The organism is Candidatus Bathyarchaeia archaeon (genome assembly GCA_038883335.1).
In the GTDB taxonomy this organism is placed as follows: Archaea; Thermoproteota; Bathyarchaeia; order Hecatellales; family Hecatellaceae; genus JAVZMI01.
The window spans coordinates 1-57671 of sequence record JAVZMI010000001.1 but is presented as its reverse complement, the minus strand read 5'-3'; the positions used below and the strand labels follow the sequence as shown (position 1 = coordinate 57671).

Sequence of the window (57671 nt, the reverse complement as noted above, 5' to 3'; positions counted from 1 at the left end):
GTTTGCCTTAGACCCCCTAGCTGTTGGGCTAATAGTCGCCGGCGGTGCTACCGCCGCCAAATCAATTCACTACCTGGCTATTTTCTTCTTAAGGAAAGTGATAGGCCAAGATAAATCCGTTAGGCTCGATAAGTACTTCTCAAAGATAGGCCGCTGGGCTTTCGCGGCTAACTTTGCTGTAGCAGCCACCCCCCTACCCGATGAGCCTATTATGATTCCAATGGCCCTTATGAAATATAATCCAGTAAAATTTTGTGTCAGCTACTTTCTGGGAAAATTTGCGATTGGTCTGCCTGGTGCTTACCTAGGCTTCATCACGCGAAGCCTAGTCGGGTCCTCTTTTGGAAATGTTGCCGTAGTGCTGGCTTCCATAACCTTAACATCGTTAATCATGGTCATTGTAATGAAAGTGGATGTGGATACACTCATAGTCAGGAGTCAAAAAATCATCTCCCGACTATGTTATACGCGTAGCAAAACTGCAGAGGAGAAGCCCCCATATTAAATGACTTTTGGGTGAAGCCTCTGCCTATACGACGTAGATGGGGGGCTCCTCCTCTTCAGCCAGAGGGATATTACGCGGCTCTCTGCCTCTCATGTTAGCTTTGGTTCTTCTCTCGTTCTTCTTCGCCAAGTTTAAATTCCCCCTAACGCTCGGTATGAACTCTCTGTTGCCATGAAATTTTATTTAGGAGGATTTTAATTTTCCTATACGCCTTCCGAGATTAAAGGCTACTTAGTCTACTTGCTAGGATGTCAACCGCAGCTACCATGTTCTCCAAAATCTTGGAGGCTACCTCGATTGATAAATTCTTAAAGCCACAATCTGGATGGAAGTAGGCTATATTCTCTAAACCAAACTTCTCTTCCAGATCTACCAACCTATTTATAATCTCTTCTACGCCCTCGACTTCCCCAACTTCATCTGTGGAGGTAGCTACGCATCCTACCCCAACCTTCTTCTGGGAGGTCTCCAAATGCGCCCTAGAAAGTAGCTGAGCATTCCTTCTCTCATCTCTACCGCTGAAGGCAAGACTCAGGATTTTTGGCCTGAGATCGAGAAAACTGTCAAGTAATCCACGCACTTTCGATAGATCACCGCAGACGTGTACGCTTAACCTTTCCAGCGAACTCTCACGGATACCAGAGAGCACCTCGTTAATTATCGATACAGCCACCTTTGGATTCATGTACCCAGCCGACAGTCCAGGCTCATCTATCTGAACATGCGCGCCAAGGTCCAGCAACCTCTCTATAATAGGTTTCAACGCCTTCGAAAGGTCACTATATAGATTAATGTCACAGACTCCCTGGTAGTGTTTAACTCCATGAGCGGCGCAAGTGAAACCTAGTGTAACGGGACCTGTTATGGCTGTCTTGATGCCCACATCGCCACTGCCGATTCCATCCAGATACCTCCTGAGGAAGAGATAGTCCTCTATTTTATAGAAGGCGTCCGTATGTTCCATGGGATGTATCTCGTCTAAGACGCAAAGTCTGAGAGAAGACCACCCCAGACCTGGTATCTGGTCAAAATACCCAATCATATCGTTACGTTGCTCCCCGTCAGATACAGGGTTAATGCCATGGCGGATTTGCAGGTCTGCAAGATATCTTATAGCGTCGGGCACTGGTAGGGGTTGCTTCGGGAAACTTCCCACCACTGTTTTCTTCAATTTTAAATTCGTGGCAAGCAAACCTCCGGTTGACCACCATACTGGACCTACACTGCTGTGGAGGCGAAATCTCTGAGCCTCTTTATCGCGTCCACCTTTTCTCTATTCCCTATCTCAGCCGCCTCCACTGCCTCTCTCAAAACTATTATCGCATCATCCATCGCCTTCCTATTGACGGGGTAGGGTACGCCATCTTTCCCTCCGAAGGCGAAAGAGAAACGCACAGGGTCTCTCCAACTTGGCTTAGAGCCATAGATAAGTTCAGCCATCAAGGCTAACCCCCTCACCGTAGCCGGCCCAATTCCTTTAACAGACAGGACTTCCTCAAAGTTGTTTGGACTCAACTCGTAAGCCTCTTCCAGAGCCTTCCAGTTAACATTCTCTGGGATGAACCGGTAGTGAGGATGTAAGGCAGGTTCAGGACACACCCCCAGCCACCGGTTGAGGGATGGCTGGTTTGCACTACGGATGGATAAATATTGCTGTCTAACATTCGATGTCTTCATTTTGGCAATGTCGGTACATACCTTTCTACACTCTTCACTCGATTTAGCAGTCATGTCTAAAACGTCGCCGTGAATAACCTGCCCCACGATCCCTCTATGAGGTTCGTCGACGAAGCCCTTCAACTCTTTTGAGAGCCAGTGATATCTCCTCGCCGTCTTAGCTTCAGAGTTGAACCCCTGTTGAACAACAGCCCAGTCTCCCCTCTCAGATATGAAGATTGTATGGTGGTAGAGTTGGTAGCCAGCTTGAATAGCGGCGTTATCGACCTTTGCACTCATCCTACTGGCGTAACTCAACTCTGCGACCCTGTGATGTGGGAGGTTGAACTCCTCTCCTATAGCCAAAATTTCCACAGGTGTCCTACGTGAATACGCACCCTTCCCACCTGCAACCCTAAGCCCAAGATCCATCTCTCCTAAGATACTCTTTAGGACGGCTGAAGTTACGGTTGTCGTTCCGCTACTATCCCAGTCGAAGGCTAACAAGCAGGCTAGCGCCTGAAACCAGAGGGGATCTGAGAGCCTGCATAGAATCTCTTCAACGCCATAATCGTCTGCCATAACCTTCAATATACCCTTAGCTAACCCCTTCATCCTAGAAAGTAGCCAGTGAGGCGCCTTCCCTCCATGCAAAGAGAGCTCGAAGATACCTGTCCTGCCAGCCATCTTTCCCGAAGATATAGTTAATAGCCGAGATTTTAATCCAGCTGAATGAGTAAAACTGGAGAATTTAAGGGTTTGCTGGGCTTTGCACCTAATAAAATTATATCCTTTCATTCAGTTCCGAAACGCTTAAAGTTTCTTCTTAAGGCTTTGGCCATTTCCATCCCAAGCAACACTGTTGAGGATGCCGCACCTATGAGCAGCCAATCATCAGCATCGAGAGGCACAGTCCCAAAGTATGGTTGGAGTAGAGGCACGTAGACCACGATTATTTGAAGCAGGGTGGAGGAGGCGACTGCGCCAAGTAGGTATCTATTCTTAAACAATCCTACTTTGAAGATCGAATGTCTTATCGAACGGCAGTTGAAAGCGTTGAACATGCCGAACATAACTATTAAAGTAAAAACTATAGTACGCGCCTTCGCTAAATCTTCGCCATCTTCCAAACTGAGGTACCAGCCGAAGATCGGAAGGGTGACCATAGTAATTATTACGCTTGCAACGAGTATGATCGCCTTCACACCTTCTGCGAAAATTGATTCCCTAGGCGGACGAGGTGGTCGGTTCATTACGTCGGGGTCTGGTGGGTCTACGCCAAGTGCCATGGCTGGCAGCCCATCCGTGACAAGATTAACCCAGAGGATCTGCGCCGTCAGTAAGGGCAGAGGCATCCCGATAAGGGCTGCTACAAGCATTATAAGAATCTCTCCCAGATTCTTAGAAACCAAGTAGGCCAGGTATTTCTTAATGTTCTCATAGATCACTCTACCCTGGAGTACTGCGGCAACGATTGTTGCAAAGTTATCGTCCATGAGAATCACGTCAGCAGCCTCTTTGCTAACATCGGTGCCAGTGATCCCCATAGCGACTCCTATATCTGCACGCCTGAGTGCTGGTGCATCATTTACACCGTCACCTGTAACTGCCACTATGTGCCCCCTCTTTTTTAGAGATTTAACAATTCTCAGCTTGTGTTCAGGCGAGACTCGAGAGAATACCGCTATATCTTCAATCTTCGCATCGAGTTCGTTATCACTCATCCGGTCTAGCTCATCGCCAGTTACCGATAAACCATCCAGTATTCCTAGTTCCTGGGCTATCGCGTTCGCGGTTAACTTGTGATCGCCTGTAACCATTACTGTTTTTATACTAGCCTGCTTACAGATTTGCACCGCATCCTTAGCTTCCTCCCTTGGAGGGTCGATCATCCCCACAAGCCCGCAGAAAATGAGATCTTCCTCTATCTCCGCCGAATATTTCTCCTGAATCTGAGCCTCCTTGTAGGCTAGGGCTAGAGTTCGGAGAGCTTTCTTCGCCAGTTCGTCATTTATCCTATAGATTTCCCTTCTATCTTCCTCCGTTAGTATTCGAACTCCTCCACTAAGATGTATCCTGTTACATCTGGCAATTACCACTTCTGGTGCTCCTTTGACAAACGCGAGGGCTCGCCCATCTGGTGTGGCGTGTATGGTACTCATACATTTCCTGTTAGAGCTGAAAGGGATCTCTCCCACCTTAGGGTATTGATTCCTCACCTCTTCCACTGAAATGCCAATCTTCTTGGCTAGTACAATTAGTGCTCCTTCCGTGGACTGACCATCAACGCTATAGGTGCCATTCGACTTCACAAGTCTAGCGTTATTACAGAGTACAGCTATCAGAGGCAGAGGGCTGGATTTCAGAGACTCTCCATCAACGACCTCACCTTTAGGGTCGTAGCCTACCCCTTTGACCTCGAAGAGTCTACCCTCCGCGTATACTTGCTTCACAGTCATCTCCCCCTTGGTTAGGGTGCCAGTCTTATCAGAGCAAATAACATCAATGCTACCCAGAGCCTCAACTGCACGTAGCTTCCTAACAATCGCTTTCCGCTTGGCCATCTGTTGCATCCCTATAGCCAGCCCGCCGGTGATGATAGCTGGCAGAGCCTCTGGCACAGCAGCTACTAGCAGACTTACACCCCAAAGAAACATTTCCAATAAACCATATCCGCGTAAGACACCTAAACTTGAGACGACCATCACAACTATGACACTAAAACCGGCCAGCCACCTCCCTACATGCTCTATTCTCTTCTCCAGCGGAGTCTTCTCCTCTTTAATCTCTTGAAGTAGCCCGGCGATCTTACCTAGCTGAGTATTCATCCCGGTTGCGGTGACTACAGCCACTGCATGCCCATAAGTTACAGTCGTTCCGGAGAAGATACAGTTAACCCTGTCCCCTAGCGGAGTTTCGGGGGCTAGTACTACATCCCCCTCCTTCTCCACCGGGACTGCCTCCCCAGTGAGAGGAGCCTCATCAACCTGTAGGTTATGGTCTTCGAGCAGGTAACCGTCGGCTACTATTCGATCGCCTGAAGATATTAACAGAATATCTCCGGGTACTACCCTCACCGCGTCAATTTTTTTCTCCTCTCCACCGCGAAGAACTCTCGCTTTGGCGGGGATCATCCGCCTCAGCGCGTCGGTAGCTCTCTCAGCTTTATATTCCTGGACGAAGCCTAGAACCACCGTAGCGACCACTATGGCGAAGATAACTAAAGCGTCAGCCACCTCTCCAAGCATATATGAGATGGCTGTGGCAAACAATATAATTGAAATCAGTAGGTCTTTAAACTGATCTAAGAGGATTTTAAGAGGTGAAGAGCCCTTCATTCTCCGCAGCTCGTTAGGGCCATATATCATAAGCCGCTCTTCGGCTTCCTCATCTCGTAGGCCATCCCTCCGCGACTTAAGTAAACTTAAAACCTCTTCTTTCTTAAGCGTGTGCCAATTTACCTCCGCCATAGAAGGAAGACTGCCAGATCCTTCTCTTAGAGTGGAAATTTAGCTTCACCACCTAAACGCATATAACCTAGTGAATAGCCCCGAGGAGGGGCCATTCGCACTAGTTTTAAAAGACTAGTTTTTAAAAGTTATCTTTATAAAATTAACCAACCTTCAGGCTTACGCAAAACGGGCAGACTTATGGCTACAGTCGATCGAGTTATAGAATGGTTGAAAGGGCGGAGAGGAGTTAGAGCTGTCTATCATCTGGCTCAGGAGGACAAAGCTAAAGTTCTAAAGGTGGAGGAGGAGGCTGGCCGGAAGGTCTTAGCGAAGCTAGGGCGCGGCGATAACCAAGGTTTAAAGTCGGCTCTGTCACGTGATATTAGCCTAGTATTGATAACGGATGCCGAGTTTGAGTGGCCGGAGGGATCGGAGGTTCTCCTGATATGGGAGGGCGACGTGTTTGGCATGGAGGTTAATGATCCTAGAGAATTGGAGGATTTTAAGCGTAGGGGAGATGTCGTGATTATGGGTAACTTTGTTATATTCCGCGACAAGATACCACCTATCAGGCAGCTCGTCGCTAACGCGCCCCTAGTGGTTTTCCCACCGAAGCCTCTCCCAAAACTTGAAGAGGCTGGAGCTAGGAACGCGGTCATCGGGTTTCCATCCCCACCCACGGATCTTCTCCTAAAAAAAATGTTAAAAATCTCGGTTGAGGATCGCTTGTTAGGCACGGCGGTGGTGGGCTTCAATCTATAGTTAGGTTGCCACCTTTATTGACGATTTGAGGTGCCTTTATTGTTTTACGCTTAATGGTTAAAAAGATGCTGAGGACAGCCACAAGAGCCACAGCGACCGGGAGAACTATGGTGAATACCTGCGTATACTCGTGACCCCAATTGGCAACCACTCTCTTAGGTGAATCCATTAAAACTGTTGCATTGGTTGAAGCTGCTGTTAAATCACCGCTCCATCCAGTGAAGACATAACGCCCAGATGGACCGTAGGGGCTAGTAACCGATATATTAGCTAACGTACCAGCGTCGTACCACCCTTCACCTGTAGGGTCACCGTAAGGTGACTCTATTTGGAGATAATATTGGAGTTTGAATGTAACATTGTAACTATACGCACGGTCAACGGTTACCGCCCTCTCAGTTGCATCGGAGCCGTCATCCCAGCGCAGAAAGGCCCATCGGACCCTCTCGCCAACTGCCACCTTCTGCGGCGTCGCGAAGGTGTGGATAGAGCCATCCTGCCATAGGAAGGAGACCGGCAGATCATGTGAATTGTAGGTTACATCATCTATGACTAAATCGACGCCGTCTGGAGCGTTGAATGTAACGTTGTAATAGACCGGCTTCCTAGGCGGGTATATCTCGGAGATCTCCTCCGGAGTTGGACCGTTGACGATACATGTAACCCTTCCCTCACGCCAAATTTTTACGAAGTCGTTCGAGTCAATCCGCCATATACCTTCTGCCAGTGTTGCGCCCATATCGAGGAGCATGTCCTCATAGCCAATTATGAACTCCTCTGCATCTCTCTCTGAATCCCAGATGATCTGCCATACGTAGCCATACAGCCCTTCACTATTCTTATAGACAGCCATATCGTCACCATCCCAACCATCAGATAGCGGCGAGGAGTAGGTAGGAGTTCTGGTCAGCTTGTTAATGGATGCATGCACTTGATTCTTGTCGAGAAACATTGTGAATATTGCAAACTCGCCTAGGGTGTCTCTCCCCAAGAGCCTCCAACCTTCTGATACTCTATCAGGTACTATAATCTCTGTAGGGAAGTCAGTTCCATAACGTTCAACATGGATTATCTGCTCCGTGCTTTGTGGCAAGCCATCATAGACGCGGTTTACACCCCACCATCCGCCTTTAAGCTTTCTAAGCTGCGATACGAAGTTTACACCCTCTAGGTAGGGGAATATTTGAATCACAGTGAAGCCGGGAAGATGAGCTATTGTACGGCTTCCAATAACGCCGCCGCCAGTACCCTGATCCATGAAACTCTCTCGGTACTCTGCCTCTACGAGGCACGCGTCACCTTCCAAGAGCGCGTATACAGCGAAAGACTCATCGGTGAGGTTTGAAGAGAAACCAAAGGTCTGAGGGTAGTACTGGTCTATGAGGGCATGAGCCAACTCATGAGCTAAGGTTCCCTCATCCAGCTCCTCTAAGCTATCTACGAGAACTATCTCATCTTTGTCTGCGTCATAAAAGCCGAGAATTGCTGCTGTATAGAATGACTCAGACTCGCTTCGTGCGCTTACACCCTCCTCTAGAAGGTATAATGCTTCATACTCTTGCTGAGCTAGCTCCCAAAACTCTTCGGAGACACTCGTCGTCTCGCCACGGTATTGGTTGGCGTACTCGCTTCGGCTGATGGATTCAACACGCACGGCCTCTAGAAATTTTAAACCTCTGATGTTTTCAACGCGGCTCATCATCTGGGAAAGCATAGCGGTAGTTTCATTTGCACCTCCAGGTGGTTGGTTTGTTACGTCGGTGGCATAAACTCCAACTATATCGCTGAAAATGCGATTAGCGTGGAGTAGGTAGCGGCTTGAGGGTGTTGCCTGAAAACTAGAGGACGTTAGGAGTATTATGGTGATTAGGAAAATTAACAAACCTTTGAGTGATCTCATTAAACTTCACGAGTTTTAGATGTCATCTATCGCATCATAGCTGATGACCAATATTTATTTTCCCTTTGGGCTGCATAAATAATATACATTGCCACCCCGAGTATGATGCCCAAAGTTGAATGAACTAATAGCCGAAAATCATAACAAAGCCTCGATAACGGGAACTTCGAGCCATATCAAATTTACATTGGTACCGCGACAGTTGAGGCACTCGAAATGCACCCTCTAGAACCTTTAGTCCTTCTAGCTCTTGGGGTTGGGGTTGGAGCTTATGGAACCTTGATGGGGGCTGGCGGGGGATTTGTTATGGTCCCTCTGCTTATCACAATCTATGAACTCGAGCCCAGAGTGGCAGCTGGGACAAGTCTTGTCTTCGTCTTTTTCAACGCCCTATCTGGGAGTATAGCCTACCTCAAACAGAGGCATGTCGATATCAAAACTGGGATAATGTTCACTCTAATGACAGCACCCGGGGCAGTACTCGGCGCCTTTGCCACCAGCTACCTCACGTCTAACACCTTTAAACTAGCATTCGCAGCCATTCTCATAACTGCTTCAGTATACCTTGTCATTAGACCACTGAGGGAAGATAAAGCCTCTAACCTAAAGGGTCACCCTAGGAGGATCGTGGATAACAGAGGGGTGGAGTATAAATACTCAGTTCGTTTGATTTGGGGTTTTATCACAAGTTTCCTGGCTGGATTCGTATCGAGTATCTTCGGTATCGGAGGAGGCATAATTCACGTTCCAGCAATGATACTTCTAATAGGCTTCCCCCCACACATAGCCACAGCCACATCACACCTCATTCTTGCCTTCAGCTCGCTGGTTGGCTCAGCAACTCACGCTTACCTAGGTGATGTAAACTTTGAATTAGCTGTACCCCTAGGGCTGGGGGCAACTCTCGGCGCTCAACTTGGCGCATCGATTGCACAACGAATAAGAGAGGTTATCATTGAGAGGCTTCTTGCACTAGCCTTAGTTGCAGTCGCGATTCGCCTTCTCCTATGACCACTAAGCCAAAAAAATGGGAGAGGGACGCTCAGGTTTCAAAAGCTTGGGCGCAGTTCGTGACGCGAAATCCTTTTCACTAAGTGGATTACATAGAGATCGAGCGTGTAGATGGATAGCGAATATGATATCCATAGAGCAATCGTTGAAGAGCTACTTAGACTACCTAACCCCTCCAAACATGACTTAGACTTGCTGAAGCTCGAGTATTCACGCCGCTACAAGCTCAGAAAGCTTCCTCAGAACTCGGAGATCCTTAGGTGCGCCAAACCGGATGAGGAGGAAAGACTAGCTCAACTACTCCGGCGCAAAGCTACACGGTTAATCAGCGGTGTGAGCGTTGTGGCTGTTATGACGGCGCCATGGCCATGCCCACATGGACGGTGTGCCTACTGCCCAGGCGGCCCAGAGGAGAATACCCCCCAGAGCTATACAGGCTTTGAGCCGGCTGCTATGAGAGGCGCGCAGAACCGCTACAACCCATATAGGCAAGTTAAGTGTCGTATCGAACAGTTGGAAGGGATAGGCCATAGAGTCGATAAGGTAGAAGTTGTTATAATGGGTGGGAACTTCAATTCGACGCCCACTTCTTATCAAGAGTGGTTTATTCAGTGCGTCTTGGATGCGATCAACAATGTTCCGTCGAGAAGTCTTAAGGAAGCTAAAACGCTGGCGGAGACTGGTAAGAGAAGGAATGTGGGGATCACCGTTGAGACACGCCCAGACTGGGCGAAGCCTCAACATATCAATCAAATGCTCAATATGGGCGTTACAAGGGTTGAACTTGGCGTCCAAACTCTCAACGACGAAATCTACGAGAAGGTGGAGAGGGGACATAAAGTTGTAGATGTAGTCGAAGCTACACGGTTATTGAAAGATTCAGGATTAAAGGTCTGCTACCATATGATGCCTGGGCTACCAGGCTCAGACTTTGATAAGGATCTAAAAGTCTTCAAACAGATATACTCAAATTCAGACTTCAGGCCTGATATGCTCAAGATCTACCCCTGCCTCGTCATAAAGGGGACTAAACTGTATGGGTGGTGGCTTAATGGACTGTACAAGCCTTACACGACAGCCGAAGCCGTCGAACTCCTGACCGAGATAAAGAAGGTTACACCCGACTGGGTTAGGATAATGAGAATCCAAAGGGACATACCAAACCGCCTCATCGAGGCTGGCATTGACAAAGGGAACCTCCGCGAGCTCGTCAAGAGACGCCTAGACAGTTTAGGTCTCCGCTGCCGGTGCATTAGGTGCAGAGAGGTTGGCCACAGAACACTTAAAGAGGGTTTGCAACCAGATTTGTCTCGTTTAGAGCTTCGCACCGAGAGTTACGAGGCTTCTGAAGGGATCGAGTTTTTCATATCTGTAGAGGAAGTTGAGAATGATGTTCTGATAGGCTACCTGCGGCTTAGGATACCGTCCTCTAAAGCTTTCAGACCTGAGATCACATGCCAGCCCTCCGCCCTCATCCGTGAACTCCGCGTCTGCGGACCACTAGTGCCTGTTGGTGAGAAGTTGAATGGAGCATGGCAGCATAGAGGTTATGGTGAAGCGCTCTTATCCAAAGCAGAGAGGATAGCTTCAGATTACAATTGTAAGAAGATCCTCGTCACAAGTGCTTTAGGCGTGAAAAGATATTATCTGCGCCACGGCTACTCGTATGATGGGCCATACCTCTCGAAAATTTTGGGGGATGAAGAGGACGGAAGAGTTGAGTGGGTATAAAGGGAGAGCCCTGAAATTACTGGAGGATAAGAGAGTTAGGGTCGGTGATGTGATCAGAGTTAAGAAAGATGGTGGAATTTATGAGGGTGTATTGATGCCGCGGATGGAGCTGGGAAACCCTGAATGCATAGTCCTCAAGCTCAAAAGCGGCTATAACACAGGAATATTAGTGACGGCCCACACACATATCGAATTCGTCAGCCCTGGCTCAAAGCCAGCGTTTATCCCACCTAAACCCCCAGCGGAGACACCGGAGCTACCCCCCGTAGCTATAGTTAGCACTGGAGGCACTATAGCCAGCAGGGTAGACTATCGAACCGGAGCTGTAAACCCAGCCTTGACAGCTGAGGACCTTTACAGTGTGATCCCGGAACTTTCAAAAATAGCACGGATAAGAGCTGAGATCTTATTCAGCCTCCTAAGCGAGAACATAACCCCAAAACATTGGAGTAGAATTGCTGAAGCTGTGGCGAAGCATATAGAAGAGGGCGCCTCGGGAGTAGTTGTGGCGCATGGAACAGATACTATGGGTTACACTGCAGCAGCCCTTAGTTTTGCGCTTCGAAACCTACCAGTCCCTGTTATATTGGTCGGCTCTCAGCGATCTTCGGATAGACCTAGCACAGACGCCGCGATGAACCTCATGGGTGCCGTGAATGCTGCAGCCTCAGCACCATTCGCTGAGGTGGGCGTGGCTATGCATGAAGGAAGCTCAGATGATTCGACCGTAATCCACCGCGGGACTAAGGTTAGGAAATGCCATACAAGCTGCAGGTACGCCTTCAGATCCGTTAACGCCGGACCCCTAGCTCGGGTTGTCGACAGAAAGATTACCATGCTAACTTCCAACTTCAACCCCAGGGATCCTAACAGGAAACTGAAATTAGAGCACAACTTCAACGAGAAAGTTTACCTCCTCAAAGTCTATCCTGGCATCCAACCAACCATTTTTGAGTGGCTGATAGATCAAAGATACTTAGGGATAGTGATAGAAGGGACAGGCTTAGGCCACATTGGGGAGAGCTACTTCAAGGTCATAGAAGAGGCCGTTAAGAGGGGAATCGTCGTAGCCATGACCTCTCAGTGCATCTGGGGAAGAGTTAACATGGCAGTATACGAGACTGGAAGGGACCTCTTAAAGCTTGGAGTTGTGCCTTTAGGTGATATGTTACCTGAGACAGCTCTCGTCAAGATGATGTGGATATTCGGTCAGACAACCTATCCGGAGGAAGTTAAGCGGCGCCTTCTCACCAACATCGCAGGTGAGTTCAGCCCTAGATTAAACCCAGCTGAGGAGAGTTATGTTGCGCACTGATACAGAGGCGGTAGGCCTTAGGGTTGGACTCGAGATACATCAACAACTGGATACAGCACATAAGCTATTTTGCAACTGCCCAACACGCCTCTCTAAAGGGGAACCTAAGTTCAGATTTGTTAGAAGACTTCGGCCAACTCAGAGCGAGCTGGGACAAACCGACCCTGCGGCCCTCTTCGAGTTTCAGAAGGGACGCACTATCATCTATGAGGCGGATTGTGATACCTCTTGTCTGGTTGAGATGGATGAGGAGCCGCCTCATGAACTGAACCCACAAGCCGTAGATGTATGCCTCCAAGTAGCCCTTCTCCTAGGGGCAAAGCCGGTTGACGAGATCCATGTCATGCGGAAGATCGTCGTAGACGGTTCAAACACAAGCGGTTTCCAGAGGACCTGTGTGATTGCGCTAGGGGGTTCGATATCGGTTGGCGGCAGAGAGATAGCCATCCAGACTATCTGTCTGGAGGAGGATGCGGCTAGGAAGGTTGAGGAAAGAGGATTCACTACTACTTACCGCATCGACCGTCTAGGAATACCCCTAATAGAGGTCACAACAGCTCCGGACATCCACACGCCCGTCGAGGCTGGAGAAGTTGCATTGGTCATAGGTCGTGTTTTAAGAGCTACGAGAATGGTTAAGAGAGGGATCGGAACGATAAGACAGGATCTCAACATTTCGATAAGAGAAGGCGCTCTGGTGGAGGTCAAAGGCGTCCAGAAACTCGAACTAATCCCCAAAGTCATAGAGTTTGAGGTAGGAAGGCAGCTGGCCCTCTTAAAAATCAGGGAGGAGCTGCTGAGGCGAGGAGTCTCAGGGTCTCAGCTTGAAGTAAAGCCTGTAGATGTAACGGATGTCTTCCGCAACTCTGAGAGCCGAGTCATAAGGAAAGCCTTGGGAGAGGGGGGTGTAGCGTTAGCTGTCAAGCTCCCAGGCTTCGCTGAGATTCTTAAGGTTGAGCTCGAGCCGAACGTAAGGTTTGGCACAGAGATGGCTGATAGAGCGAAATTCTGGGGCAAAGTCGGCGGGATCTTCCACACTGATGAACTGCCAGCCTACGGGATCACCGAGGCTGAGACGGCTGCCTTAAGGTCGAAGCTCGATCTCTCAGATTTAGACGCCGGGGTTCTAGTAGCCGACAAGCTGGATAATGCGACGGAGGCATTGAGAGCGGTTGTGGAGAGGGCTATTGAAGCAGTTAAAGGTGTGCCTGAGGAGACGAGAGCAGCGCTCTTAGACGGCACAACGAGGTATATGCGCCCCCGCCCAGGTGCAGCTCGGATGTATCCTGAAACGGACGTTCTGCCCGTAGTCGTAACCCCTCAACATCTCCACAAACTCAGGGGCACTCTTCCACCATTGCCTGAACAGTTGGCAAACCGGCTGATGTCTGAGTATAGCGTCAACAAGAAGCTGGCAGAGCAGCTGATTGATTCAGACTATCTTACTTTATTTGAGAAGGTTGCATCTACGACAAATATCCCCTCAACCTTCTTGGCTACAGCCCTCACAGAGGTTGTGAAGAGCCTTGAAAGGCAGGGTGTTCCAGTCGAAAACCTCACCGAGGAGCAACTCTATGAAACTTTCCGTCTGATAGAGGAGGGACGCATGGCTAAAGAGAGCTTCGCCGAGGTAGCTGGGTGGTTAGCTAAGAACGGAGGCTCGCCTCTTGAAGCTATAGAGAAGCTAGGCGTTAAGATGTTGAGTGTGAACGAGATTCAGACGCTTGTGGATAGGCGTGCAAGTGAGAACCTTCAGCTGTTAAGAGATAAACCTTATGAGGCATTCAACCTGCTTATGAAGATTATTATGGCCGAGGTTAGAGGGAGAGTTGACGCAGGAGTAGTAGCCAGAAAAGTTAAGGAAAAAATTGAATCTCTCAAGGCGAAGCAGCAACAAGATGGTAGGTCCAGCTAATATACCCCATACTTTTCTGATTCTAGTAATTTCCAGTTTTTATTTTTAGGTTAGAGTTCAAACTTGGCGATATTCGGTTGTACGGTATGTTGCATGTTACTGTAGTTGAGTTATCTTTTTATTACGTGAAATTACGGTTCGTCATATTACGTAGATAATACGTAAACTTTATAAGGCTCGGAAGCTGATTCAGAGTGAGAGATCTTGACAGTAAAGCTGACAGTTAAACGATCTTATGGAGAGGTAACCATAGAGGAAGAGAACTTCGAGAATCTAGTTAACACTTTAAGATCATTTCCAGAGTGGCTCACAGTACTCGACGGACTCCTCTCAAAGCCAGAAGTTCCTATACCCGCCAAAGAGGCACTTAAAGGAGTGGTCGACTTCACTAGGGAAGGCACTGTCATAACTGTCCCGAGAGATAGACTCAGCGACAAAGAGGCGATATGCCTCCTCCTCTATGCTAATGAGCCAAACCCCCTCCAGCCGAGGGAGATAGCAAGGCTAATGGCGAACTCCGGGCGCTTATCACCAGGATATGGGGCGAGGATCAGTGAGCTTAGGAGTGAAGCCCTGATATTGAAGGATGCCGGCTCATACAAGCTTACAGCTACTGGTCGCGTGTTCGTTGAGAATCTTCTGAGAAAGTTGAGTGGCGGAGTTGGTTCACCGTGAGTTCAAACCCCCACTTGAAGATCCACGTAGAGTTCGGAGACAACAAGGCTGACTTTGAAGGGTCAGCCAGCGAGGTGATGAAGGCTCTAATGAACTACATAACAGAGATCTATCCGGCCTACGAACTCGTCAAAGGCCTAATGTTAACTGTTGATCTTGAGAGGCTTATGAGAGATGTTGAAGGTGTGATCGCATTCACTGAGGAGGGGGTTGTGGTAGCAACCCCTAGGGATAAGTTGCTCAAATTGAACATTAAAGATCTGATATCGCTTCACTTAGTTAAGGCGTATCTCGGTCACATCGCAGGCAAGCTGGCAAAGAATACTCTGACGGTGGATGAACTTCTCACCTCAATTGGGGGTAAGATTGGGACATTGACGGGAGGTCTCAGTGTAATGGTTGATGAAGGACTTGTCGCGCGTGTAGGCCGCGGTGAATATAAGATAACAACAATCGGCATCACACGATTTCAAGAGGACGCTCTGCCAAAAATAAAGAGAGAGATAAAGGGCGAGGGATAGGGAAGTTGATTAATCACAACTACTCAAACAGATTGAAGGTACACCTGGAGTACGGCGAGTTCAGAGTGGATATGGAAGGTACTCCAGATGATGTATTCTCAGGCTTTATGGATTTCATCAAGAAGAGTATACCAACGCTTGAACTGGCGTCAAGGCTCATGGTAGCCGTAGACCTCAGAGGAGCGGCAGAGGCACTTGAAGGACTCGTAGCTATCCAGCCAACTGGCCCCGTCCCCCTCACAAACGGAGAGCTGACTCTCAAGGATCGGATCTCCTTATTGTTGGCTGGAGCATACATTGGCGGCCAACTTAAGATAACTGAGAGAGATACTCTTGCACCTAACTATTTAACGGATGCCTTGGGCGTTAAGGCTGGTACTCTCTCGAAGGAGATTTCTCGAATGAGAGAAAAGGGGCTCCTCGAGGTTGTTGGGAGAGGAGTGTATAGAGCTACACCCCTCTGTCTAAAGGGAGTTCTTGAAACTTCTCGTAAAATAAAAGAGAGAGAAGGAAACTGCCAATGAGTGAAGGTAAGATCACAATCCGCCTCAAAATAGATGGAAACGAGTTTCAGGTAGAGGGGTCAAGGGAAACAATACTTAGCATGATCGAGGCGGATCTGCCCCGGTTAATCGAAGCCATATATAAGGTAATCTCAAAAATTCCCAGCACCCCAACCTCGGACGGTAAGAGACTAGAAACCTCCTTAACACAGATGACACCAGAATTCGAGGAGGCTGAAGCATACCCATCAATTCATGCGGAGAGCTGTTCCGATGCCATCATAGCGTTATTGTCGACGGAGTGGGGACGGAGGAAACCTCGAGCCCTATCAGAAATTATGGCGGCGCTCGAGGCTAACGCTCTACACTACTCTAGGCGTGTCATAGGTTTCACCCTTACAAGGCTTACGAGAAGACAGAAGGTACGCAGGTGGAAGACTAGGGAAGGATTTGTGTATACTGCCCAACCTTCAACGGAGGTGGAGACTCGTTGATAGGCACCCAAGCCAAATCCAACCTATCAGAGGAACTTACCCGGATTGGCGCCCTTTCTCTTGATGAAATCTACGGCGAGAGCTTCGAACCGTTCCACTATGAGCGTCTCATATGGGAAGACTCTGAAGCTCGGCCTAATTCAATCGACTGGTATTCAAAATGTGGCGCAGTTCTAAGCAACCTCCAAGAACGTTTGAGTATACTTAAACCAATCTGTGACGGCTCAACTGTGGCGGCGGTGGATACCTCAAGTAGGAACATAGGTTGGACTAGTAAGGGTACGATTTACGCTCTTCGTGGTACGATTACTTGGAGGGAAGGGTATGCTTACCGCTACCTCCGATTTGGCCCGTACCTCATCCATGTGAGGAATACAACCTCAAACTTCTACGATGCACAGTCTGGGCGTGTGAATGATTACACTGGACCACGAAGTGAACTTCGCAATTATACTCCGGTATGTAGGGCACAGAACTTTCTTGAAAGAAGGTTGCAACATTACATTTGCCGATCGGCGAAGGATGCTATAGTCCTTTTCGACGGATGTCTGGCGACTGTCACATCCAGCGATCATAGTGCGCTTATGGAGATACTGGAACAAGCTACCATTAACAGAAACAATACCATAGCCATCTCAAAGGATACATGTCTAAGCTCACTACATAAAGGCATAACGTCACTATCAGAAAACTCGCAATCGCCCTGTTTGGTCGACATGGACGGCTTAATAGAAAGCGCTAAACCTCTCAGGCTACTTGGCAGAATCTTCGTAGGGAAGTTGACGTTTGGAGGTTACGGGTTCAGGATCGACGTAGATAAGCGACTCACACTACGAGAGGCTGTAGAGGCTGTCAGTAGACTAGCTGGCAACGATATAATGGCTCAGGGCTACCCTGAAACTCTCAGACTGGCTCACATCCTCTCCTTCTTTACTCCCACCGAGATCATATGCCTTCAACGCTTCCTAGTAAAGAATTATGGCCTACTCCCCTCAAGGACTCAACCATTAAGGAGAATGCTATTTGGCCCCTTTGGAAGAGGGGAGAACGCATAATGCGGCTCTACAGGAAGGAGGGCGACACCCTTCACATTCTCTCCTTTTCTGAGGAGAGGGCGGAGAGGGGGGATTATTTACTTATTGAAGATCCGAAGGAGCGAAAGAGCTTACTGGTTCAGGTGCTTGACATCCAGTTTGCGAACCCTCCAGGGATAATGGAGGACCTCCTCCGAGAGACTGTGGCGGAGGATCAAACCTTCGGTGATGACATTGACCCCCTCAGCCTTAACTCTCAGATAATACTCCTCAGAGATGCTAGGCTCATTGTGTGCAAGATCCGATGCTCACTGGAAGGAGGACGGCTCTCAACCAACATCTCTTGGCTACCCTCTAGATCCTCTTCTATCATACGTGTGGCGAACACACGTGAGGTAATTGAGATGATTGGGTCAGGGGGGCGACACCCAATCGAGGTTGGCGTATCTAAATCAGGCTCTGAGGTGGAAGTTGACGCTGAGGCCCTTGATGGAGGGCTCTCTATCATAGTCGGTAGAAAGGGTACTGGGAAGTCGCACCTATCTAAACTTTTACTCCTAGGGCTAATAGACTATGGCGCTCCTTGCATCGTCTTCGACGTGAACGGCGAGTATGTAAATCTTGACCGCTCCAGAGCTGGCTCCGGAAGCCACCAAAGGGGCAGAGTGACTGTACTTGAGGCTTGTCGCGACTTCAAAGTCACACTCGGCTATGTGGGCTCTTCGGTGATGTTAGACATTCTCAACCATGCCCTCGGTCTCCCCGGAAATTCAGCTCGAGTCTTCTATCAGATATGGAGACACCTAGAGGGGAGAGGGTTGCTGACATTGGAGGAGCTTGGAGAAGCTATAGAAGACTGGGGCTGCAATGAAAGCGTGAGAGAGGCCATCTATTCTCGATATAATACACTGGTAAGTTCAGGTTTCTTCACTGATGATACCACATATACCTATACCTTGGAAGGGACATTCGGTAAGATGGCTCAGGGTGGAGCGTTGGTAGTGAACCTGAGTGGACTATCTGGCGTAGTGAGAAGGATAGTCGTTGAGTTCATGTTAGGTAAACTTGTTGAACTCTTAAAAAGTTGGCGGCTAAAGGCTGCCTTCCTCTTCGCCGAGGAGGCACATTTGTATTTAAGGGAGACTTACTGGGAGGACATTGTAACTAGAATGCGGCATCTGGGACTGTTCACAATCTTCATAACAAACCAGCCTGACTCGATTCCTGAGGACATCTATAGACAGGTAGACTCGATCTTTGTCTTTAACCTTCGCAACGGACATGACCTCGACACGGTATCTACTGTCGCGAAGATTGATGAAGAAACGATGAAGCTGATAGCCAGCAACTTAGAGCCCCATCACTGCTTGGTAGTGGGGCAGGCAACACGTGAACTCCCTATAGTGATCAAGGTGAAACAGTTAGATGTCGAGGCTATGGGGGAAACTAGGAGGTTCTTCGCTTAAACGGAGTATTTTCATCGCACTCTCTCATTTAAGAGGAGGCTGCACGATAAAAGGAGGTGATATGTTTGGACGAACCTGAGAGAGGAACTATACCGAAGGCTATAAGAGAGGTATATTCTCAGATGCTCTCCCCCGAGAGCCCATCTGAAACCATACATCCTCTACTTTACGAGAAGATAGTCCACGAGTGCGCGGACAAACTCGTGGCGGAACTCAAAGGTCACCTAGAGCTATTGAGAAGCAGCTTGGAGATGTGTAGGAGCCAAGTGGAGGTTGAGAGTATAGGTGATAAAAACGCTTCAGAAGAGAATATACGGCTGGTAGCCTCAGACGCTGGGAATAAAGGTGTCGACTTAAGGATGGGTTTTCTCCCCCTCTGCGCAGCAACAGCAATAGTGACCGAGGGTTGGGAGATTAAAGAAACACCCCTATGCAGCATCCCAGAAGAAGCCGAAGTCTGGAGTAACGAAGCTTGGCTACCCCAGAGAGAATCTCTCCTAACATTTAAACTCCAGTTCGAGGTCACCAGAAGAGGAGTTGAGAAGTATAAGCCAAAGCTAGCTCTAGTAGACGGTAGCTTAGCTCTTCACCCAAGGCTAAAAGAGCTTGAAGCCAAGGGCTCCCAAGGGTTTAAGAAGGATTACTCCGAAGCGGTTGAGGAAGCAGTTAAAATGCTTCGCACTTGTTACAAGGCAGGGATACCCGTGGTTGGTTTTGTGAAGAGAACCCGTACAAACATAATCGCACGGAAACTGCGGTTAGATAAGGTGAGAGATACTGCTCTCCTCAATTTCATACTGATGCCTGGATGCTACACAAAACCCCTACGGGAACAGGAGAACCCAAAGTTTATGGAAGTCATAAGCGACTACAAGAAGAAAGCGATTGCACTAGGCCTAACCAGTAAAGAGGTGGAAGATATAACCGATCTGTACACGGCATACATTCGTACTGGCTACTATACACCTTTCAGGCTTGAGTTTCCGCGATACTGCCTCAACGCTTTGCCATGGGTGGCTTCAGTTCTTTACTCAACCGCTTACGAAGATGGTGTGCCATTTGCGATTCGGGAGGTGGACCAGCTTACAAAGATCTCTTACGAGGTTTCTAATCTGAGGACATTAGCCATTTACTCTCGGGCTATGGAACTTGTGAAGAAGGGAGAGCTAACCCCTGAGGAGTTAGAGGTCTTCGCCCTACAGTTTGGCGAACTCTGGGCCCTTAGAGACATGGGACTAGGGAGGGGGCATAGTGAGTAAAGTAATAGGATTCCTCATAACGGGGGTGACAAATCAGGAGGCTGCCTTCGTAATACTCGAAGGTGAGAGGGTCAAGGTGGGCCACTACTACTTCATAAAACATCCAATTTACAACTCTGACGTGCTCTTGATCGTCCACTCTATTCAGCCCTACAACCCCGAGATGGTGGTTGGACGGCCTGGGATACTCACTGCACAGAAAGGTATCAAAATCCAGACGGGCCGCTATCTTGAAAGCCACATCGCATATGCAGAGATGGCTGGATACTTTGATGGCAAAGGCAAGTGGCGACAGCTCGAGGTTGCCCCGGATGTGGGTGCAGAGGTATACCAACCTACAGAGGAGGAACTTGACCGTTTCTTCCGGATGGCTAAGAAGGAGAATGACTGCCTATACGTTGAGATAGGAAAGGTCCATGATACTAATATTCCAGTATACCTCGACCTCAATGTTGTGGCCAAATCTCACATCCTAGTTGCTGGGATGACACGCGCCGGAAAGTCAAGTTTCATCGTAAACCTAGCCGTCAAATCTACGAAACTGAACCCTCGTCCAAGGTTAATCATCTTCGATCGACGCCGCGAGTACGGCTCACTCACCAAGTACCCAGGGGTGAGAATAGTCCCCTACAACCGTTTTATACCGTTAGGCTGCAGTCCTAGAGTTGCTGCCAAGAAGCTCGGTCTCGAAGATAGAGATGCAAAGATCCTAGAGACCGCGTTGAACAGCATCTCGGCTGGTAATCTCAGTCGTGAAGAACTTTTGGGGCGGGTAAAGGAGGAGGCTCAAAGCGTCTATAAGCGTGAGAGCGATGCGGATAGGTGTTACCAGTATATCGAGAAGAAGCTGAGCAAGGAAGGCAGTTTCCTCTTCGAGCACAGAGAAGTTCTAGACATTTTAGAGGAGGTAGAGAAGACTCCGACCCTGATCATCGACTTCTCAACCGACGGAGACATCGAGTCGCAACATTTGACGGCTGCGAACATTTTCGACAAGATAATGCGGCACGCGATGGCAAGGCGAGGGGATTTCGCTGTTATAATCTGCGTTGAGGAGGCGCAATACTTCGCACCTGAGAAGGGCCTTGAGATAGCCCCTTCAATAGCGCAGGACGAAGTTAAGGCTAAATTCATAGAGGCTATCAGCCAGGCTGGAGGTTATAACGTTGGGTTAGTGGTAATGACTCAGAGGCCCGCATATGTCGCAAAGAGCGTAATCTCTCAGTGTAATAGCGTAGCTTGCTTCAGATTGAAGTCTGGAAACGATCAAAACGCCATCCTCAACTATACTGAGCAGGGAAGTGAGAAGTATAGGGATGTTCTTCCAGGACTGGCTGACCATGAAGTGTTACTTTGGGGTTTAGCGCTTCATACGCCTTTCCCAGTAGTGGCTGAGCTCACTGTTGATGAATATCCCCAAAAAGCTATAGTCTCGGCGAAGCAGGCCTGGCAGAGGATGACTCCTTATAGGAGTGGAGACGCACCTATCAAGAAACCTAAAATTGAGGAGCATGTGGCATACTGATGGAGGGTGTGCTCCGCGCTGAGATCCTTCAGCTTTGTTCATTTAGCTGATTTACATCTTGGTTATACTCAATACAATCTTATAGAGAGACGAGAGGACTTCTCAAAAGCCTTCATTGAAGCGGCAGAGAAGATTCTCAAATTGAAGCCTAGTTTCGTGATTATTTCGGGAGACATGTTTGACAATCCCAGACCACCCAACACAACTCTTGCTACAGCTGTGCGGGTGTTGAGGAAACTCAGAGAGGCAGGCATACCAGTCCTCGCCGTTGAGGGTTCGCATGACATGGAACCGAACGTAATAACTGGGACTATTCTTATACCGTTGCATAATGCGGGTTTAATCATTTATCTGCCGAAACTGGAGGGAGCATGTTGGCGTAATGATGAGTGTTATGTTTATGGGTTGCGAAACTTCCGCTCACTGAGGGAAGCGGATGAAAAGCTCCCCCAATATTATGAGAAAGCCCCGCCAAAACCCCACCCAGACCTCTTTAACATATTCGCCTTTCATGGAACAGTGGATAAAATTCCCTCCTTAAGATTGAGCATCCAACCCGAGATAAGGGTTGACCAGATACCGGAAGGTTTCCAGTACTATGCTGGCGGCCACCTGCATGTGCCGGTATGCTGTAGCTTTAAGGGCGGAGTTCTCGCTTACCCCGGCTGCCTAGAGACCACATCTTATGATGAAGCCTATACAGAGAAGGGCTTCTTCCATGTGATGGTCAGTAACCGCGAAACAGCCCCAGAGGTTGAGAGAATTAAGAACGAGTCCGCTAGGCCGTTTAGAGTATTAGAGAAAGAATTCTCAGGTATGCTTCCGGACAAGATAACAGAAGAGGCTTGCCGCCTCCTTGCGGAGAACGACGGAGAGGGAGATGTTATTATCCTTATTCTGAGGGGACTACTCCCAACCAGTGCGAAGAGGAGCCAAATAGATATTCCGAAGATTATCTCGATACCGAAAAAGGCTCTATATGTCAAGGTTTTGAACCAGTTAATTGAAGTTGCCGCGGAGAAAACCTTAAAGCTCAGGGAGACACGTGAGTTGAAAACCCTCGCTTATAATTATTTCTTAGATGCCTTCTCGAAGCGGATGGGTGAAGAGGAGGGGAAAAAAATTGCCACATGCGCGATAGACCTTCTGGAGCCTCTGTTGAGTGGTGAGGAGCCAAAGGTTAAAGCGATACTTGAGGGCGTTATTGAAAATTGATACTACGAAAACTCCGTATCGCGAATATAAGATCACACGTCTTCTCTGAGATCGTGTTTGAAGAGGGTTTCAACTGTGTGGTTGGTGGGGTGGGTGCTGGTAAATCCTCACTCCTTTACGCACTTCACTTCGCCCTATTCGGAGAGCCTCTTCACCGATCCTACGACTACCTCATCAGAGAAGGCGAGAATACAGGCAAGGTCTATCTCGAATTTGAACATGTGGGGAAGATCTACAAGATAACAAGGACGCTTCGAAGGGAACGAGGCGGAATAAGCCAAGACATGGGCGAACTTCGCTTCTACCAAGATGACGAACTGATAGCCTGGGGGAAAGCTGGTGCTGTTCAAGAACAGTTACGGGAGTTGACGGGACTCGACAAGAGAGTATTCGAGGAGTTTGTGTGGATTCAACAGGAGAAACTCAAAGATCTCCTCATAAAAACTCCAGCTGAGAGACAGAGAATCCTCGATGAGATTTTCGGGCTGTCGGACTTCCAGAAGGCTTGGGATAAACTCCTCCCCTACCAGCGCGGATATGAGGCTGTCAGGGACACTCTGGGGAGCGACCCTGATGTCCTAGGGATTGCAGACTTGAAGAAGCAATATTCTGAGCTGTCCATTGAAATAATGAATCTTCAGATCGAACTTGAGACATTGAAGATAGATTTAGGTTCAGCGGAGAAGCAGCTCCTTGATGCTGAGTCAAGGCTCAAGGAGTTGGAGATCGAGGAGAAACAAATTGCAGAGTTGGCAAGGGAGAGATCTGCCCTTACAGCTAGCATAGCTGAGAACAAGGCTTCCTTAGAGCTTATGAAAACTAAGTTGACTCACGCAACCCAAGAGGTAAAGAGGATCAAGGACTCGCTGTATGAATTAGGCGAGCTTGAGGGCGGATCTATAAAAAGATTGGCATCGCTTGGCGCTACTAAATGGGAGACTATGGAGGATCTGACGCATCTTGCCGGCGAATTGGAGGCTAAAATAGTTGATGTTAGGCGGCGGATGACTGAATTCCAAACAGCGGAGAGGAAGAGTAAGGCAACCCTCCAAGCCCTTCAAGATAGTAGTGTATGCCCATTATGCCGTAGGGCTCTAGAATACACTTATAGAGATCAGCTCTCAGAGGAGTTGAAGCGTGAGATATACGATTACGAACAGCAGACTTCTCTACTGAGTCAGGAGCTGAAAAAACTTGAAACCCAATACAATGCTTTCAAGGAAACCATGAACGAAATCACAAATTTGGGTATGCAAATTAGGAGTTGCAAGGAAAATCTGGAAGCAGCCCAACGCAGAGAGGCAGAGTTAAAAACCGAGGTGGAAGAGAGGGAAACCTCGCTCAGAGAAAAACTTTTAGAGCTTAAATCTATTGAAAGCAGAATAGCTGGGTTTAATATCGAAGCACTCGAGTCTGCCAGAAAAGTTAGGGAAGATGCACTCCTAAAGTATAGGTGGTATGTGGAGCGAATTCAGTCCCAAGAGAGGAGAATTGGCGATAAAAGAACTATCCTAGAAGCTCTCGAGAAGAGACTCAGGAATGCTGAGGAGAAGCTGAAGAGGAAAGGAAACGTCGAGAAGATAGTAAAGCTCGTAAAGGAGCTAAGGAATCTTTACAAGGATGTCACCCCAACACTACGGAGCATATACATCGAAGGGCTAAGAAATACTGTGCAGTCAGAACTTGATGCATTAATGGCCGAATCGGGACGAAACTTCCACCTAACTATTGACAACGAGTATACACCCGTTATCACTGAAGCGGCTGGACATATACGGGATGCCAGCTTCATATCTGGGGGTGAAAGAACATGGTTAGCCCTTGCCTACAGGATTGGTTTAGGGCAACTGGTAACCGAAGCCAGAACTGGTCATTGTCTCGACATTTTAATCCTTGATGAGCCAACCGAATCTCTGGGGAGCGAGGATGGAAGCATAGAGGCACTCTCAGCGGCAATATCTGGGCTGAAGAATATAAGCCAGATTATAATTGTTACCCACTCTACGGAACTTGCTGAGAAGGCTCCGGTGAAGTTTCTTGTAGAGAAAGTGGGTGGCGTGAGTAAAATAAAGAAGATATAGGACTGGAAGCTTAGCCTGAAGGTTGAGCGGTCTTCTCCTCTGTGCCGGTGGCTGGGGTTGAGGATGTGGTGGGTGCCTCTAATTGTGTAGGTGCGGGTGTAGTTAATAGAGTGTATCCTATCCAGGCGAGTATAAAACATACAGCACCCACAAGTGTCACCATTACCACGATAACGGCTATCTCGAACCATGTAAACAGCAAGGCTAAATACCCTAAGAATGCCAAAATACCTCCTACTAGCAACACTGCGCCTAGAAACCTGTCGTTCACACATCTCACCTTAATTCTCTTTACTATTAACTTCAAATATATAAGTTTCAGGAGTTGGAAAAATGCAGAAAACTACGTTCACAAGTAAAGTATCACCAGCTCTAGGATTAGCTGTTAATCATCTCGGGGGTGCATTAGAACATTACGCTCAAAAAGACTTCGAAAAGGCCGAGGTCGAAGTGTGGTATGCCTCCTCAGAAGTTGAGTATGCGCTCTTCCTGTTGGAGTTGGACTGCACCTCAACCTACGAGCCAGCTGATGATGCGCTCGGGGAGAAGTTAGATTTCGAGTTTGCAATTCTTAAAGTACAAGGACTTTTGAAAGAAACAATAAAAAACTTGGAGACTGGAAAGACTGAGAACGTACTGCGGACACTCTGGCTGGCTCGAAGGATTCTCATCTTGACGCAAAGAGAAATAGAGAAAAGCGAATTGCAGAATCCCGACGGTACGAGAAAGCCTCATACGCAACGGTTACATTAAGCTCAGAATACATGACTCAAGTAAAAAAATCCACGATACACTTAACTTAAACGACTCCTGTGCTGAGCAGTGTTCCCCGCCAGAATATCCACGGCTAGCGGCCATAAAATACACGTTTTAAACCAAGCTCATACATGTTTCAGACTTTCATATTCAAAGTGGCTTTCTCAAGTCAATAATGTCGTTGATGTCTGGACCTGTCCCTATCAGGGTAACTGGAACTTTAGTTGCTTCTTCGATCATCTCTATAAACCGCCGTGCTTCTTTCGTGAGTTGGCTATATTCTCTTAAACCTCTGCATTCAGGATAGACTACGTCAAGTTTAGTCACAGCTAGCTGTGAGGCGCTATTAAGCTCAACCGCTTTCTTGGCTAATTCGAAGTTAAATGGTGCTGCCCTCCTAGTCCTCCCAGTCACCGTGGCAACTTCAAGCCATCCTCTCCTCCTAGCCTCCTCTTCAGGTAGCTCATTAGGGAGGAAACCTTCACCAACCCTCGTGACATACGCCTTGAATACTACTAATACCTCATCTACCTTTCTCGGTCCCACACCTACGTCGCTACATATAGAGGCGGCTGTCACATCCTTGGAGGTACAGTAGGGATATGTCCCGTGGTAGAGTGATAGGAAGGTACCTTGTGTACCCTCTAAAAGGACTGGCCGCCCGCTATCTATCGCTTCGTTGACTTCATGGGAGACATCTACTAAGAATCTTGAGAGATCAGGTATATCCCTCGCGATCTTAGCTGTCCTCTGAACTCTGTCAGCGTTACAGGGACCCGTTCCGGTCCCTGTAGTGCCTATCTTCTTGGAGAGGTGATCCGAGTGTACGTCAGCCTCGATATGCTTATCCTCGATTATAGCGCAGTTAGGATCCAAACCTACTCTCGCCTCAGTGCCAGTTAGCTTCATCTCTTCAAAGAGTATTTTGGGATTAACTAGGACCCCTGCGCCTAGGCGGAGAAGGCACCTCTCGTAAAGGAAGGTTGTTGGAAGCATTCTTAATTTGAAGATTTTACCTTGGTAGGAGACTGTGTGGCCGGCGTTGGGGCCCACGCCCCCACGAGCTCCAATGTGAATCTGGTCCTTAAGAGCCAGGTACGAGATTATCTTGCCCTTACCCTCGTCACCCCAGAAGCCACCTACGACAACTGTGCACGGCAACGTTACCACCTAAGTCTCCAAACTGTTACTAGAATAAATCTTTTTGCGTAATAATGCTTATTTTCATTTATTTTTGGGAACAATTTAAATAATAGGCGATTCTAAATATATATTCTATCGTTTAGAGTGGAGGTATTGTGATGACGAGAGAAGAACTCATACAAATGCTCAACCATGCTCTAGAGTTAGAACATGCAGCGCGAGTACAGTATCTTGCTCATGCTGAACAAGTTAGCGGAATAAATGCAGAGCCTTTAATTGAGAGGTTAAAAGAGATAGCTGAAGATGAGAAGAAACATGAAGATATGTTTAGAGAGCTAATTGGAAGCTACCTAGGTGGAGTACCTTCTATGGGCATGGCAGAGACACACCAAGCAAAAACGGTAGACGAGATTTTGGAAGTAAATCTGAAAGATGAGAAACATGCGGTGGATGTTTACATGGGGATCTTAGAAAAGATAAAAGAGATGAAGGACGAGGTAAAGTATGAATTCTTCCAGTTGGAGCATAAGATTAGGCATGTGTTAATAGATGAACAAGAACACATAGCGGAGTTGAAACTTCTAATAAAAACCTAAATATTGGAAGAGTGAGCAGACAAGAAAAGAGAAACCCTCTTCTTCATTTATTTTTTGAGGTTTATTCCAAGATAAAATTTATCTCATTGCGTCTAAGCCTTTAAAACTTAGCCTATGCGACCTCCTTCACAAGACTTATTCAACTGAAGACGTAAATTTACATGGACGGACAGTTTTAAATCATGTGACGGCTAGGGGGAGTTAGCATTTAGAGTCATAGGTCTATTCTCCGGCGGCAAGGACTCAACTTTTGCACTTTACGAAGCTCAAAGGTTAGGTCACGAAATCTCAGGGCTTCTAACCGTGATACCCCAGTGTTGGGACAGCTGGATGTTCCACTACCCTTGCATAGAGTTAACTAAACTCCAAGCGGAGGCTATGGGATTACCTAGCATCCACGTGTCGACTGAGGGAGTTAAGGAGCTGGAACTCGAAGATCTTAAAAGAGCGTTAGAGGAACTGAGATGCAGGCTAAGTTTTGAGGCTGTGGTTTCAGGTGCCATCGCGAGCGAGTATCAACGAAGCCGAATTGACCGCGTCTGCAGGGAGCTAGACCTGAAGAGTCTGAACCCCCTATGGCATAGAGATCCTGAAATCCTCCTTAGGGAGATGTTGGAGAATGGATTCGAAATAATATTCACAGCCGTCGCAGCTCAAGGCCTCACTGCTGACTGGCTTGGCAGGAGGCTGGATAGTGAAGCTATAGAGGACCTGAAACGTTTGAATAGAATCTATGGAGTTCACATCTCCTTCGAGGGAGGAGAAGGAGAAACCCTCGTTCTCGACTGCCCCCTCTTTCGTAGAAGGCTACACATCGGGGGGATCGATAAGGTTTGGCGTATCGACTCAGGCTATCTAACCGTGAAAGAGGCTACCCTACACCCAAAGGGGCATTATAACGGCAGCAACTGCTTATAAGTCCAACCGCTACCTAGATGAGTGTTAATTAATGTATGGAGGTGTCCAGAGTGGCTGAAGCCGAGATAGGAGTCTTCGGCGGTTCAGGCCTCTACGATCTCCTCAGCGCGGTTGAGGAAGTTAAGGTAGACACACCCTATGGCCCACCTTCAGATATAATCTCTGTGGGGGAGATAGAAGGCAGAAGGGTTGCGTTCCTACCCAGACACGGACGACGCCACCAGCACCCACCTCACACTATCCCCTACAGAGCTAATCTCTGGGCTATGAAAAGCTTGGGTGTGAGGAGGATAATTGCACCATGTTCGACCGGAAGCCTCCAGCCTCACATAAAACCAGGCGACATAGTCGTATGTGACCAATTTGTAGACAGAACCCGTGGCAGGAAGGATACATTCTATGACGGCCCGGTGGCAACTCACATATCAACGTCGGAACCTTACTGCCCAGAGTTAAGGAGCATCGTCATCAATTGTGCAGAGGCATTAGCGCTGAAAGTACACCCGAGGGGCGTGGTCGTTGTGATTCAGGGGCCTAGATTCAGCACCAAGGCTGAGAGCCTCTGGTTCAAGAGCCAAGGGTGGGATGTTATCAATATGACACAGTACCCGGAGGTAGTGCTGGCAAGAGAGTTGGAGATGTGCTATGTCAACATCTCGCTGGTTACAGATTATGATGTTTGGAGGGAGGAGCCCGTAAGCGCCGAGGTAGTTAGCAAAGTTTTCTCTGAGAATATAGAGAAGGTCAGAAAGCTAATCTACAAGATAATCCCAGAGATCCCAACGGTGAGAAGATGCCCTTGCTCAACAGCTCTTAAATCTAGTAGACTCTAAAGAGTAGTTAAACCCTTATTCCTCTGAGTATCGCCTTGTTTCTCCGATTAAACCAGTTTGAACCACCGGTTACTCTCGCCTTTACTTCTGAGGTTGAAGCTTGATCTAAGATTTTATTGCATATATCCCTCGGCCTTTTCGAGTAGTCCACTCCCAAGAATGCTAGATGTACTGGGGAATCCCAGTGTACATCCACGTATACCTTACCGCCACCTACCTCCAGACCAAGTATGTGAAGCCTACCCAAACCCTTCTTCTGCTTAGCTTGAAGCTTCCCGCAAAATGAAGATTCTACGCTCGTGAATCCAACAGACCTGAGTAGTTCCGCAACTTTCACTATCCCAGCTTCAATTTCCAAGTCCACGGACTCACCGAAGAAACATTTAAGCTGGAGCTTTTTTGCGCCTTTACTTGCGAAACTTTAGAGCCTCTCTAATTTCTTTCTCGGTGAAGTACTCCCTCAGAGTTTCAGTATCATTCTTCTCGTGGAGCTTTCTTATAGTCTCATATTCCTCGCCGAGGAATACGATCCATTTATCAGTCTTAGTTGCGTAATAGTCTGGGATGAACTTGCTCCAAGGCTTAACAAATAAAACTGCAGTCTTCAGTAACTCTGGCTTTCTCCTTTTTATGTGCCGATAGCAGGCTTGGAGGGTGTCACCCCGATCCGAGACATCATCAGCAAGTAGCACAACTTTACCCTCAACGGGTATGGAAAGCCTCTGAGTTATCCTAGGCTTATCAGCGGTTTCATTTATGCCAGTATAGAACTCGCAGGCTATGGTTGCCATTTTTGGCTGGCCTAAGATGTCCGAGAGAAATCTGCCTATAATAGCACCGCCTCTCAGAGGGGAGACTATCAGCTCTGGGTAGAAACCGTCGTTTCGCATCTTTTCAGCTATGATGAAACATAACCTTCGAGTCTGAGCCGCGGTCATCCTCAAAAGTTTCAAAGGAATAAATCAACCATCCTGAAATTGTTCACATCCACAAGTCCTTTGTCTGTGAGTTTGAGTTCAGGAATCACAGGTAATGAGAGGAACGATAAAGCCATAAATGGGGATTGAAGCGGGCAGCCCAGTTCTTTGGCTACAGCGTGGAGCCTCGACAGCCCCTCCTTAATATGGTGAGGGGACTTATCGCTCATTAAGCCAGCTATTGGGAGTTCAACCTCAGCGAGAACTGCCCCGTCTCTAACGGCTACCAAACCTCCACCGATCTTTTTCAATTCATTCACAGCTACCAGCATGTCCTCATATGAGGCACCAATGCATATGCAGTTGTGAGAGTCATGGGCGACTGTTGAAGCCAGTGCCCCAGACTTTAAGCCGAAGCCTGATACGAAGCCTCTCCCCAGATTCCCAGACATTCTATGCCTCTCAACCACAACCAGCGGCAGGACATCATGCTCAGTGTCAGGAACGAGAAAGCCATCCCTAGCCTCGAGTAGAGCGACATCGCTTCCTGTGACGATCTCGTTGGGGATGAGCCTTATTACCCTAACCTTAGCTCGGCTTTCACTCTTGAGCTTCAAGTCTTCTACTGAGAGATTGCCTATCCTGACAGTTGAAAGGACTTCAGGAGGGGTGGGGGTGGGTTCAGTCCGACCTGTAAGCTTACCATTCTCTGCCACGAGCACACCCCCTACAAATACAGCTTCAACCTCAAACCTCTTCAAATCCTTCACAATAACTACGTCCGCGTAACAGCCTGGAGCTAGGGCGCCCAAACCCTCCAAGCCGAAATATCTCGCAGGGTTTAGCGTGACCATCCTCACGGCTTGGATGGGATCTAAGCCTAATGTTACAGCCTTTCTTAGTATCCTATCAAGGTGCCCGTCTTCAATGAGATCACCCACATGGAGATCGTCGGAGACGAGCATACACCTATCCCTCCACCCATCATATGCGAGCTTTATGAGAGCCTCAAGATTCTTGGCGGCGGATCCCTCCCTGATCATGATGTGCATTCCAAGTTTCAGTTTCTCAGCAGCCTCATAGAGACTTGAACATTCATGGTCAGACTGGATTCCAGCTGCAATATACTTACAGAGATTAAGCCCCCTCAATTGGGGGGCATGACCGTCTCTAATCTTGCCCTGTTCCTTAGCAAATCTAATCTTCTCAAGCAACATCGGGTTGCCTCGAATAACCTCAGGGAAACTCATTACCTCAGCCAAACCAACACATTGTGGATGCTTCAGCAGGTTTCTAACTTCCTCGGCGCCAAGCTCGCACCCAGAGGTTTCCATGCAAGTGGCTGGTACACATGAAGGCGCCGTGAAGAAGAGGCGCAGTGGCGTCTTATTTTTTAGCATGTACTCTATACCCTTAACGCCGCAAACGTTTGCTACCTCATGGGGCTCGAATACCAAGCAGGTGGTTCCATGTGGGAGAGCTAGCTCGGCGAAGCTGGCTGGTGTAAGCATAGAACTCTCAATATGGATGTGTGCATCCATAAAGCCCGGCAGGAGATAATAGTCCGAGTAATCCAAGTTTCGGTCAACCTGGAGGTCGAAGTCCCCTACGGCTTGAATTTTTTCGCCTTCAACGTAGAGGGTCTCCATCCTGATTTTTCCGTCGAAGAGGTTTACAACCTTGCCGGTTAATGCAAACATACTGGTCGCGTGGATTTAGGTTCACTACCTTTACATATATAAACCTCAATTAGCCACCGTTATTTAACCTGCGTCACTTTCATATACCATTAAAATATAGACTACTAGAAACGTGAGCGGGCATTTGACGAAGTATATCTTTGTGACAGGCGGAGTTCTATCTAGTGTGGGGAAGGGTGTTACCGTAGCCTCGATAGGGAAGATGTTGCAGGTAAGAGGTTTCCATGTGACTGGTATCAAGATAGACCCCTACGTAAATGTTGATGCTGGAACGATGAACCCCCTGATGCACGGGGAGGTTTTCGTCACGGAGGACGGCGGCGAGACTGACCTAGACCTCGGCTGGTATGAACGGTTTCTAGACCTCAATATGCGGAAGGACCATTATATCACAACAGGGCAGGTCTACGGCGCTGTGATCGAGAAGGAGAGGCGTGGCGACTATCTTGGACGATGCGTGCAGATCGTCCCTCATGTCACAGACGAGATTAAACGGAGGATTCGCTCTACGGCTGAAAGAACGAAAGCGGATATTGTGTTGACGGAGATTGGTGGAACTACTGGCGACATAGAAGGGTTACCCTTCCTAGAGGCAATTCGCCAACTCAGGTTAGAGGAAGGCTTCATCAACACTTTATTTGTTCACGTTGCGCTAGTTCCAGTCCTTGAGACTACTGGAGAGCAGAAGACTAAGCCGCTACAACATAGTGTTAACGAGTTGAGGAGGATAGGGATTCAGCCTGATTTGATAGTTTCAAGGTGTATAACGATGATAGAGCCTGAGGCTCGGAGAAAGATAGCCCTATTCTCCAGCGTGGAGGAGAGAGGAGTCTTCTGCTCGCCCACGCTGAGCAACATCTACGAACTTCCAATAATCTTCGATAGGCAGGGTATGGGGGACTATATCCAAGAGCGGTTGGCTCTCCCGAAGAGAACTTTCAGTTGGGAGGAATGGGACGAAATTTTGAGAGGATTCAGGGAGACCCGAGGAAGGGTCACAGTAGCTCTCTGCGGGAAATATGCTAACCTCGCCGATGCCTATGTCAGCATCAATGAGGCGTTGAAACATGCTGCTGCAAGTTGTATGGTAAAGTTAGAGCTTAACTGGATTGAGACAGAGCTCTTCGAAGATGATCCTGAGAAGTTAAAGTTGCTCAGTAATTACGATGGTGTAGTTGTCCCGCCTGGTTTTGGCGTTAGAGGGACTGAAGGTAAGATTGCGGCAATTAGATATGTGAGGGAGAACAATATTCCTTTCCTCGGCATCTGCTTCGGTTTTCAGCTCGCTGTGGTGGAGTTCTCCAGAAACGTCTGTAAACTCCCTGAGGCTAACAGCACCGAGAACAACCCTAAAACGCCTAGCCCTGTCATAGATCTATTGCCTGAGCAGAGGGAGTTGAAGGAGAAGGGTGGCACTATGAGGCTCGGAGCCCACGAGGTTTACATCAAGCCAGGGACCAAAGCCCACCAGCTCTATGGAGAGGATAGGGTACTTGAGAGGCATAGGCATAGGTTCGAAGTCAATCCAAAATATTGGAGAATACTGGAGAGTGGAGGCTTGGTCTTCTCTGGGAGTAGCGACGGCGGCAGAAGGGTCGAGATCTTCGAACACCCTAAGAACCTCTTCCACATGGGGACGCAATTCCACCCCGAGTTCAAGAGCCGCCCAGGCAGACCAAGCCCTATATACCTGGGACTGATCAAAGCATGCCTAGAGGCCCAGCGTAGGGGTAAAGCCCCTTGAAGGTAACTCCTATAGCATTCGACTCCTTGGGCACACGAAGCATGTGCACCCTTGTCGAGACCAAGGATACTAGGTTACTCATAGACCCAGGTGCAGCCTTGGGGCCGATGCGTTATGGATTGCCGCCACACGAGCTCGAGTGGGACCGCCTCGCCTCACATTGGAGACAAATCGTTGAGTTGGCGAGAAGCACCCAAGTTCTAATAGTCACTCATTACCACTATGACCATTATAACCCAGACGACCATGTGGAAGTCTACGGCGGTAAAATTGTATTAGTCAAGCATCCGACGGAGAAGATAAACAACAGCCAGAAAGTCAGGGCTGCATATTTTCTTGGGCAGCTGAAGAAGTTCCCTCCAGCCAAACTGGCATATTGCGATGGATGCGATTTCACTTTCGGGCGAACCTTGATCAGGTTTTCACAGCCAGTCTTCCATGGCACTAGTTCGAGGCTCGGCTATGTGGTTGAGGTTCTGGTGGATGAGGGAGGAGTGAAGTTCATACACTCCTCTGACGTAGAGGGCCCCAGCCAGAAGGATCAGGTTAGATTCATCTTGCAAAATAAACCAGACCTTCTCATACTCGACGGCCCCATGAGTTATATGGCAGGCTACCGTTACAGTTTCGAAGACCTTGAAGCCTCGGTTGAGAATATGGTGAAGATCGTGAAGGTGTGCCCGTTGGAGACATTGGTGGTGGATCACCACATGCTCAGAGACCTCAACTGGAGGGAACGAGTAGAGAAAGTATTCAAGGTTGGGGCTGAGAGAGGCGTGAAAGTTGTCACTGCGGCGGAGTATATAGGCATCACACCGGATATGCTAGAAGCAAGGAGGAGTGAACTCTATAGGAGGGATCCCTGGCGGAAGACCTGCGACTCACCCTAGAAAAAATAAACGACGGATAGTACACCGCCATTTCCTTCCACTACCAAGCAACCGTTGAGTTTTTAGTGTGCTTAAGAGTGTGAAACTCCAGATACGCAGATGATGCCCTCTAGGAGGAGCTTCAAGGACTACTTAAGAGGAACACTTACACTCGAAGAACTGAACTGTTTAAGGTCATCCCTCGAGATTATTGGTGATATAGCCATATTGAAGCTCCCAGAGGCGCTAACAGGAAAACAGAGTGTGATCGCCGAAGCCATCATGAGCTGGAACCGCCATATCAAAGTCGTCCTGAAGCAGACAAGTCCTGTACGTGGGGAATTCCGCCTACGAGGCCTCAGCTGGGTGGCAGGTGAGCGACGTACTGAAACTGTTCACCGTGAGCATGGCTGTCAGTTTATGATAGATTTAACTAAGGCTTACTTCTCCCCGAGGCTCCAGTTTGAGAGAAAACGTGTGGCTGAGCTTGTCAAACCTGGAGAGACCGTCTTGAACATGTTCGCAGGCGTAGGCTGCTTCTCCATCCTAATAGCAAAATTGGCCAAGCCAGCCAAGGTTTACTCGATTGATTTAAACCCCACCGCAATAGAATATCTAAATCAAAATATTAGGCTGAATAAGGTTGAGGACGTGGTAATCCCTATTCTAGGGGATGCTAAGGAGATAGTCTCCCAACATGTAATTGGCCCCGCCGACAGGGTTCTTCTACCCCTCCCCGAGAAAGCGTATGAGTACTTAGATGTGGCCCTCTCAGCTCTTAGTGGTGGAAGGGGCACCCTCCACTACTACGACTTCGTGAAGACATGTGACTCTCACAGCTACCCAAAGCCTCTAATCGAAGCTGTTATCTCTAAGCTACGTGGATTGGGAGGCACACCCTTGCTTGAAGGATGGAGAACAGTTAGATCTGTGGGGCCAGGCTGGTATCAGGTCGCCCTTGACATAAAATGCTGCAAAAGTCAGGGATTATCTGTACGGCATAGAGGCTAGGGGGCCCATTTTAGAAGCTGGGTAGGTAGCAGATGATACTGTTGATAACTTTGAGGTGGCTGCAGAGTTTAAGGATTGGGCGAGGTTATGGCTCGGTCGCTCAGGCGGTTTATGAAAACTTGCAAAAGTTGGTGTTATAATGAAAAGTAATGGAAGAATATATTAGTATCTTCAAGTTTTTATTGGGGATGATTAAAAGTTTGCTCATCGACAAAAATGCGGAGTAGATACGGTTTGGAGAGCCGGATAAAAGAGCACCCAATCCTAACCTTCAAGAGAGGCAAAGAGGTCAAGATAACCTTCAATGGTAGAGAGGTAATAGCGTATGAGGGCGAACCTATAGCTGCAGCCCTCTACGCCGAAGGTGTCAGGATACTTACCCACAGTTTGAAATATCACAGGCCAAAGGGATTCTTCTGCGCCATAGGGAAGTGTTCTTCTTGCCTTATGCGGGTAAATGGGGTGCCTAACGTCAAGACTTGCGTGACTCAGGTGAAGGATGGAATGGTCGTCGAGACGCAGAGGGCGCGTAAATCGGTTTTAGAGAACATACTTATCTTGGCTGACAGGTTCAAACCTCTACTCTACGCTGGTTCCCAATATCACATGTTAACGGGCTCTAAGCTTGGGTGGAGATTAATTCAGAAGGTTATCAAGTCGACGGTTGGCTTCGGTGAATTCCCAAATCCGAACACACCGTCTGGTAACTTCCAACAATCCGAATCTAGGGAGACGGATCTTGCAGTGATAGGCGGCGGCCCCGCCGGCCTCTCGGCTGCAATCTACGGTGCCAGATTAGGGCTGAACGTGGTGCTAATAGATGAAAATCCTACCTTGGGGGGGCAGCTCGTTAAACAGACGCACCGCTTCTTTGGGTCGAAGGAGTATTACGCTGGGACAAGGGGCTTCGAGATCGGCCGCATGTTAGAGAGAGACCTCAAGGAGGCTGGCAAAGTTGAGGTTCTTCTGAACTCTACGGCGATAGGGATCTACCCCGGCAGAGTTGTAGGGGTGGTTCAGAAGAGCGGATTCTGCCAGGAGCGCCTCGTGAAGGTTAAAGCTAAGAGAATCGTCGTGGCGACAGGTGCCTACGAGCGGACACTAATCTTCGAGAATAATGACCTCCCAGGGATCATGGGGGCTGGTGGTGTTCAGACTTTAATGAATGTTCACGGAATAAGGCCTGGGAGTAATGGTTTGATAATTGGGGCTGGGAATGTGGGACTAATCTTAGCTTACCAACTTCTCCAGGCTGGTGTCAAAGTCTCGGCGATTGTGGAGGCTATGCCAAGGATAGGAGGCTACTTTGTCCACGCAGCCAAGGTCAGAAGGATGAAGGTGCCAATCTACACAAGCCACACCATTCTAAGGGCTTTGGGACGGGAGAAGGTGGAGGGTGCTGTAGTAGCCCAGCTTGACGAGAAGTGGAAGCCTATCGCAGGCAGCGAGAAGAGAGTAGAATGTGACTTCATTTGTGTAGCCGTCGGGCTCAGCCCAAGCTTCGAGTTTCTGTACCAAGCTGGCTGCGACCTTCGATACGTTCCTGAGCTTGGAGGGATAGTTCCCTACCAAAACGAGTTCATGGAGACATCGCAGGAGGGCCTCTATGTGGCTGGTGACACCTCTGGTGTAGAAGAAGCCACCGCCGCGATATTAGGTGGGAGGATAGCGGGTCTCTCAGCTGTGTTAAGCTTATCCAGAGGAGGCGAAGAGGTGGAGCAGCTACGCTCAAAGTTCGTGAAGGATTTGGAGGATTTCAGACGTAATCCCATAGGGGAGAGGATCATGGAAGGCAAGAAGAAGGTCAAGCTCAAGAGGTGACTGTATTGGGCGAATACATGAAGCGAGGAGCCATCACCTCTAAGGAGCTGTTGGACACTCCTACGCTCGAGAGGCTGAAGAGGGGGTGGGTTGCCGTAATTGAGTGCCCCCAAAGTATACCGTGTGATGCGTGCCTCCACGCTTGCCAGCAGAAAGCCGTCAAGATGGAGCGCATATGTGATGTTCCAAGACTTGATCTAGAGAAGTGTATAGGATGCTCTAAATGTATGGACGCCTGCCCAGGTCTAGCTATCTTCATGATGGGACTCAGTGAGACTGGGAAAATTCTCGTCACAATCCCCTACGAGCTTCTAACCTCACTAAAGAGTGGAGACCTCGTAAAGGCGCTAGATAGGGAGGGTAACGTTATTGGCGAGGCAAAGGTTGTTAGGGTCTTCACGCTCAAGGGGACGACAAAATCAACCTACGTGACGGTTGAGGTAGATCCCAAAATAGGTTTTGAGGTGCGATTCATAGAGGAGTAGGGTGAGCATGAAAGAGAGGAAAGTAGTCTGCTTGTGTGAGGACATAAGCGAAGATGAAATAAGAGACGCCATAAGACTGGGATTCGACGACATTGAGACTCTAAAACGTTATACCGGCGCTACGACAGGACCATGCCAAGGGAAATTCTGTCTGCTACACCTCCTCAGAATCTTGGCTGCTGAGAAGGGGCTTAAGATGGATGAGATGCGTATAACAACTGCTAGGCCGCCAAATAGGCCTGTTTTGATCGGAGCCTTGGCTGGTGAGTCGAAGTGATGGGGAAGGCTGATGTCGTTGTGGTGGGGGGTGGTGTAGTAGGCCTCTCCACAGCCTACAACTTAGCAAAAAGGGACGTGAAGAAGGTTGCAGTCTTAGAGAGACGGTATGTGGGCAGCGGCGCCTCAACTCGGAATGCCTGCGGCATTACAGACCAGCTCGGCGCGAAGGAGAACATCGCCCTAGCCAAGGAGAGCAAAAAGATCTACGAGAACCTATCAAAGGAGTTAAGCTTCAATATACTTTATGTGCGAGGGGGCGGCCTCATAATCGCAACCACGGAGAGGGAGGCTAGAATCCTTAGAGATAATGTCGCAACGCAGAACTCATTAGGAGTTAACAGTCGCCTCCTCACTCCGGGGGAAGTGAGGGAACTAGTCCCGTGCATAAATGGAGAGGCTGTAATTAATGCCTCCTACGACCCAACTGACTGCAAAGCTCACCACGACGCTGTCGTCTGGGCATATGAAAGAGCCGCTAAAAGACTTGGCGTCGAGATAAACACCTACACGGAGGTGAAAGCGATAGAGGTGGAGGGCGGAAAGGTTAGGTCTGTAATTACTGATAGGGGTGATGTCGAGACTGAAGTAGTCGTCAATGCCGCGGGGATGTTTTCTAGCGATGTGGCAAAGATGGCTGGCATTGAACTTCCGATCAAGCTACGTAGGGTTGAGGCAATGGTAACCGAGTCTCTGAAATATTTCCTAGATCCTAGAATCCTCTCGTTGAATGAGCACCTTTTCCTCACTCAGACTCTGAGGGGGGAATTGATGGGCGGAATGGCTGTTGACGAGAAGCTACACGATGTAACATTACAATCCAGTCTGAGCTTCCTTGAAGCCTTTTCCAAAAAGATAGTCAAGCTCATACCGCGGATGCAGTTTCTTAACATGATACGCCAGTGGGTTGGCTACTTCGACGTAACCCCAGACGGCAGCCCGATTATCGGCCCTGTTGATGAGGTTGAAGGGTTTGTCCAAGCCAATGGCTTCAATGGTTACGGTTTCACTTTGGCGCCTATTATTGGGAAGCTAGTGGCAGAATGGATAACGACTGGTAAGACAAGCATCCCCATAGAGCCCTATAACCTTAACAGATTCAAGGAAGACAGATTACTACCTGAGAATACAGTTTTCCATTAGGCCACCTTGAGAGAGGACGACTAGATTCGACGAATGGTATTACATGTGACGCTCTTTGATTCTCAAACACCGAAGCTTAGGGTAAGCTCACGACTACGGTGTATGGTAAACATAGACGCAAAAGCATCACTTCCGCTTTCGAAGGAGAATCCCTTATAGGCTGAGCTGCGAGGAGACTTGCGCCTTTACAGTAACCAGCCAAGTTTGGGCGATAAAATCATTAAATTTATGAGTTCAGCTCGTCCAAGATTTTGAATCAACATCCTCCGCGGGCTTGAAGAAGTATCGCGGCCACTTCGGCCATGTGGGGTGGACATTGGTATCGAAGCTCACGGTCATCTCCTGCCCGATTTTTAAGGGTCTGCCACTCGGGGAATGGATGACGCCTAGTATTCGGGGGCCTTCCTCTAACTCTACAATACCCACCGTGTAAGGCGCCATAGCTCGAAATTGCGGAGGCGCAACATGGATTATTGTGTACGATAAAAGTTTACCTTTACCCTTGAGCACGACCTCCTCAAAGTTTGAGGAATAGCAGTGAGGACAGAGGGGTCTTGGTGGAACTAGAAGTTTATTGCACACTCTACACTTGCCAGCCACAAGCTTCCCTTCAGCTATGGCCTTATAGAAACTCTCTATAGTGTTATGGGACGAAGCCACTTCAGGCAACCCTCCTGTATATGTGAACTACTGCGGATGCCCCACTCCCTCCCACACAGTGAGTTAGACCAATCTCCGCCCCCTCCACTTGCCTATTACCTGCTTGGCTCGTCAACTGGAGATAGATCTCGTAAGCTTGAGACACACCAGTGGCTCCAACAGGGTGCCCCTTAGACTTCAGCCCCCCACTCATGTTAACAGGAAGCTTCCCTCCATGCTCAGTGACACCCTCGTCCACTAGGCGGCCTCCCTCGCCACGCCCACAAAAACCTAGATCCTCGTAGGCGATCAGTTCGGCGATCGTGAAGCAGTCGTGAACTTCGGCTACATCGATATCCTTTGGCGTGAGGCCAGCCATCTGGTAGGCTTGGCGTGCTGCCAACGAGGCCGCCCTGAGGGTGGTGAGATCCTCCCTCTCATAGAGACCTATAGTGTCGCTGGCTTGACCTGTGCCGACTATGTAGACTGGAGTATCGGTGTACTTCCTAGCCAACTCAGGTTTAGTGAGGATGAGACAACTGGCCCCGTCAGTTATCAAAGAACAGTCATAAAGTTTGAGCGGCCAAGCCACCACCTTCGAAGATAAGGCTTTCTCTAATGTGATCTCCTTCTGCAGATGGGCTTTGGGATTCTTGGCTCCGTTACGGTGGTTCTTCACCGCCACCTTAGCCATCTGCTCTTCCGTCGTGCCATACTTATCCATATGCGCAGTGGCCATAAGAGCAAATAGGCCTGGGAAAGTTAACCCTTGCCACTGCTCGAAGGGGTAATCTGCAGCCATGGCCAGCGACTCAGTTACCTCGGCGGTCTCCCTATGTGTCATCTTCTCGATACCCCCCACCATTACCACGTCGAAAAGACCTGATGCCACTGCGATGACTCCACACCTCAATGCTGCAGCTGAGGAGGCACAAGCAGCCTCAACCCTTGTAGCGGCTATCTGAGCAAGCCCAGCCCACCCCGCAGCTACTGGGGCGTTGTGGGATTGATGTTCGAGGCTGCTTCCTAAGAATTGACCTAGAAAGAATGCGTTAATATCTTTCTTAGGGTCTAGATTCGGGCATCTCTCGTAAGCCTCTAGAGCTGCCTCCGCGAAGATCTCCCTACCTAGCCTCCCCTCCAGAGCACCAAATTTAGATGAACCCGCTGAGACTATGGCCGCTAATGGCGCTCCAACCATTCCGATCCTCCTCCAAGTGAAGCCTCTTTAAGCCATGTTGATTTAATAAAAGGTTTCGCTAGTAGGTTACGCCGCCACCTTGAGGATTGAACTAACCTCAAAGTCTCAAACATGCAGCCAATGAAATATGTAGTAGTCTGGGATGCTACCACTAACCTGATAGCTATGAGACCCTAAACGGCTTGTGCAACCTCACCCTGGGCCTCTTCATACTCGTCGTATATTCTAAGCTCCCAGAGGTCGCCTTCACGGATCGGGCGGATGATCATTACATCACACCTGATCGACTCCATGAATGAAGTCAATTCCTCCAAGCTTTTAATGTTTAAATCCATTCCGCCTAGGCGGCCTGTGCTGGTACGGTATACATAAAACTTCACAGGAACACCTGCCTTGACATTTTTGAGGTACAGAGAAGACGAATACATTTATAATTAACTGTTAAAGGTTAGACCCTACTACGCCGCAGTAGCGAGTTATATACTGGGTTACCGTATCGGCGGCTTCTTGAAGATCCTCTTCGCCTATGCCGGGAACCCCGCAGACGATCACGAGCACATTCCTAGTCTTGGTAGTTACCTTCGAGTACTCTCCATCCCTGTATGGGTATATGGAGATTAACCTCTCCTCGTCGGCTATGACTACTTCGCCACCCTTTGTGTACAAAGGGTGGTCCATGGCTATACCTAAAAACTCCTCACCATTGGCCGCGAACCGCAATGTAAGGCGACCCTTTAAGCGGTCTGAGTCGAAAGCCGCCATGGCGATACATGTCTTGACTGAGGCTAAGTTGTAGGAGTCAACGAGGTTGTTTATTGTCGGAAGATGCCTACCTCCGAGAATCCTACGGATTAACGCCTCTGCAGCCGGGCGGATCTTTGTGGGGTCGATACCAATCCCCCAGAAGAAGTCGCGGTATAGGCGGAAGCACCGGATGTCTTTCAACGCCTCGAGTGTATAATGCCCCCGCACATAGTCCTCAACTTTCCGTTTAAACTCCTCCAATGCCTCGTCCCTGCTGGTGACAACAACCCCGTTGATGGGAATCGAGAGTACTTCCAAGTCTGGGAAGTGATTTCTAAGTCTAGGCTCCGTAACTAAACTCACAGATATCCCCTGGCTGTTCGGTACGGGTAAGTTTGAGCGTATTCATGCATGGAAAAGTTGAATGTGACCTATGGTTTAGCTTGAGTGCTCTTCCATGCTCGCCAATTCCGTTGCACAGTCATCACAAGCGAGCTTCCCCTCAACTTCCCTAAGCACCTCCGACCATTGGCCGCAAATCTCGCAGTAACCAATGAGAGTGGTTGACGTCTTTGGCGACGTCACCTTCATGCCCAACCTAGCCTTTTCAGTAATTATCTCTACTAGAGCTGGTGTTACCCTCAGGATGTCCCTGCTTGAGATTATGCCTATGAGTTTAGCTCCATCCATGACAACCAGCCGCCTCAACCCCAACTTATTCATAATTCGTGCTGCCTCATCTATCCCTTTATCTGACGAAATTGTTGCAATAGGTGAGGACATTATATCTGCCGCCCTCAGTTTTGAGGGCGCGGTACCCTTAGCGAATACACGAATCACGATGTCCCTATCCGTAATTACGCCTACAGGCTTCTTTTCCGAGTCCAGGATTACGACGCAACCTATGTTATGCTTCTCCATTAGCTTAGCTATCTGTCCAATCTTCTCATCCTTGCCTGCAGTTACTACTGGGGAGCTCATAGCCTCCCTAACTTTTACAAACGGATTTGCAGCCATCGCCAAACTCACCTATACACTATGATGGAACTTCTATTTGCGCCACTATTTTATCTTTCTCTTCGACTCTAAATCTGGGGATAGCTGTGCCTTACCGAATGGTATCAATGCGATGAAACTCTCCAAAGGTAGCTTCGCAACTTTAATGCCCAGCTCCCTAGGAAGCTTTGAGACCAGTTTTGCCCTTATATGCGAGGCCAACTCTTTTGCTGAGAGGTCGCCTGGCATAATTCCAATATAGCTCTGAGTGATAGCCCTTACAGCTGTGAGAGGGCCGCTTACTATTTCAGGTTTCCCGTCCACTTTGACACCAATGGCCAACATTAGAGGAAGCCCATGAAGGTAGTTACGTGGACCATAGATCATAAAGGCTCCTTTTGAAAGGTACTCTCCTGAAGGAGCTTTCTTGCTCACTTGGCTCGCTTTAACCCAGTATGCGTCGGCTGAGCCTAGACCTTCACGCCAAGCTCTACTGTAAGAGACGGTGAACTGAGCAGCTTCCGCTATAGTTACTTCGGAAGGCGCTCGTCCACCAGTCTTGATTACCGCGAAGGGTGAACCAGGCAAATCAGCATGGAGCACCAAATCACCTTCTTCAACGTATCTCCTAATAAGTGCCTCGTTAGACGAGGCGTCTCTGCCGCAGACTACCAAAAAGCCTTCGGACGAGGTGAAGAAGCGGTATTTTTCATACCACTTCTTCTCAGGAAGCTGCTGGGGGCGCTCAAGAGTTTCCAACTCTTTGGGGACCTCCGCTCTGATGCCCTCTATTCTCCTCTTGGTCTCCCCAATGGCTGCCTCCACAGACTTGATCTTTTCCTGCAACTGTTTGGACCGCTGGTAGTATGCTGAAGCATTCTCATAGATTGACTTATCCAACTCGAGGTGAAAATCACCAGCTTCGGATTTCACTTTCAAACTTTTCTTCGCTTGATCTATACTTATGAGGGCGGAGGAGATGTGCTCATCCTTCTTTGCCTCTTCTTCTATCTGTGACCAGCTCTTTCCAGTCTGCCTTTGACGGTTTACCCAGTCGATGAGATTTTGGAGCTCATATGATTGACTGTGAATATACTCACCTATACGCCTACAGATCTCTGCCTCGCCCTTCAACTCGGTTAGTTTTGAGGTTTGTTCCATGAGTATACGTTGCTGCTCTGCGATCTTAACTTCATAGTCACTCACACGTCTCCTAACTTCGCCCTCGAAAGCGAGACGAGTAAAATACTCGTCTAATGCTTCGTTTAGAGAAGTGAAACGTTTCACGGAGAGAGCTGAATAGAACTGGAGTGGGAAGGGTGTTACGTCTAATGTTTCCCCAGCCTCGTTGAAGACGATGCAGGGTTCGGGATGATCTAACTTCTCCACCGTCTTCGAGATCGCTTCATAGAGACGGTTAAGCTCTGCATCTGTAAGGCGATCGCACTCGGCGTTCTTGTCAATGCCAGCTGAGAGCACAAACTCCTCTGCATAGAGACCGCCGATTGCAAGTAACCGCGTGAGCGCTCTGATGACCGACCCCTTAATCTCCCTAATCCTTGCTAGATCCTTCAATTGTAAACTGCGCGGGTCTAAGCCGCTGGGGTTAGGATATATAAACCGCTCACGCCTGAGGATCACTCTATCCTTCTGCTTTCTATAGCTTAATGCATGTAGAATCTCATCTTCAGACCCTAAGAGTATTATGTTCCCTTTACTGAAAAGTTCGACAATCAACCGGTAGGTTTGATTGGGCTTAGAGGCTGTAATGTAGATTAACCTTTCAAAGTCGTGTTGTCCTATATTCTGAATTTTGCTGTTAGTGAGGTATTTACGGAGGGCTGAACAGAAGACAGAGGGGGTTTTAGGCTTCTCCAACTCGTACTTTGTGGTGTAGGCGCATCTACCCGACCTGAGAACAAGCTGTTTTGTAGTGTCTCCCGGCTTGTTCAGCTTCAACACCAATGTCGAAGGATTAACTTGATATATGTTGTCAATATAATAACCAGAGAGTTCGCTGTCTAGCTCCCTGGAAAGTACAACTATATCAAATGCAGTTAGAGACTCTTTCAACCACTCAACACACCCCGAGGTTAAATAGATTGAAGCCCGTGGAGAGACTTTGGTGGCTCAGGTTTTCCTTAGCGATTATAATGGGAGTCATAAGCGGCGTGATGAGCTTCACCCGAATAGCCACAACATCCACAGCCTTCATACCCGCAATCATGGCTATATTGGTCTATACTGCAACCTATTTTGCGGCGAGATACCTTCTAGGTATAACGCCTGACAGCCTACCGAAGCGAAGTGACATTGTAATAGCTGGACTCGCCCCCTACTTTATATGCTGGTTCATGGTCTGGGTGCTGACTATCACAATTCTACCGCGTTAAGTAGTTGACGAATCAGTTTCCTGAACTGAGAGCCCCCTCTCTGCCCTATCTCCCTGCATATTTTGAAGCCCATTTCGACCTATAAATCCCATCAGATCAAACCACGCGGAGAAGAAGCCGCGATCAAACTCAGAGAAGAGAAGGTCTCTAGCTTTGTCCTGGAATTCTCTTTGAAGCCTGGCTATGTTCTCCTTGTCGGTCTCTAGCCTGTTGATAAAAGCGTAACGGTCATTCCTTCCCCTATATGCCAACAAAACACCTTCCAAAGCTGTGATGTAACCTTTGAACCACATAGATCCAGGAGGGTTCTCCTTAAGTTTATAGAGGATGCGTTCTGCCGCGGCGAAATCCCTATTGAAGGTCAATTGAAAAAACCTTGTTACAAGGAGCTGCGAGATTCGCAACTGAACTCACCGCCTAACCTTCTCTTCGCTTGGAACATCCTCTATGCCGTTCTCCGTTATCTTGAATAAACATTCCTCACCTTCCGGTAGGGATGGACTCACCACGAGCCTAGCAATTCTAACTCGCGGAGTCGAAGCCTTCCTAAGGAAGATCCTGGTGTGACTGGTGTGGGCTAAGATGTGCCCACCCGCGGGGCTAACTACATCAGACAGGAAAGCATCGGGCCTCGCCATAACCTGGTTCGTAACTACCCCCACTGCGTTAAAAGCCCTTGTTAATCTGACTAGGCGGTGGAGATGTTTATCCAGCCTCTGTTGTCGTTCAGCCAAGCTCTCCCTACCAATATACTCGCTCCTAAAATGTGCTATGAGAGAGTCTAGGATTATCAAACGGATATTATGTTCTTTTAGCTTCGCATCAGCGTTATCCAGTAGATAGGCTTGATGATCCGTGGTCAGGGCTTCGGCGTATATAATATTACTTAGAACTTTATCTGGGTTGAGGCCCATCCGTTCGGATATCTGGACGATCCGTTCAGGCCTGAAGGTATTCTCACTATCTATGTAAAGAGCCCCACCCTCAAGCCCCCCACGTTCACGGGGGAGTTGAATGTTGACACATAACTGGTGGCAGATCTGAGATTTACCAGTCCCAAACTCCCCATAGATCTCAGTTATAGACTGGGTCTCCATACCTCCCCCAATTAGAGCGTCGAGGGCTCGGCTGCCGGTACTCAGCTTCTCAACTATCGAGCGCATCTTCAGATACTCGTCGGCTCTTAGGAAGGGCGCCGAGATTAGGCATTTCCTAGCCTCCGTTACAATGGAGTACGCAGACTTGTCGCCTAAGACTTGAGTTAACTCTTTTAGGCTGGCTGTCGCAAGGGATTCCACAGTCGTGTAACCCAGCTTTCTAAGTTTGTCGGCTGTCGCTGGGCCCACTCCGGGGAGTTCATATATGTCCCTGTAAATTACCTTCGAACCTTGGGGAAGCTCTTCATCGCTACTCAACGAAGCAACTCTCGCTTTTCTAAACTGGGAGAAGTACATATTGCTGCTATTTAAAATTTAGAGGTAAGTAAAGCTATTTGAGAGCGTCGCGCAAAACCTGTATAGTGGGCGGTTCATGGAGATACCAGATCTTACAGCCTCGCTAGTTACATTAATTAACATGCTCCACTAGAGTTAGAAAGGGCGTGAAGTTTGATCATCCCCTGCGGAGTTGGACGTTTGGCTATGGTAAGTAAATTATGATTAAGCACAAAGTCTTCATTCTATAGCGAATTGATGGTCACCTTGTCGCGAAGTTTAGAACCCGTACACCTAGTCAAAAATCCTTCCACAGCAGAGGCTGCTTCACTTCTACAGGACGCCTTTCCGAGGCACCTAGTAACTCTCGTTATAGGACATTGCAGAGCTAATTATGAAGGCAGAGCCTCGTCTACGTTAAACTGGGGAGACCGTATCCTAGTGGTCAAAGCAGATGGCTCACTCCTTGTACACAGGCCGTGGGGCTATGAGCCAGTAAACTGGCAACCCCCAGGTTGCATACTACAGGCGGGAGTAACTCCCGAGAGGGAACTTAAGCTGCGGGCTACGAGGCTTCAGCCTAGGGAGGTTATTGAAGTTTTCTTCGATAGAGTATACCTTGTAGTTGTTTCGACTCTAACTGATGAGGGAGAGTTCTCGCTTCATGTCTCCGAGCTGGACGCGAAGAGGGCGATCCTCCATGAGCCTAGCATTATCGAAGAAGGCTTTAGTCCACTCTCTGAGGAGAAGAGTCTTGGAGAGTCAGGCTTCGTCGACATATTTGGAGAAGACCGCCAGAAGAACTTCGTCGTGGTTGAGTTGAAGAGGGTTCCGGCTGGGAAGGAAGCAGTCTTACAGCTTGGGCGTTACATGGAGGCGATCCGGGAAAGAATGAACAGGCCTGTTCGAGGTATAATAGCCGCTCCAGGTCTAAGTAAAGAAGCGCAACTTCTATTGGAGCGACTCGGTCTAGAATATAGAGAGATCTCACTTCACAGGTGTTATGAGATTCTTAGGTTGTCTAAGGCTAGGAAGATTGACGACTTTATAGGGAAGGATTAAAACCTTCCAATAATAGACGCCAACCTTGACTGAAGCGTGGGCCAAAAAAAGGGAGATCAGAGAGATTAGCGACTCTACAGCCGGGCTCTATGACGAGATGCACGCAGAAGAGCAGAATGCAAAATACTCTGAGGCTGTGAAATATCTCAACTTTGCAGGCGTAAGAACTATACTGGATGCAGGGTGCGGCACCGGGCTCTTCGTGGAATACTTAGGCGATATTGGTTTAGAGATCTTCGGAGTAGACATCTCGATTGAGCGATTGAAGATAGCACATGCCAAGTTTCATGACCGTAACAAAGTGTTCTTCGTTTGCGGTGACACCGATTATATGCCCTTCTCAGACGGCACTCTTGATATGGGGGTCGCCTTTACCTTAATAGATAGCCTACCTGAACCCTCAAACACATTAAAAGAGTTCACCAGAGTTCTTAGGAGAGGAGCCCAGCTTGTAGTTTCAAGTTTGAGGAGTACTAATAGCCCAAGCATCTTGGAAATTTTACTCAGGTCTTCTAACCTGAAACTCGTTAAGCTGATTGATAGAGAGGAATTAAAAGATTTCATAGCGGTCTGCAAAAGTTAAATCTACACGCAAACGTTTATATGAATAGAGGTAAGCTCATAGTGCAGACTGGGAAAGGTTGATCCAATATTGGAAGCGGTGAAAAGGCCTTTAGTCCTTTTGAATAAAAGCTTGAACAACTATGTGATGGTCAAACTTAAAAACGAATTAGAATATAGGGGAAGACTGGCTCAATGCGACAATTTCATGAACTTGATCCTCCATGCTGCAACGGAGTACAACCTCGGCGAACCTGTCGCGGAGTATGGTAATATCTTCATCAGAGGGAACAATATAATTTATGTCTGCATCGACGCCAGCCAGATCTAACTCCTAGTCTCTCGGGGGAATGCTTCTGGGTGGATTTATAGTAGAGAAGCTTGAGACTAAACCTGTGAAGAGACAGGGTGTTGAGATAGTTGAGAGGAAAGGTAGGGGACACCCTGATTATATCGCTGACGCAGTCTCTGAGAGTGTCAGCAGGGAATTATGCAAGTTTTACAGGGAGAATCTAGGATACATCCTCCACCATAATGTAGACAAGGGGCTTGTTGTAGGGGGGCGAGCTTCCCCGAGGTTTGGGGGAGGTGAAGTTGAGGAGCCTATCTATGTTGTAGTTGCTGGTAGAGCTGTAACTCAGGTATCGGTGGGCACTAACACTGTGAAGGTTCCGATGGGTAATTTGACCACTAACGCTATGAAAGAGTTTTTCAAGCGAAACTTTAGGTTTCTAGACGTGGAGAAACATGTCGTGGTGGATCATAGAATAAGAGAGGGATCTGTCGACCTTGTTAGAATCTTCGATAGAAGCCGAAGTGTACCTTTGGCGAACGATACCTCATTTGGCGTAGGCTTCGCACCATTAACCCAAACCGAGAATCTAGTCTTCAACGTGGAAAGATACTTGAACTCTGAGAAGTTCAAGGGGGAACTCCCGGAGGTTGGGGAGGACATAAAAGTTATGGGTCTCAGGAAAGGCAGAGATCTGCGGCTTACAATATCCGCGGCCATAATTAGCTCCCTCACTCCGGACGCAAGCCACTACCTCAGTGTTAAAGAGGAGGTTAAGAGACGGGTAGAAGACTTCGCGGCGAAGATGACAAACTATGATGTGGAGGTCGATGTCAACGTTGGCGACAACCTGCAGGCCGGAATATATTATCTAACAGTTACTGGAACATCCGCCGAGAGGGGGGACGATGGAAATACGGGCAGGGGCAATAGGATGAACGGTTTAATCACGCCCTGCCGCCAGATGAGCTTAGAGGCGACTGCCGGCAAGAATCCTGTCAACCATGTAGGTAAGATCTATAATGTTCTCGCTAAGCTTATAGCTGAGAAGATCAGCCGCGAAGTCAAGTTTGTAGAGGAGGTATACGTAAAGATTTTGAGTCAGATTGGGAAGCCGATCACTGAACCGCTCATAACTCATGTACAGCTGGTGCCCGAGAAGGGATTCAGCCTCGAAAACACATACGCTGATGTGCAGTCTATTGTTGAGGAGGAGTTCAAGAATCTCTCCACTATAACCGATCTGATCTTAGATGGCAAGGTGGATCTCTTCTAGTCAACGCGGTCTTTATATGATTTTCTCTGTCCTATACTGAGAGATTAGTTTCTCCAGCATTCTAGCTCTTTCAAGCCTCTGTACATTCTTAAAGTTCTCAATTGCTTTACAGAGATCCTCAGACTTGACGTAAGGGGTCTCACCAAACCAGAGGATTTGAAGTTCCTTACTGTTGATAACTGGGAGGTTTACCTTCAGAAATTCTTCAAAGGCTGGGTGTGATATATTTGAGCCTACTATCACTGCCCTCACACCCTTTTCAATCAGAAGCCTAGCCGTCGATGAACCTCCTCCACTAGCATCCTCCAAGAGCAGAACCTCACCTGAGTTGATCCCGACCCTCTTGGAGACCTCCTCAATCTTGTCTTGTGAGAAGGCTGGGATAACCTTTAATATCTCAACTTCACCCCTCCGCTTCATCTCCTCGAGATCCTCTGGAATCAACGGTTTAGCCTTAGCCAACTTCTCCTCGAGTTCATCTATTCTTCTCCTGAGATTTAGGATCTCAGAGTTCAGCCTCCTGTACTCTTGTTCTCGCCTAATCTCAAGACGCTCTCCCGCTTCCACAGCAGCCAATTTTCTGCGTAAAGCCTCCGCCTGCAATTTAGCCTCATGAAGCTCCTGAAGCCTCCTCTCATTCAATCTTCGGAGTCTAGCGATGAGCATGTTCTGGTCTTGAATTTTTGCTTTCAGGTTCGCGATGAGTGTGAAGGTGGAGTTGACCTTAACCTTTAAAGCCTCATGTGGTACAGTCTCTGCTTCAACTTTGCCCCTTTCCTCCTCAACCTTAATGATGCCTACAGCTTCAGCGATGGTGAAGCCTTTAACTATCAAACTTTTAACCTCTTCCAACGGAATTTTGATGCCTTTCTCCTGTACATGGACTTCTGCTTGTGTAAACTTATTCTTGAAGTGGTTGAAGGCTTTTAGTGCGGCTGCTAACGCGTCCTTCTGGTGACTATCTTCCAGCTCAAGCTTCTGGCTTAAAGCGTATTCCTGTACGAGTTTATGCTTCTCTGCGGCTGGCATTTGGGTTGGGAAGGTGAAGATGACAGCTTCAAACTTCCTAGCGATGTTCTCGGCGAAGTCAGGTGGTGCTTGGACATCGGTGGCAACTATTACAGGATCGCCCTTATCTGCTATAAGGGCTATTAGGTCCAGTTTTGAGATTCCCCTGTAGCTCTCGATGAGGATAGGTTTTCCCTCTAGGGATATAACCGCGAGGCCGCAGGTCATCCCAGGGTCTATTCCAACGATTATCTTACGCTTACCTATACCCTGCACCCCTACCTAACATGAAATATCGACATGGTGCTATCTAACAGTATCGAAGTTTACAGGTTCAAAAGGTTTATTAGAGACATGACCATGAAAGCGGTTTAAAGGTGTTGAAATGGCTGAGTCTAAAGAGGGGGGCATAGAGTACAAATGCCTAAGGTGTGGAAGGCGAATCACATACAATGAATTGACTACGATGCTAGAGCTGAAATGCCCAAACTGTGGATACCGCGTTCTTAAAAAGACAAGACCCCCGGTAGTTAAGCACGTCAAAGCTCGCTGAGGCTAGCTCTTACTCCTGAAGCTTTACTCAGAGGCATCAAGGTTTTATATAGAGCTTCCATGAGTTGTTGCAGCGCCTCCTCGCTCCACGGTTTACTCCGCCTCGTGGTTACAACCATGTTAACGCCCTTAATCTTCTTCAGGACTTTTAAATTTATAAGTTCAGGGTTTGGGTGAAGTATTACCTTTTCATACCTCTGAGCTTTAAGGTATGCGGCTATCTTCCTCGCCGAGTCTACTTTCATCTCTTCATCGAAGGGTTGAGCTGCCTCAAACTGTGATAGAGGGAACACCTCCTCCAACTCTAAGGGGATTACTCCAAAAGGTGGTGTATAAGAGCATACATGGATAAGCTCTAAGCCGCCCACCTTCTTGAGAAGCTTCTTCACTTGCTCATACTCTTGGGACATGCTGAATGGTTTCGATGTACCTTGAGGTAGAAGGAGTAGAACGTCGAGACCTTCGGGGCGTATATAATTCGCAGTTAGGCTCTCCTGATGCCTTAGAACTTCCGGCCTATAAAGGCTGGTGGTGCCGAATATGAATAATCCCCGACGTTTACTCACTGGTGTATATCGCAAAAAGTAGTTTGCATGCTTTGAAAACCCCTTCAGAGCTTGAAGAAGCGAAGGGTGACTTCTAGCTCTCAACTCCAACAGTTCCCAGAGTCTACCATCCCGTATAGCTTGCTTAACACGGTTGACTTCGGAGAGGCAAAGATAGAGGTTATGCCGCGCAAGTAATGCCTCCCTCTCTTCGGGCTGTTTATCTCTCAGCTCTTTAGGTGTAGTTTGGCTGCATATAGGACAGACGCATGGAAAATACTCCAGATTCTCAAGTCTAACTGTCCCGCTCTCAACAATGTATCGACCCTCGCGAGCGTAAATGGCGTAAGCGGCGGAGTCGAAGAGATCACACCCTAAAGCCACCGCGAAAGAGAAGATTAGAGGATGACCTGCACCGAATAGGTGCAGAGGTTTATTGGGTGGAAGATTCACCTTGGCGCTCATGATCATGTCTACGAGGGTCTCGAAATAGTAGTGCTCCATAACCTCCGTCGGACTCCCAAGGGCGTATATGTGAAAAGGTAGCTCAGCCATTCTCTGCGCTGAGGATGCAACCAAGTCAAGATGCCTCCCCCCCTGAACTGGGCCAACCCAGAGGATATCCTTGCGGGTCAGACTCTTAAGCGACTCCTCTGCTCTCTTAAGAGTCTCCTTGACCGTCTTCTCCGCGTATGCGTGATAGGACTCCCAGCTGGTTGGGATGTCCAGTATGACAGCGATGTCTGTGTTGATCTCCTCTTGAAGCTTCACTATCTCCAGTGGAGACACGGATACCTTGCCATACCGTAGTAGCTGGTATGCTCCGGAGTCGGTCATGATAACTCCTGGGAAGTCTAATAGGCTGTGTACATCTAGTCTCGGAATGTCTAGGTGGCGCTTTATTATGTACGAGTTTGTTATAACTGCCTTTAACCTAAATTTCTCCCATATCTCACGAGGCGGTATCTTTTGGATTGTGGGGTTGATTACTGGAAGGAACGCTGGTGTCTCTATTGCCCCGCTCTTTGTTGCCAGCTTCCCGATCCTGCCCAGGAGATCTCTGTCTAAAACCTCGAAAGACAACTATAACAACTCCGTGGCTGTTTTAAATTCTTTAGGGGGCTATGTTGTCTTGGATTTTGCCCCAAACTAGGCCGGTATGATTGCAAGGCACATGGCGACTATGTGAAGCCTATGTTAAAAAATCGATGAACTTCAACATAAGATTCTCTGGCACTATTTGACTGCAACCTCCTTTAAGAATTCATCATAAACCTTCCGAGCTCGGTCGGCAGCTGGACCTGTGCCTTCTATTACACCGTTCTCATTAAGGCGGATCTTATCCATGACTACTATCACACCTACATCCTCGTAAAGTCTCACCAGCCTAGGGAAGACCCTCTCCAACCTTTCAGCAAGCTTTCTCAGATCCAAAGGCTTTTCTACAGCTGAAAACTGCACTACTGTAGATCCGTTGATGAACAGTTTGGGTAGGGTTTTACCTTCCTCATCCTTAGCGTCCGTGAGGACTAGGCTGAGGGTTGCAGGGTCAAAACCTGTAAGATTGCCAACATATCTCTTATTCGTTGTTGTGACTACGTTGACAGTCTTCTGGAGTAGGGCTGCCATCTCGTCAAAGAATCTCTTCGCCCCTATTGAAGACATATACTCACCAACCGAAAAAGCCGCTTCTTATATTTATTATATTTTATTTCTTTTATTCTCTTAAGAGAGTGACTACAGGTTGCGAACCGGCTTCAGGTTGGTTAAAGCTCTCTTTTCATATAGAAGAATTTTGGGACAAGAAAAACCCTTCACTATATACAGGTATATTTTAATAAAAAATATTTTTATATAGCCACCTCGATTTCCTTTCCCCACGAGAACAAGTAGCGAGAGGATAAAACTGGACAAGCCAGCTAAATTCAAATTAGAGGAACTACGAACAGACTTAGCCTTCATAAAGAACCTTGAGTTAACCATAGGTAAAGTATCCTTAGAAGAGGACTGGGAACGTCTAGGACCCACACCAACTCCCTCACTCCTCGACCTCCGCAGATGGGATATGAGACTTCTAGCCAGATATAGACCCTTCTACGCACCCATATGTGATATGTGCTGTCTCTGCACGTATGGGAAGTGCGACCTATCCCGCGGCAGACGGGGAGCCTGCGGGATGGACATAGAGGGACAGCAAGCCCGAATCGTGTTATTAGCCTGTTGCATGGGTGCCGCCGCACACACCGGCCACGCAAGACACCTGCTAGATCACCTAATCGAGAAGTTCGGCCCAGATACGCCTCTCGATATGGGTAAGGAGATAGCTGTCGAGGCACCGCTGACCAGAACTATATACGGCATTAAGCCTAAGACCTTAGACGATTTGAGAGAGGTTCTCAACTGGTGTGAACAGCAGATCGTCCAGGCTTTGAGTGCCACCTGCATCGGGCAGGAGGCAGATCCAATAGACTTTGAGTCAAAAGCTCTCCACATAGGAATGGTAGACCATGTCGGGATGGAGATAGCTGATATCGCTCAAATAGTCTCATTTCATTTCCCGAAGGGAGAGCAGAACGCTCCACTTGTGGAGCTCGGGATGGGAACTGTTGACAGAAGCAAGCCTGTAATCCTGTGTATAGGTCACAATGTGGCCTCAGGAGTCGAGGCAGTTGACTACCTTATATCTTCAGGGCAGAATGGCCAGGTTGAGATGTGTGCATTATGTTGCACCGCCCACGATTTAACAAGGCATGGGGAGGCTAGGGAGGTCAGGGCTAAGGTCATAGGGCCTCTGAGCCAGACTTTACGTTTCGTGCGAAGCGGCATAGCAGATGTGATAATGGTTGATGAGCAGTGTGTGAGGGTTGACATACTCCTTGAGGCGAAGGCTAGAATGACGCCTGTAATCGCAACTAACGACAAGATCTGCCTTGGACTCCCCGATAGAACAGGAGATCCCGTGGATGCTATAGTGGATGATTTGGTCAATGGGGCGCCAGGAGCTCTGATTGCGGACGTTAAGAAGGCTGGAGAGGTAGCCGTGAAGACAGCGATAAAACTGGCGCCCAAACGAGCCAGATTCAAAGGGCAGACCATGACCATGGAGGAGCTACATAGCTACTGCTCGAAGTGTACAGCGTGCGAGGAATGTAGAAGGGTCTGCCCAAATAACCTCCCGCTACCTGAAGCTATCCAGTCAGTGGCTAAACTCACAACGCCAGAGGAGCTTGAAAAATATGAGGCGGGTAAGACTGCAGAGAACCCAGTCGAGAAACTATCAAACCTATATGAAGCGTGCTTAATATGTGGCCGCTGCGATTACGCCTGCCCGCAGAAGATACCAATCCAGTCCCTTATCTCGAAGGCGGCCGAGAGCGCCATAGCAGGAGAGAAGCATAAGTTAAGAGTTGGTAAGGGCCCGATCCTTGACACTGAGATCCGGGAGGTGGGCGCCCCAATTGTTATGGGTGAGATACCTGGCGTCATAGCCATAGTTGGGTGTCCAAACTACAGGGACAGCTATAAGGATGTGGGAAGGATCGCTGAGGAGTTTCTGGAGAGGCGATATATAGTGGTCTCCTCAGGCTGTGAAGCCATGGATCTGGCGCGATATAGAACTTTAGACGGTGAGTCCCTTTACGAGAAGTATCCTGGAGTCTTTGATGGAGGCGGTCTAGTAAACACTGGGAGCTGCGTCTCGAACGCCTGGATCTCAGGAGCTGCCGTAAAGATAGCCAGCATCTTCGCTAGGCGAAATATAAGGGCCAACTTTGAAGAGATAGCAGACTACATTTTAAACCGTGTCGGGGCATGCGGAATCTCTTGGGGCGCCATGAGCCAGAAGGCGGCCTCTATAGCCACGGGCTTCAACAGGTTAGGCATACCGGTAATCGTCGGGCCGCAGGGGTCAAAATACCGTAGAATGTATCTCGGCAGGAAGGATCGTGAGGAGGATTGGTATGTCTACGACGCTAGAACCGGGGATAAAGTCTATGTGGGGCCAACCTTTGAGCATCTGATGTTCGTAGCCGAGACTGTGGAGGAGTGCATAGTGATGGCAGCAAAGCTCTGCCTACGGGCGAATGACACAGCGAAGGGGAGGATGATAAAGCTGAGCCATTACATAGAGCTTCATAAAAAGTATTTTGGATCAATCCCCGACGACATTCACCTCTATGTCCGCACTGTTGCAGACATACCCGCGACCATGAAGGACGAAATATTGGAGGTACTTAAAGCCAAGGGCTGGAAGGAGAGTGCGAGACCGGCTTTAGACCCAACTCTTCTAGAGCGGCTTGTGAGGAAGACGCCAGCAAAGAATGAGTGAGTTGATGATGTCGATCGTTAAGCCTTGGGACAGTGGCAATGTACCTGGGCCTGTGATGGCTAAGATACTAAACAGTAAGATTGCTGTCGAACTCATCCGTGAAGCGAAGAGGCCCTTACTGATAGTTGGAGCAGACTCTGCTGAGGTTGATGTGAAAGGAAAGAAGCTTATAGACTACGCTGTTGAACTCAGTAAGAAGATCCCGCTGGTTACGACAGCCCGTGTAATCAGAGAGTTTGTGAAGCGGGGGATCCAACCGCAGGGTTCGATGCCTTTATCTAACATAACTGACCGGCTCAGGGATGGTGAGTGGATGGGCCTCGACGGGAAAGGCCCCTACGACTTGGTGATCTTTATGGGTATCCACTATTATTTTGAGTCTCAAATGCTTTCCACGCTGAAGCATTTCGCGCCTGCGGTTAGGACTATATCGCTGGATAGGGGATACCAGCCGAACGCCAACTTCTCATTCCCAAACCTACGAGAAGAGAACTGGGGCGAAGAGTTGGAGAAGATAATAAAAGAGCTGGGCTGAAGCCTACCAAGCCAGGTTATAGATAACTCTTTATCTTGCAAAATGGTAGCTTTGGCATGTATCTTATAATAAGCACCGCGCGTAGAGTATAGTGCAGTATTCAGGTAATAATTTGCCTATTTCATAGAGGGCGTCACAATATCGTTCATTCCATCGCGCAGTCTCATCCCCCCAGCCTCGTTCCCTTTTGCCCCACAACCCGAAGTGGCATAGCCACTCCATCTGAGGATTGGATAAGGGCTTTAGAAAAATTCCCCCCCAAGATTCCATCTTCAGCCCGCTTGCTTTAATATGTTGCCTAAGTAAGTTAATGTCATATAATCGTTTATGCCCAACTTTGACATCGTATGGTGTCAAGTCATAGCATTCTTTGATTAATCCCATAATTTTTCCAATTCTCCTATTGAGTGATAGTGCGTTTGGAACTTGAATTACAATATATCCGTCTCTCTTAAGCCATAGTTTAATTTTTTTCAAAGCCTTGACAGGATCTTCGATGTGCTCTAATATGTCGACCATTACGATGCTGTCGTACTTATCTTTCGGCTCAAAATCTTCGATTGTGGATACATAGAAAGTTACACAACTGACATTTTTCTTAGCAATGTCAACCTGAGTTTTTGAAGCATCAACACCATCAACATAAGTGAAATGTTTACAAAGCTCTCGCGTTATAGTGCCATCTCCACACCCTACATCAAGCACTCGCGGACCTTTACATAGTTCTATTAACTTCTTTACCTGATATTTTGCTAAAGTAGCTTCAAAAGGCTCGACTTTTCTTTCCCACACTGTATCATTAAACATAAATTCACTCGTCTACCTTATTTTTCATGTATATGTGGAATACACTCATATCTTTTTTGGAGATAGGT

55 protein-coding genes (1 of these 55 running past the window's edge) are annotated in these 57671 nt (G+C 48.2%); 34 read left to right on the top strand and 21 right to left on the bottom strand.

The genetic code is table 11. From position 1 onward, the window contains the following. Window positions 1–505, top strand: the 3' portion of a protein-coding gene (locus tag QXJ75_00275) for a hypothetical protein (GenBank protein MEM3736517.1). Its footprint begins 119 nt before the window's first position; 505 of the gene's 624 nt are visible here — the last part of the coding sequence; its start codon lies off the left edge, out of view; its stop codon occupies window positions 503–505. A 220-nt stretch (window positions 506–725) separates the two neighbouring features. Here QXJ75_00275 and QXJ75_00270 read toward each other — a convergent pair whose 3' ends face one another. The 3 genes from QXJ75_00270 to QXJ75_00260 all read right to left on the bottom strand — a co-directional run bounded on the left by QXJ75_00270 (window position 726) and on the right by QXJ75_00260 (window position 5631). Further along, the gene (locus QXJ75_00270; GenBank protein MEM3736516.1) at window positions 726–1676 is read right to left on the bottom strand and encodes a hypothetical protein; all 951 of its coding nucleotides are present in this window, start codon (window positions 1674–1676) and stop codon (window positions 726–728) included. Window positions 1677–1723: 47 nt separating this feature from the next. Further along, on the bottom strand, window positions 1724–2848 hold the full coding sequence (locus tag QXJ75_00265) for a DUF763 domain-containing protein (protein ID MEM3736515.1): 1125 nt from the start codon (window positions 2846–2848) through the stop codon (window positions 1724–1726). 107 nt (window positions 2849–2955) lie between these two features. Then, window positions 2956–5631, bottom strand: coding sequence for a calcium-translocating P-type ATPase, SERCA-type (locus tag QXJ75_00260; GenBank protein ID MEM3736514.1), 2676 nt, complete (start codon window positions 5629–5631; stop codon window positions 2956–2958). A gap of 180 nt (window positions 5632–5811) precedes the next feature. Between QXJ75_00260 and QXJ75_00255 the strand changes: the two genes are divergently transcribed. Beyond that, window positions 5812–6375, top strand: a complete 564-nt coding sequence (locus tag QXJ75_00255; GenBank protein MEM3736513.1) for a hypothetical protein — start codon at window positions 5812–5814, stop codon at window positions 6373–6375. On the opposite strand, the gene QXJ75_00250 is transcribed toward QXJ75_00255, so the two are convergent. Further along, complete coding sequence (locus QXJ75_00250) at window positions 6365–8275, bottom strand: Hvo_1808 family surface protein (GenBank protein ID MEM3736512.1); 1911 nt, start codon at window positions 8273–8275, stop codon at window positions 6365–6367. The two genes, QXJ75_00255 and QXJ75_00250, sit on opposite strands and share 11 nt — an antisense overlap. Window positions 8276–8491: 216 nt before the next feature. Here QXJ75_00250 and QXJ75_00245 point away from each other — a divergent pair, with 216 nt between their 5' ends. The 14 genes from QXJ75_00245 to QXJ75_00180 all read left to right on the top strand — a co-directional run bounded on the left by QXJ75_00245 (window position 8492) and on the right by QXJ75_00180 (window position 25020). Continuing rightward, window positions 8492–9286 carry a sulfite exporter TauE/SafE family protein gene (locus QXJ75_00245; protein MEM3736511.1) on the top strand — a complete coding sequence of 265 codons (795 nt, stop codon included), beginning with the start codon at window positions 8492–8494 and terminating at the stop codon, window positions 9284–9286. A 111-nt stretch (window positions 9287–9397) separates the two neighbouring features. After that, entirely contained in the window at window positions 9398–11017 is a 1620-nt protein-coding gene (locus QXJ75_00240; protein MEM3736510.1) for a tRNA uridine(34) 5-carboxymethylaminomethyl modification radical SAM/GNAT enzyme Elp3, read from the top strand. Beyond that, window positions 10986–12332, top strand: coding sequence for a Glu-tRNA(Gln) amidotransferase subunit GatD (gene gatD / locus QXJ75_00235; GenBank protein ID MEM3736509.1), 1347 nt, complete (start codon window positions 10986–10988; stop codon window positions 12330–12332). Before QXJ75_00240 ends, gatD begins: the two co-directional genes overlap by 32 nt. Then, window positions 12319–14247, top strand: a complete 1929-nt coding sequence (gene gatE / locus QXJ75_00230) for a Glu-tRNA(Gln) amidotransferase subunit GatE (GenBank protein ID MEM3736508.1) — start codon at window positions 12319–12321, stop codon at window positions 14245–14247. The genes gatD and gatE overlap by 14 nt, the downstream gene beginning before the upstream one ends. Window positions 14248–14451: 204 nt before the next feature. After that, window positions 14452–14922 carry a hypothetical protein gene (locus QXJ75_00225; protein MEM3736507.1) on the top strand — a complete coding sequence of 157 codons (471 nt, stop codon included), beginning with the start codon at window positions 14452–14454 and terminating at the stop codon, window positions 14920–14922. Further along, a complete protein-coding gene (locus QXJ75_00220) occupies window positions 14919–15443 on the top strand; it encodes a hypothetical protein (protein MEM3736506.1) in 525 nt (174 codons plus the stop codon). The genes QXJ75_00225 and QXJ75_00220 overlap by 4 nt, the downstream gene beginning before the upstream one ends. Window positions 15444–15475: 32 nt before the next feature. Next, window positions 15476–15967: a hypothetical protein gene (locus tag QXJ75_00215; protein ID MEM3736505.1), complete on the top strand. Its 492-nt coding sequence runs from the start codon at window positions 15476–15478 to the stop codon at window positions 15965–15967. Continuing rightward, window positions 15964–16440 carry a hypothetical protein gene (locus QXJ75_00210; protein MEM3736504.1) on the top strand — a complete coding sequence of 159 codons (477 nt, stop codon included), beginning with the start codon at window positions 15964–15966 and terminating at the stop codon, window positions 16438–16440. The genes QXJ75_00215 and QXJ75_00210 overlap by 4 nt, the downstream gene beginning before the upstream one ends. Beyond that, window positions 16437–17495 carry a hypothetical protein gene (locus QXJ75_00205; GenBank protein MEM3736503.1) on the top strand — a complete coding sequence of 353 codons (1059 nt, stop codon included), beginning with the start codon at window positions 16437–16439 and terminating at the stop codon, window positions 17493–17495. Before QXJ75_00210 ends, QXJ75_00205 begins: the two co-directional genes overlap by 4 nt. Then, the gene (locus QXJ75_00200; protein ID MEM3736502.1) at window positions 17495–18940 is read left to right on the top strand and encodes a DUF87 domain-containing protein; all 1446 of its coding nucleotides are present in this window, start codon (window positions 17495–17497) and stop codon (window positions 18938–18940) included. Before QXJ75_00205 ends, QXJ75_00200 begins: the two co-directional genes overlap by 1 nt. A 65-nt stretch (window positions 18941–19005) precedes the next feature. Next, window positions 19006–20199, top strand: coding sequence for a DNA double-strand break repair nuclease NurA (locus QXJ75_00195; protein ID MEM3736501.1), 1194 nt, complete (start codon window positions 19006–19008; stop codon window positions 20197–20199). Continuing rightward, complete coding sequence (locus QXJ75_00190; GenBank protein MEM3736500.1) at window positions 20192–21724, top strand: ATP-binding protein; 1533 nt, start codon at window positions 20192–20194, stop codon at window positions 21722–21724. Before QXJ75_00195 ends, QXJ75_00190 begins: the two co-directional genes overlap by 8 nt. A 6-nt stretch (window positions 21725–21730) precedes the next feature. Continuing rightward, window positions 21731–22939: a DNA repair exonuclease gene (locus QXJ75_00185; protein ID MEM3736499.1), complete on the top strand. Its 1209-nt coding sequence runs from the start codon at window positions 21731–21733 to the stop codon at window positions 22937–22939. Next, window positions 22936–25020, top strand: coding sequence for an SMC family ATPase (locus QXJ75_00180; protein ID MEM3736498.1), 2085 nt, complete (start codon window positions 22936–22938; stop codon window positions 25018–25020). The genes QXJ75_00185 and QXJ75_00180 overlap by 4 nt, the downstream gene beginning before the upstream one ends. Window positions 25021–25030: 10 nt before the next feature. Here QXJ75_00180 and QXJ75_00175 read toward each other — a convergent pair whose 3' ends face one another. After that, window positions 25031–25291, bottom strand: coding sequence for a transcriptional regulator (locus QXJ75_00175; GenBank protein ID MEM3736497.1), 261 nt, complete (start codon window positions 25289–25291; stop codon window positions 25031–25033). Between the two features lie 62 nt (window positions 25292–25353). On the opposite strand from QXJ75_00175, the gene QXJ75_00170 reads away from it, so the two are divergent. Then, entirely contained in the window at window positions 25354–25773 is a 420-nt protein-coding gene (locus QXJ75_00170; GenBank protein ID MEM3736496.1) for a hypothetical protein, read from the top strand. Between the two features lie 153 nt (window positions 25774–25926). Here the strand turns inward: QXJ75_00170 and QXJ75_00165 are convergent, their stop codons facing one another. Further along, window positions 25927–26937, bottom strand: a complete 1011-nt coding sequence (locus tag QXJ75_00165; protein MEM3736495.1) for an adenylosuccinate synthetase — start codon at window positions 26935–26937, stop codon at window positions 25927–25929. A gap of 140 nt (window positions 26938–27077) precedes the next feature. Here QXJ75_00165 and QXJ75_00160 point away from each other — a divergent pair, with 140 nt between their 5' ends. The 3 genes from QXJ75_00160 to QXJ75_00150 all read left to right on the top strand — a co-directional run bounded on the left by QXJ75_00160 (window position 27078) and on the right by QXJ75_00150 (window position 29266). After that, window positions 27078–27515 carry a ferritin-like domain-containing protein gene (locus tag QXJ75_00160; protein ID MEM3736494.1) on the top strand — a complete coding sequence of 146 codons (438 nt, stop codon included), beginning with the start codon at window positions 27078–27080 and terminating at the stop codon, window positions 27513–27515. A 216-nt stretch (window positions 27516–27731) separates the two neighbouring features. Next, window positions 27732–28433 (top strand): TIGR00289 family protein, encoded by a 702-nt coding sequence (locus QXJ75_00155; GenBank protein ID MEM3736493.1) that lies wholly within the window; start codon window positions 27732–27734, stop codon window positions 28431–28433. Window positions 28434–28483: 50 nt separating this feature from the next. Next, a complete protein-coding gene (locus QXJ75_00150; protein MEM3736492.1) occupies window positions 28484–29266 on the top strand; it encodes an S-methyl-5'-thioadenosine phosphorylase in 783 nt (260 codons plus the stop codon). 7 nt (window positions 29267–29273) lie between these two features. On the opposite strand, the gene QXJ75_00145 is transcribed toward QXJ75_00150, so the two are convergent. Genes QXJ75_00145 through ade form a run of 3 tightly spaced genes read right to left on the bottom strand, consistent with a single transcriptional unit; the run spans window position 29274 to window position 31883 of the window. Beyond that, the gene (locus tag QXJ75_00145) at window positions 29274–29630 is read right to left on the bottom strand and encodes a hypothetical protein (protein MEM3736491.1); all 357 of its coding nucleotides are present in this window, start codon (window positions 29628–29630) and stop codon (window positions 29274–29276) included. Window positions 29631–29673: 43 nt separating this feature from the next. Beyond that, complete coding sequence (locus tag QXJ75_00140) at window positions 29674–30219, bottom strand: phosphoribosyltransferase (GenBank protein ID MEM3736490.1); 546 nt, start codon at window positions 30217–30219, stop codon at window positions 29674–29676. Next, the gene (gene ade, locus QXJ75_00135) at window positions 30216–31883 is read right to left on the bottom strand and encodes an adenine deaminase (GenBank protein ID MEM3736489.1); all 1668 of its coding nucleotides are present in this window, start codon (window positions 31881–31883) and stop codon (window positions 30216–30218) included. The genes QXJ75_00140 and ade overlap by 4 nt, the downstream gene beginning before the upstream one ends. 124 nt (window positions 31884–32007) lie before the next feature. On the opposite strand from ade, the gene QXJ75_00130 reads away from it, so the two are divergent. The 7 genes from QXJ75_00130 (at window position 32008) to QXJ75_00100 (ending at window position 39232) form a co-directional block, all read left to right on the top strand. Further along, on the top strand, window positions 32008–33627 hold the full coding sequence (locus tag QXJ75_00130) for a CTP synthase (protein MEM3736488.1): 1620 nt from the start codon (window positions 32008–32010) through the stop codon (window positions 33625–33627). Continuing rightward, window positions 33624–34517, top strand: coding sequence for a hypothetical protein (locus QXJ75_00125; GenBank protein MEM3736487.1), 894 nt, complete (start codon window positions 33624–33626; stop codon window positions 34515–34517). The genes QXJ75_00130 and QXJ75_00125 overlap by 4 nt, the downstream gene beginning before the upstream one ends. Before the next feature lie 102 nt (window positions 34518–34619). Further along, entirely contained in the window at window positions 34620–35507 is an 888-nt protein-coding gene (locus QXJ75_00120) for a class I SAM-dependent methyltransferase family protein (protein MEM3736486.1), read from the top strand. Between the two features lie 216 nt (window positions 35508–35723). Beyond that, window positions 35724–37328 (top strand): FAD-dependent oxidoreductase, encoded by a 1605-nt coding sequence (locus QXJ75_00115; GenBank protein ID MEM3736485.1) that lies wholly within the window; start codon window positions 35724–35726, stop codon window positions 37326–37328. Window positions 37329–37333: 5 nt separating this feature from the next. After that, window positions 37334–37813: a 4Fe-4S binding protein gene (locus tag QXJ75_00110; protein MEM3736484.1), complete on the top strand. Its 480-nt coding sequence runs from the start codon at window positions 37334–37336 to the stop codon at window positions 37811–37813. 7 nt (window positions 37814–37820) lie between these two features. Continuing rightward, a complete protein-coding gene (locus QXJ75_00105; GenBank protein MEM3736483.1) occupies window positions 37821–38090 on the top strand; it encodes a (2Fe-2S)-binding protein in 270 nt (89 codons plus the stop codon). Continuing rightward, a complete protein-coding gene (locus QXJ75_00100) occupies window positions 38090–39232 on the top strand; it encodes an FAD-binding oxidoreductase (GenBank protein ID MEM3736482.1) in 1143 nt (380 codons plus the stop codon). The genes QXJ75_00105 and QXJ75_00100 overlap by 1 nt, the downstream gene beginning before the upstream one ends. A 234-nt stretch (window positions 39233–39466) precedes the next feature. Here the strand turns inward: QXJ75_00100 and QXJ75_00095 are convergent, their stop codons facing one another. From QXJ75_00095 to rqcH, 6 genes are all read right to left on the bottom strand, one after another. Beyond that, a complete protein-coding gene (locus QXJ75_00095) occupies window positions 39467–39892 on the bottom strand; it encodes a Zn-ribbon domain-containing OB-fold protein (GenBank protein MEM3736481.1) in 426 nt (141 codons plus the stop codon). Between the two features lies 1 nt (window position 39893). Continuing rightward, window positions 39894–41072, bottom strand: a complete 1179-nt coding sequence (locus tag QXJ75_00090) for a thiolase domain-containing protein (GenBank protein MEM3736480.1) — start codon at window positions 41070–41072, stop codon at window positions 39894–39896. A gap of 173 nt (window positions 41073–41245) precedes the next feature. Continuing rightward, the gene (locus QXJ75_00085) at window positions 41246–41500 is read right to left on the bottom strand and encodes a hypothetical protein (GenBank protein MEM3736479.1); all 255 of its coding nucleotides are present in this window, start codon (window positions 41498–41500) and stop codon (window positions 41246–41248) included. A 13-nt stretch (window positions 41501–41513) separates the two neighbouring features. Then, window positions 41514–42179, bottom strand: a complete 666-nt coding sequence (locus QXJ75_00080; protein MEM3736478.1) for a phenylalanine--tRNA ligase beta subunit-related protein — start codon at window positions 42177–42179, stop codon at window positions 41514–41516. Between the two features lie 75 nt (window positions 42180–42254). Then, window positions 42255–42833, bottom strand: a complete 579-nt coding sequence (locus tag QXJ75_00075) for a CBS domain-containing protein (protein MEM3736477.1) — start codon at window positions 42831–42833, stop codon at window positions 42255–42257. A 45-nt stretch (window positions 42834–42878) separates the two neighbouring features. Next, on the bottom strand, window positions 42879–44885 hold the full coding sequence (gene rqcH, locus QXJ75_00070) for a ribosome rescue protein RqcH (protein MEM3736476.1): 2007 nt from the start codon (window positions 44883–44885) through the stop codon (window positions 42879–42881). 29 nt (window positions 44886–44914) lie between these two features. On the opposite strand from rqcH, the gene QXJ75_00065 reads away from it, so the two are divergent. Continuing rightward, the gene (locus QXJ75_00065; protein ID MEM3736475.1) at window positions 44915–45205 is read left to right on the top strand and encodes a hypothetical protein; all 291 of its coding nucleotides are present in this window, start codon (window positions 44915–44917) and stop codon (window positions 45203–45205) included. Here QXJ75_00065 and QXJ75_00060 read toward each other — a convergent pair. Both QXJ75_00060 and radA read right to left on the bottom strand, forming a co-directional pair. Continuing rightward, window positions 45202–45609, bottom strand: coding sequence for a hypothetical protein (locus QXJ75_00060; GenBank protein ID MEM3736474.1), 408 nt, complete (start codon window positions 45607–45609; stop codon window positions 45202–45204). The two genes, QXJ75_00065 and QXJ75_00060, sit on opposite strands and share 4 nt — an antisense overlap. A gap of 6 nt (window positions 45610–45615) precedes the next feature. Continuing rightward, window positions 45616–46620, bottom strand: coding sequence for a DNA repair and recombination protein RadA (gene radA / locus QXJ75_00055; GenBank protein MEM3736473.1), 1005 nt, complete (start codon window positions 46618–46620; stop codon window positions 45616–45618). A gap of 276 nt (window positions 46621–46896) precedes the next feature. On the opposite strand from radA, the gene nucS reads away from it, so the two are divergent. From nucS to QXJ75_00035, 4 genes are all read left to right on the top strand, one after another. Further along, window positions 46897–47700 carry an endonuclease NucS gene (gene nucS, locus QXJ75_00050; GenBank protein MEM3736472.1) on the top strand — a complete coding sequence of 268 codons (804 nt, stop codon included), beginning with the start codon at window positions 46897–46899 and terminating at the stop codon, window positions 47698–47700. Between the two features lie 25 nt (window positions 47701–47725). Then, window positions 47726–48283: a class I SAM-dependent methyltransferase gene (locus QXJ75_00045; protein MEM3736471.1), complete on the top strand. Its 558-nt coding sequence runs from the start codon at window positions 47726–47728 to the stop codon at window positions 48281–48283. 78 nt (window positions 48284–48361) lie between these two features. Continuing rightward, the gene (locus QXJ75_00040; GenBank protein MEM3736470.1) at window positions 48362–48592 is read left to right on the top strand and encodes an LSM domain-containing protein; all 231 of its coding nucleotides are present in this window, start codon (window positions 48362–48364) and stop codon (window positions 48590–48592) included. Window positions 48593–48611: 19 nt separating this feature from the next. After that, a complete protein-coding gene (locus tag QXJ75_00035) occupies window positions 48612–49829 on the top strand; it encodes a methionine adenosyltransferase (protein MEM3736469.1) in 1218 nt (405 codons plus the stop codon). 12 nt (window positions 49830–49841) lie between these two features. On the opposite strand, the gene QXJ75_00030 is transcribed toward QXJ75_00035, so the two are convergent. The 3 genes from QXJ75_00030 to QXJ75_00020 form a co-directional block, all read right to left on the bottom strand. Next, window positions 49842–51113: a DUF460 domain-containing protein gene (locus tag QXJ75_00030; GenBank protein ID MEM3736468.1), complete on the bottom strand. Its 1272-nt coding sequence runs from the start codon at window positions 51111–51113 to the stop codon at window positions 49842–49844. Between the two features lie 263 nt (window positions 51114–51376). Beyond that, window positions 51377–53017: a tRNA guanosine(15) transglycosylase TgtA gene (tgtA, locus tag QXJ75_00025; GenBank protein ID MEM3736467.1), complete on the bottom strand. Its 1641-nt coding sequence runs from the start codon at window positions 53015–53017 to the stop codon at window positions 51377–51379. Window positions 53018–53170: 153 nt separating this feature from the next. After that, a complete protein-coding gene (locus tag QXJ75_00020; GenBank protein MEM3736466.1) occupies window positions 53171–53599 on the bottom strand; it encodes an Lsm family RNA-binding protein in 429 nt (142 codons plus the stop codon). Between the two features lie 235 nt (window positions 53600–53834). Between QXJ75_00020 and cdhA the strand changes: the two genes are divergently transcribed. Together cdhA and cdhB are read left to right on the top strand one after the other, a co-directional pair. Then, the gene (gene cdhA, locus QXJ75_00015; protein MEM3736465.1) at window positions 53835–56261 is read left to right on the top strand and encodes a CO dehydrogenase/acetyl-CoA synthase complex subunit alpha; all 2427 of its coding nucleotides are present in this window, start codon (window positions 53835–53837) and stop codon (window positions 56259–56261) included. A gap of 7 nt (window positions 56262–56268) precedes the next feature. Next, window positions 56269–56796 carry a CO dehydrogenase/acetyl-CoA synthase complex subunit epsilon gene (gene cdhB, locus QXJ75_00010; protein ID MEM3736464.1) on the top strand — a complete coding sequence of 176 codons (528 nt, stop codon included), beginning with the start codon at window positions 56269–56271 and terminating at the stop codon, window positions 56794–56796. 63 nt (window positions 56797–56859) lie between these two features. On the opposite strand, the gene QXJ75_00005 is transcribed toward cdhB, so the two are convergent. Next, the gene (locus QXJ75_00005; GenBank protein MEM3736463.1) at window positions 56860–57603 is read right to left on the bottom strand and encodes a class I SAM-dependent methyltransferase; all 744 of its coding nucleotides are present in this window, start codon (window positions 57601–57603) and stop codon (window positions 56860–56862) included. Window positions 57604–57671: the final 68 nt, after the last annotated feature.

Coding starts and splice junctions, on each gene's coding strand:
- QXJ75_00265 (MEM3736515.1), bottom strand. CDS start 2,848: ATGGCTGGCAGGACAGGTATCTTCGAGCTCTCTTTGCATGGAGGGAAG.
- QXJ75_00260 (MEM3736514.1), bottom strand. CDS start 5,631: ATGGCGGAGGTAAATTGGCACACGCTTAAGAAAGAAGAGGTTTTAAGT.
- QXJ75_00255 (MEM3736513.1), top strand. CDS start 5,812: ATGGCTACAGTCGATCGAGTTATAGAATGGTTGAAAGGGCGGAGAGGA.
- QXJ75_00250 (MEM3736512.1), bottom strand. CDS start 8,275: ATGAGATCACTCAAAGGTTTGTTAATTTTCCTAATCACCATAATACTC.
- QXJ75_00245 (MEM3736511.1), top strand. CDS start 8,492: ATGCACCCTCTAGAACCTTTAGTCCTTCTAGCTCTTGGGGTTGGGGTT.
- QXJ75_00240 (MEM3736510.1), top strand. CDS start 9,398: ATGGATAGCGAATATGATATCCATAGAGCAATCGTTGAAGAGCTACTT.
- gatD (MEM3736509.1), top strand. CDS start 10,986: ATGAAGAGGACGGAAGAGTTGAGTGGGTATAAAGGGAGAGCCCTGAAA.
- gatE (MEM3736508.1), top strand. CDS start 12,319: ATGTTGCGCACTGATACAGAGGCGGTAGGCCTTAGGGTTGGACTCGAG.
- QXJ75_00210 (MEM3736504.1), top strand. CDS start 15,964: ATGAGTGAAGGTAAGATCACAATCCGCCTCAAAATAGATGGAAACGAG.
- QXJ75_00200 (MEM3736502.1), top strand. CDS start 17,495: ATGCGGCTCTACAGGAAGGAGGGCGACACCCTTCACATTCTCTCCTTT.
- QXJ75_00170 (MEM3736496.1), top strand. CDS start 25,354: ATGCAGAAAACTACGTTCACAAGTAAAGTATCACCAGCTCTAGGATTA.
- QXJ75_00160 (MEM3736494.1), top strand. CDS start 27,078: ATGACGAGAGAAGAACTCATACAAATGCTCAACCATGCTCTAGAGTTA.
- ade (MEM3736489.1), bottom strand. CDS start 31,883: ATGTTTGCATTAACCGGCAAGGTTGTAAACCTCTTCGACGGAAAAATC.
- QXJ75_00120 (MEM3736486.1), top strand. CDS start 34,620: ATGCCCTCTAGGAGGAGCTTCAAGGACTACTTAAGAGGAACACTTACA.
- QXJ75_00115 (MEM3736485.1), top strand. CDS start 35,724: ATGCGGAGTAGATACGGTTTGGAGAGCCGGATAAAAGAGCACCCAATC.
- QXJ75_00105 (MEM3736483.1), top strand. CDS start 37,821: ATGAAAGAGAGGAAAGTAGTCTGCTTGTGTGAGGACATAAGCGAAGAT.
- QXJ75_00100 (MEM3736482.1), top strand. CDS start 38,090: ATGGGGAAGGCTGATGTCGTTGTGGTGGGGGGTGGTGTAGTAGGCCTC.
- QXJ75_00090 (MEM3736480.1), bottom strand. CDS start 41,072: ATGGTTGGAGCGCCATTAGCGGCCATAGTCTCAGCGGGTTCATCTAAA.
- QXJ75_00085 (MEM3736479.1), bottom strand. CDS start 41,500: ATGTATTCGTCTTCTCTGTACCTCAAAAATGTCAAGGCAGGTGTTCCT.
- QXJ75_00075 (MEM3736477.1), bottom strand. CDS start 42,833: ATGGCTGCAAATCCGTTTGTAAAAGTTAGGGAGGCTATGAGCTCCCCA.
- nucS (MEM3736472.1), top strand. CDS start 46,897: ATGGTCACCTTGTCGCGAAGTTTAGAACCCGTACACCTAGTCAAAAAT.
- QXJ75_00035 (MEM3736469.1), top strand. CDS start 48,612: ATGCTTCTGGGTGGATTTATAGTAGAGAAGCTTGAGACTAAACCTGTG.
- QXJ75_00020 (MEM3736466.1), bottom strand. CDS start 53,599: ATGTCTTCAATAGGGGCGAAGAGATTCTTTGACGAGATGGCAGCCCTA.
- cdhB (MEM3736464.1), top strand. CDS start 56,269: ATGTCGATCGTTAAGCCTTGGGACAGTGGCAATGTACCTGGGCCTGTG.
- QXJ75_00005 (MEM3736463.1), bottom strand. CDS start 57,603: ATGTTTAATGATACAGTGTGGGAAAGAAAAGTCGAGCCTTTTGAAGCT.